This window comes from Arthrobacter sp. 01N444, from assembly GCF_056399305.1.
The window spans coordinates 1-56369 of the sequence record NZ_JBFTRB010000002.1 but is presented as its reverse complement, the minus strand read 5'-3'; the positions used below and the strand labels follow the sequence as shown (position 1 = coordinate 56369).

At 67.5% G+C, this 56369-nt stretch carries 53 protein-coding genes (1 of these 53 running past the window's edge); 32 read left to right on the top strand and 21 right to left on the bottom strand.

The window, feature by feature from the left end:
- A protein-coding gene (pta, locus tag AC1DKN_RS02505; RefSeq protein WP_476870380.1) for a phosphate acetyltransferase crosses the window boundary here: on the bottom strand, positions 1–437 show its 5' portion. It extends 1675 nt beyond the left edge of the window; only the first 437 of its 2112 coding nucleotides appear in the window; it begins with the start codon at positions 435–437; its stop codon lies beyond the left edge, outside the window.
- A 91-nt stretch (positions 438–528) separates the two neighbouring features.
- Here pta and AC1DKN_RS02500 point away from each other — a divergent pair, with 91 nt between their 5' ends.
- The 7 genes from AC1DKN_RS02500 (at position 529) to gad (ending at position 7808) form a co-directional block, all read left to right on the top strand.
- Positions 529–1080, top strand: a complete 552-nt coding sequence (locus AC1DKN_RS02500) for a hotdog fold thioesterase (RefSeq protein WP_476870379.1) — start codon at positions 529–531, stop codon at positions 1078–1080.
- 16 nt (positions 1081–1096) lie between these two features.
- The gene (gene paaK, locus AC1DKN_RS02495; protein ID WP_476870378.1) at positions 1097–2425 is read left to right on the top strand and encodes a phenylacetate--CoA ligase PaaK; all 1329 of its coding nucleotides are present in this window, start codon (positions 1097–1099) and stop codon (positions 2423–2425) included.
- A gap of 99 nt (positions 2426–2524) precedes the next feature.
- Positions 2525–3130: a TetR/AcrR family transcriptional regulator gene (locus tag AC1DKN_RS02490; RefSeq protein WP_476870377.1), complete on the top strand. Its 606-nt coding sequence runs from the start codon at positions 2525–2527 to the stop codon at positions 3128–3130.
- Positions 3131–3199: 69 nt separating this feature from the next.
- Complete coding sequence (locus AC1DKN_RS02485; protein ID WP_476870376.1) at positions 3200–4060, top strand: DUF427 domain-containing protein; 861 nt, start codon at positions 3200–3202, stop codon at positions 4058–4060.
- Positions 4061–4326: 266 nt separating this feature from the next.
- Entirely contained in the window at positions 4327–5703 is a 1377-nt protein-coding gene (locus AC1DKN_RS02480) for a chloride channel protein (RefSeq protein WP_476870375.1), read from the top strand.
- The gene (locus AC1DKN_RS02475; RefSeq protein ID WP_476870374.1) at positions 5696–6397 is read left to right on the top strand and encodes a hypothetical protein; all 702 of its coding nucleotides are present in this window, start codon (positions 5696–5698) and stop codon (positions 6395–6397) included. Before AC1DKN_RS02480 ends, AC1DKN_RS02475 begins: the two co-directional genes overlap by 8 nt.
- Before the next feature lie 31 nt (positions 6398–6428).
- Entirely contained in the window at positions 6429–7808 is a 1380-nt protein-coding gene (gene gad / locus AC1DKN_RS02470) for a glutamate decarboxylase (RefSeq protein ID WP_476850184.1), read from the top strand.
- A 41-nt stretch (positions 7809–7849) separates the two neighbouring features.
- On the opposite strand, the gene AC1DKN_RS02465 is transcribed toward gad, so the two are convergent.
- Positions 7850–8731, bottom strand: coding sequence for a helix-turn-helix transcriptional regulator (locus AC1DKN_RS02465; protein ID WP_476859300.1), 882 nt, complete (start codon positions 8729–8731; stop codon positions 7850–7852).
- Between the two features lie 297 nt (positions 8732–9028).
- Between AC1DKN_RS02465 and AC1DKN_RS02460 the strand changes: the two genes are divergently transcribed.
- From AC1DKN_RS02460 to AC1DKN_RS02445, 4 genes are all read left to right on the top strand, one after another.
- Positions 9029–9910: an aldo/keto reductase gene (locus AC1DKN_RS02460; RefSeq protein ID WP_476870373.1), complete on the top strand. Its 882-nt coding sequence runs from the start codon at positions 9029–9031 to the stop codon at positions 9908–9910.
- A gap of 20 nt (positions 9911–9930) precedes the next feature.
- Positions 9931–10959: an aldo/keto reductase gene (locus tag AC1DKN_RS02455; protein WP_476870372.1), complete on the top strand. Its 1029-nt coding sequence runs from the start codon at positions 9931–9933 to the stop codon at positions 10957–10959.
- A 72-nt stretch (positions 10960–11031) separates the two neighbouring features.
- Positions 11032–11364, top strand: coding sequence for a carboxymuconolactone decarboxylase family protein (locus tag AC1DKN_RS02450; RefSeq protein ID WP_476870371.1), 333 nt, complete (start codon positions 11032–11034; stop codon positions 11362–11364).
- Between the two features lie 8 nt (positions 11365–11372).
- Entirely contained in the window at positions 11373–11774 is a 402-nt protein-coding gene (locus AC1DKN_RS02445; RefSeq protein ID WP_476870370.1) for a (R)-mandelonitrile lyase, read from the top strand.
- A 164-nt stretch (positions 11775–11938) separates the two neighbouring features.
- Here the strand turns inward: AC1DKN_RS02445 and AC1DKN_RS02440 are convergent, their stop codons facing one another.
- Positions 11939–12346 (bottom strand): VOC family protein, encoded by a 408-nt coding sequence (locus AC1DKN_RS02440; RefSeq protein WP_079554881.1) that lies wholly within the window; start codon positions 12344–12346, stop codon positions 11939–11941.
- A gap of 189 nt (positions 12347–12535) precedes the next feature.
- Complete coding sequence (paaZ, locus tag AC1DKN_RS02435; protein WP_476870369.1) at positions 12536–14638, bottom strand: phenylacetic acid degradation bifunctional protein PaaZ; 2103 nt, start codon at positions 14636–14638, stop codon at positions 12536–12538.
- A gap of 165 nt (positions 14639–14803) precedes the next feature.
- On the opposite strand from paaZ, the gene AC1DKN_RS02430 reads away from it, so the two are divergent.
- Both AC1DKN_RS02430 and AC1DKN_RS02425 read left to right on the top strand, forming a co-directional pair.
- Complete coding sequence (locus tag AC1DKN_RS02430) at positions 14804–15220, top strand: PaaI family thioesterase (protein ID WP_476859296.1); 417 nt, start codon at positions 14804–14806, stop codon at positions 15218–15220.
- 234 nt (positions 15221–15454) lie between these two features.
- The gene (locus AC1DKN_RS02425) at positions 15455–16798 is read left to right on the top strand and encodes a globin domain-containing protein (RefSeq protein WP_476870368.1); all 1344 of its coding nucleotides are present in this window, start codon (positions 15455–15457) and stop codon (positions 16796–16798) included.
- Positions 16799–16907: 109 nt separating this feature from the next.
- On the opposite strand, the gene AC1DKN_RS02420 is transcribed toward AC1DKN_RS02425, so the two are convergent.
- Together AC1DKN_RS02420 and AC1DKN_RS02415 are read right to left on the bottom strand one after the other, a co-directional pair.
- On the bottom strand, positions 16908–19838 hold the full coding sequence (locus tag AC1DKN_RS02420; protein WP_476870367.1) for a S1 family peptidase: 2931 nt from the start codon (positions 19836–19838) through the stop codon (positions 16908–16910).
- 24 nt (positions 19839–19862) lie between these two features.
- A complete protein-coding gene (locus AC1DKN_RS02415) occupies positions 19863–20600 on the bottom strand; it encodes a tyrosine-protein phosphatase (protein ID WP_476870366.1) in 738 nt (245 codons plus the stop codon).
- Positions 20601–20753: 153 nt separating this feature from the next.
- Here AC1DKN_RS02415 and AC1DKN_RS02410 point away from each other — a divergent pair, with 153 nt between their 5' ends.
- Entirely contained in the window at positions 20754–21590 is an 837-nt protein-coding gene (locus tag AC1DKN_RS02410) for an SGNH/GDSL hydrolase family protein (RefSeq protein WP_476850195.1), read from the top strand.
- Here AC1DKN_RS02410 and AC1DKN_RS02405 read toward each other — a convergent pair.
- The 6 genes from AC1DKN_RS02405 to AC1DKN_RS02380 all read right to left on the bottom strand — a co-directional run bounded on the left by AC1DKN_RS02405 (position 21587) and on the right by AC1DKN_RS02380 (position 26398).
- Positions 21587–22210 (bottom strand): GNAT family N-acetyltransferase, encoded by a 624-nt coding sequence (locus AC1DKN_RS02405; RefSeq protein WP_230009133.1) that lies wholly within the window; start codon positions 22208–22210, stop codon positions 21587–21589. The two genes, AC1DKN_RS02410 and AC1DKN_RS02405, sit on opposite strands and share 4 nt — an antisense overlap.
- Before the next feature lie 32 nt (positions 22211–22242).
- Positions 22243–23115 (bottom strand): 3-hydroxyacyl-CoA dehydrogenase family protein, encoded by an 873-nt coding sequence (locus AC1DKN_RS02400; protein ID WP_476870365.1) that lies wholly within the window; start codon positions 23113–23115, stop codon positions 22243–22245.
- Between the two features lie 2 nt (positions 23116–23117).
- The gene (locus AC1DKN_RS02395; protein ID WP_230012431.1) at positions 23118–23927 is read right to left on the bottom strand and encodes an enoyl-CoA hydratase/isomerase family protein; all 810 of its coding nucleotides are present in this window, start codon (positions 23925–23927) and stop codon (positions 23118–23120) included.
- On the bottom strand, positions 23927–25138 hold the full coding sequence (locus tag AC1DKN_RS02390; protein ID WP_476870364.1) for a thiolase family protein: 1212 nt from the start codon (positions 25136–25138) through the stop codon (positions 23927–23929). The genes AC1DKN_RS02395 and AC1DKN_RS02390 overlap by 1 nt, the downstream gene beginning before the upstream one ends.
- 109 nt (positions 25139–25247) lie before the next feature.
- Positions 25248–25925 (bottom strand): pentapeptide repeat-containing protein, encoded by a 678-nt coding sequence (locus AC1DKN_RS02385; RefSeq protein WP_476870363.1) that lies wholly within the window; start codon positions 25923–25925, stop codon positions 25248–25250.
- Positions 25925–26398 carry an SRPBCC family protein gene (locus tag AC1DKN_RS02380; protein ID WP_223913648.1) on the bottom strand — a complete coding sequence of 158 codons (474 nt, stop codon included), beginning with the start codon at positions 26396–26398 and terminating at the stop codon, positions 25925–25927. Before AC1DKN_RS02380 ends, AC1DKN_RS02385 begins: the two co-directional genes overlap by 1 nt.
- 175 nt (positions 26399–26573) lie before the next feature.
- Between AC1DKN_RS02380 and AC1DKN_RS02375 the strand changes: the two genes are divergently transcribed.
- The 3 genes from AC1DKN_RS02375 to AC1DKN_RS02365 all read left to right on the top strand — a co-directional run bounded on the left by AC1DKN_RS02375 (position 26574) and on the right by AC1DKN_RS02365 (position 28573).
- The gene (locus tag AC1DKN_RS02375; protein WP_043435744.1) at positions 26574–26750 is read left to right on the top strand and encodes a CsbD family protein; all 177 of its coding nucleotides are present in this window, start codon (positions 26574–26576) and stop codon (positions 26748–26750) included.
- Positions 26751–26853: 103 nt separating this feature from the next.
- Positions 26854–27627, top strand: coding sequence for a dienelactone hydrolase family protein (locus AC1DKN_RS02370; protein ID WP_476870362.1), 774 nt, complete (start codon positions 26854–26856; stop codon positions 27625–27627).
- Positions 27628–27715: 88 nt separating this feature from the next.
- Entirely contained in the window at positions 27716–28573 is an 858-nt protein-coding gene (locus AC1DKN_RS02365; RefSeq protein ID WP_223913646.1) for a prephenate dehydratase, read from the top strand.
- 45 nt (positions 28574–28618) lie between these two features.
- On the opposite strand, the gene AC1DKN_RS02360 is transcribed toward AC1DKN_RS02365, so the two are convergent.
- Positions 28619–30532 (bottom strand): FAD-binding monooxygenase, encoded by a 1914-nt coding sequence (locus tag AC1DKN_RS02360; RefSeq protein WP_476870361.1) that lies wholly within the window; start codon positions 30530–30532, stop codon positions 28619–28621.
- A gap of 249 nt (positions 30533–30781) precedes the next feature.
- Here AC1DKN_RS02360 and AC1DKN_RS02355 point away from each other — a divergent pair, with 249 nt between their 5' ends.
- Genes AC1DKN_RS02355 through AC1DKN_RS02330 form a run of 6 tightly spaced genes read left to right on the top strand, consistent with a single transcriptional unit; the run spans position 30782 to position 37294 of the window.
- The gene (locus AC1DKN_RS02355) at positions 30782–32287 is read left to right on the top strand and encodes a fumarylacetoacetate hydrolase family protein (protein ID WP_476870360.1); all 1506 of its coding nucleotides are present in this window, start codon (positions 30782–30784) and stop codon (positions 32285–32287) included.
- Complete coding sequence (locus tag AC1DKN_RS02350; RefSeq protein ID WP_026537409.1) at positions 32280–32981, top strand: GntR family transcriptional regulator; 702 nt, start codon at positions 32280–32282, stop codon at positions 32979–32981. The genes AC1DKN_RS02355 and AC1DKN_RS02350 overlap by 8 nt, the downstream gene beginning before the upstream one ends.
- 56 nt (positions 32982–33037) lie before the next feature.
- Positions 33038–34552 (top strand): 5-carboxymethyl-2-hydroxymuconate semialdehyde dehydrogenase, encoded by a 1515-nt coding sequence (gene hpaE / locus AC1DKN_RS02345; protein ID WP_476870359.1) that lies wholly within the window; start codon positions 33038–33040, stop codon positions 34550–34552.
- A 48-nt stretch (positions 34553–34600) separates the two neighbouring features.
- The gene (gene hpaD, locus AC1DKN_RS02340; protein ID WP_028276400.1) at positions 34601–35689 is read left to right on the top strand and encodes a 3,4-dihydroxyphenylacetate 2,3-dioxygenase; all 1089 of its coding nucleotides are present in this window, start codon (positions 34601–34603) and stop codon (positions 35687–35689) included.
- Position 35690: 1 nt separating this feature from the next.
- Positions 35691–36476: a 2-oxo-hept-4-ene-1,7-dioate hydratase gene (hpaH, locus tag AC1DKN_RS02335; RefSeq protein WP_476870358.1), complete on the top strand. Its 786-nt coding sequence runs from the start codon at positions 35691–35693 to the stop codon at positions 36474–36476.
- Positions 36461–37294, top strand: a complete 834-nt coding sequence (locus AC1DKN_RS02330; RefSeq protein WP_476870357.1) for an aldolase/citrate lyase family protein — start codon at positions 36461–36463, stop codon at positions 37292–37294. The genes hpaH and AC1DKN_RS02330 overlap by 16 nt, the downstream gene beginning before the upstream one ends.
- Positions 37295–37391: 97 nt before the next feature.
- Here AC1DKN_RS02330 and AC1DKN_RS02325 read toward each other — a convergent pair whose 3' ends face one another.
- A complete protein-coding gene (locus AC1DKN_RS02325; RefSeq protein WP_476870356.1) occupies positions 37392–38849 on the bottom strand; it encodes an amino acid permease in 1458 nt (485 codons plus the stop codon).
- Between the two features lie 269 nt (positions 38850–39118).
- Positions 39119–40801: an ABC-F family ATP-binding cassette domain-containing protein gene (locus AC1DKN_RS02320; RefSeq protein ID WP_476870355.1), complete on the bottom strand. Its 1683-nt coding sequence runs from the start codon at positions 40799–40801 to the stop codon at positions 39119–39121.
- A gap of 193 nt (positions 40802–40994) precedes the next feature.
- Here AC1DKN_RS02320 and AC1DKN_RS02315 point away from each other — a divergent pair, with 193 nt between their 5' ends.
- From AC1DKN_RS02315 to AC1DKN_RS02290, 6 genes are all read left to right on the top strand, one after another.
- Positions 40995–41756, top strand: a complete 762-nt coding sequence (locus tag AC1DKN_RS02315) for a lysostaphin resistance A-like protein (protein WP_476850208.1) — start codon at positions 40995–40997, stop codon at positions 41754–41756.
- Between the two features lie 178 nt (positions 41757–41934).
- The gene (locus AC1DKN_RS02310; RefSeq protein ID WP_476870354.1) at positions 41935–43164 is read left to right on the top strand and encodes a S1C family serine protease; all 1230 of its coding nucleotides are present in this window, start codon (positions 41935–41937) and stop codon (positions 43162–43164) included.
- A gap of 39 nt (positions 43165–43203) precedes the next feature.
- On the top strand, positions 43204–43644 hold the full coding sequence (locus tag AC1DKN_RS02305) for a VOC family protein (protein WP_476870353.1): 441 nt from the start codon (positions 43204–43206) through the stop codon (positions 43642–43644).
- Positions 43645–43665: 21 nt separating this feature from the next.
- Positions 43666–44634, top strand: coding sequence for a 1,4-dihydroxy-2-naphthoyl-CoA synthase (locus AC1DKN_RS02300; protein WP_476870352.1), 969 nt, complete (start codon positions 43666–43668; stop codon positions 44632–44634).
- Between the two features lie 23 nt (positions 44635–44657).
- On the top strand, positions 44658–45803 hold the full coding sequence (locus tag AC1DKN_RS02295; RefSeq protein ID WP_476870534.1) for an AMP-binding protein: 1146 nt from the start codon (positions 44658–44660) through the stop codon (positions 45801–45803).
- Positions 45804–45876: 73 nt separating this feature from the next.
- Entirely contained in the window at positions 45877–46758 is an 882-nt protein-coding gene (locus tag AC1DKN_RS02290) for a 1,4-dihydroxy-2-naphthoate polyprenyltransferase (RefSeq protein ID WP_079554823.1), read from the top strand.
- Positions 46759–46949: 191 nt separating this feature from the next.
- Here AC1DKN_RS02290 and AC1DKN_RS02285 read toward each other — a convergent pair whose 3' ends face one another.
- Entirely contained in the window at positions 46950–47273 is a 324-nt protein-coding gene (locus AC1DKN_RS02285) for a DUF4229 domain-containing protein (protein ID WP_018775060.1), read from the bottom strand.
- A 129-nt stretch (positions 47274–47402) separates the two neighbouring features.
- Here AC1DKN_RS02285 and AC1DKN_RS02280 point away from each other — a divergent pair, with 129 nt between their 5' ends.
- Both AC1DKN_RS02280 and AC1DKN_RS02275 read left to right on the top strand, forming a co-directional pair.
- Positions 47403–47831, top strand: a complete 429-nt coding sequence (locus AC1DKN_RS02280; RefSeq protein WP_223913634.1) for a PLD nuclease N-terminal domain-containing protein — start codon at positions 47403–47405, stop codon at positions 47829–47831.
- A 408-nt stretch (positions 47832–48239) separates the two neighbouring features.
- Complete coding sequence (locus AC1DKN_RS02275; protein WP_476870351.1) at positions 48240–49289, top strand: hypothetical protein; 1050 nt, start codon at positions 48240–48242, stop codon at positions 49287–49289.
- Between the two features lie 884 nt (positions 49290–50173).
- Here AC1DKN_RS02275 and ccsB read toward each other — a convergent pair.
- The 5 genes from ccsB to AC1DKN_RS02250 are packed head-to-tail and all read right to left on the bottom strand — an operon-like array spanning position 50174 to position 55120.
- Complete coding sequence (ccsB, locus tag AC1DKN_RS02270; protein ID WP_459385545.1) at positions 50174–51292, bottom strand: c-type cytochrome biogenesis protein CcsB; 1119 nt, start codon at positions 51290–51292, stop codon at positions 50174–50176.
- Positions 51292–53064, bottom strand: coding sequence for a cytochrome c biogenesis protein ResB (resB, locus tag AC1DKN_RS02265; RefSeq protein WP_476870350.1), 1773 nt, complete (start codon positions 53062–53064; stop codon positions 51292–51294). Before resB ends, ccsB begins: the two co-directional genes overlap by 1 nt.
- Positions 53064–53819: a cytochrome c biogenesis CcdA family protein gene (locus AC1DKN_RS02260; RefSeq protein ID WP_028278104.1), complete on the bottom strand. Its 756-nt coding sequence runs from the start codon at positions 53817–53819 to the stop codon at positions 53064–53066. Before AC1DKN_RS02260 ends, resB begins: the two co-directional genes overlap by 1 nt.
- 12 nt (positions 53820–53831) lie before the next feature.
- A complete protein-coding gene (locus tag AC1DKN_RS02255) occupies positions 53832–54452 on the bottom strand; it encodes a TlpA family protein disulfide reductase (RefSeq protein ID WP_476870349.1) in 621 nt (206 codons plus the stop codon).
- Between the two features lie 2 nt (positions 54453–54454).
- Complete coding sequence (locus AC1DKN_RS02250; RefSeq protein WP_243182124.1) at positions 54455–55120, bottom strand: histidine phosphatase family protein; 666 nt, start codon at positions 55118–55120, stop codon at positions 54455–54457.
- 213 nt (positions 55121–55333) lie between these two features.
- On the opposite strand from AC1DKN_RS02250, the gene AC1DKN_RS02245 reads away from it, so the two are divergent.
- The gene (locus AC1DKN_RS02245) at positions 55334–55882 is read left to right on the top strand and encodes a YceI family protein (protein ID WP_028278101.1); all 549 of its coding nucleotides are present in this window, start codon (positions 55334–55336) and stop codon (positions 55880–55882) included.
- Positions 55883–56369 lie beyond the last annotated feature (487 nt).

Here is a 56369-nt window from a genome sequence, read left to right as displayed (position 1 = left end):
ACGGTCCGCCCCTTCGCGCCCACCACGGCGACGATCGAGGCGGCCAGGTTGTTCGCGAGGCGAGCGTTAAGGTCGAATTCGACGGCGGCATCCTGGCCGGTGAGGTCCGTCCCCTCCACAATCACCACGTCGCAGTGGCGGGACATTTCGGCGAAGATCTCCACGCAGCGGGCGTCGATCTCGGCCCTGTTGCCCTCGGCCAGCAGCCCGCGGACCTCGGCAAACGTCAGGCCGCCGCGGCAGCGCTGGTCATCAAGATCGAACCGGGCCTTCATCAGCGCCACCATCGGGTCCGCCGCGGCGTCGTTGCCGTGAACCACAGGCTTGAAGAATCCGATCCGGTCCGCGTGCCGGTGGAGGGTGTCCGCCAACCCCAGCGCTATGAGGGACTTGCCGGAGCCCGGGGTGGTCGCGCTGACGTAAATTCCTTTGGCCATGTGTCCCAGCATACTTACACCCCTTGACAGCGGGCACCCACATGGGATTACCTAATGAACATTCGGTAAATAAAGCTGGAGGCAACGACGCATGGCTGAACTGACGGTTTCCGGGGCCACCCACCCCATCCTGAAAGACGACTACGCCTCGGAATGGATGGGCATCGAAGTCCTGGCGCTGGACGACGGGCATGCCACGATCCGCATGACGCTCCGGCAGGAAATGCTCAACGGCTTCGGCATGGCCCACGGCGGAATGATCTTCGCCTTCGGCGACACCGCCTTCGCCCTCGCCTGCAACCCGGCCAGCCCGAAACCCGGCGAAGCCGGGATCGACAGCGGCAACATCACGGTTGCTGCCGGCGTCGACATCAACTTCCTGAAGCCCGCCTTCCGCGGACAGGTGCTGACCGCCGTCGCGAACCGCCGCGCCAGCACCGGACGCAGCGGGCTGTACGACATCCAGATCTACGCCGCCGACCCTGGCGCGGGTGCGCCCGGAACACCGCAGCCGGCACCGGCCGGCGCGGCCCCCGCAGCAACCCTTCCAGGCCAGCTCCCCACCGATACCGCTACCGACGCCCCTACGTGGGAACTCATCGCCGAGTTCCGCGGCCGCAGCCGCACCATCTCCAAGAAATAGAAACAGGGAACCACTGATGACCCAAGAAACTGCCGCCGCCACTACCGACGCTGTCCTGGACCGCGAGGAGACCATCTCCCGCGACGAGCTCGAGGCGCTCCAGCTCAGCCGCCTGCAGCACACCGTGGCCTACGCCTATGACCGCGTCCCCCTGTACAAGCGCAAGTTCGACGAGGCCGGCGTCCACCCGACGGACCTGCGTGAACTCTCCGACCTCGGCAAGTTCCCCTTCACCACCAAGGAGGACCTCCGCCTCGAGTACCCCTTCGGCATGTTCGCCGTGCCGCAGAACGAGGTAGCGCGGATCCATGCCAGCTCCGGCACCACGGGCCGCGCCACCGTGGTGGGCTACACGAAGAAGGACCTCGCCGACTGGGCCAAGCTTGTGGCCCGCTCGCTGCGCGCCTCCGGCGTCCGGCCCGGCATGAAGGTGCACAACGCTTACGGCTATGGCCTGTTCACCGGCGGCATGGGCGCCCACGCCGGCGCCGAGGCCCTCGGCTGCACCGTCATCCCGATCTCCGGCGGCCAGACCGAGCGCCAGATCACCCTCATCCAGGACTTCAAGCCCGATGCCATCCTGGCCACCCCCACCTACCTGCTGACCATCGCCGACGCCATGATCAAGCAGGGCATCGACCCGGCCTCCACGTCGCTGAAGTACGCGGTCCTGGGCGCCGAGCCGTGGACCGAGGAAATGCGGCACGAGCTCGAGACCACCATGAACCTCAAGGCCTGCGACATCTACGGCCTCTCCGAGGTCATGGGCCCGGGCGTCGCCGGCGAAGCCGTGGAAACGCAGGACGGCAGCCACATCTGGGAGGACCACTTCCGGCCCGAAATCATCGACGCCTTCGACCCCACCGTGGTGCTGGGCGACGGCGAACCGGGCGAGCTGGTGTTCACCTCGCTCACCAAGGAGGCGCTGCCGATCATCCGGTACCGCACCAAGGACCTCACGCGGCTCCTGCCCGGCACCGCACGGCCGGCACACCGCCGCATGGGCCGCATCACCGGCCGCAGCGACGACATGATCATCCTGCGCGGGGTGAACCTGTTCCCGTCCCAGATCGAGGAGATCGCCCTGCGCATCCCCGAGCTCAGCCCGCACTTCCAGCTGGAGCTGACCCGGCCCGAGGGCCTGCGCATGGACCAGCTGACCGTCAAGATCGAGCGCCGCGACACCGTCACCGTCGAGGGCGCCACGGCCGCCGCCAAGGTCCTGCAGCAGCAGATCAAGATCCACGTCGGCTCCTCCTGCACCGTCGACGTCGTCGACCCCGGCTCGCTGGAGCGGTCCAACGGCAAACTGCGGCGGATCTACGACATGCGTCCCAAGGGCTGAACCGGCCCCGCTTGTCCAGCCATCTGGCCAGCCCGGCCGGCGTGTCCTTCGAGGTCAGGCCGGCCGGGCTGACTGACCGTTCATGAGAAACTAGCGAGTATGCCCACCTCAGCAACCACCACCAAGCGCGGCCGTCCCGGCTATGACCAGCAATCGGTCCTGCTGATCGCCGTCGACGTCTTCAACCGCCACGGCTACGACGCCACGTCCATGGGCATCCTCGCCGAGAACCTGGGCATCTCCAAGTCCGCGATCTACCACCACGTGCCGTCCAAGGGCGATCTGCTCAAGCTCGCGCTGGACCACGCCCTGGGCGGCCTCGAGGCCATCCTGGACCGGCCCGAGGCGCAGACCGGCTCCGCCGAGGCCCGGCTGGAGTTCGTGGTCCGTGAGACCATCTCGGTGCTGGTGGAACGGCTGCCGTTCGTCACGCTGCTGCTGCGGCTGCGCGGCAACACCGAAATCGAGCGGAACGCGCTGGAGCGCCGGCGCACCTTCGACCACAAGGTTGCAGCCCTCATCTCCGCCGCCCGCGACGAAGGCTCGCTGCGCCAGGACATCGACCCCCGCACCGTCACCCGCCTGTTGTTCGGCACCATCAACTCGATCGTCGAGTGGTACAAGCCGGGCGGCTCGCTGTCCCCGGAGAAGCTGGCCGACGACGTCATCACCATGGCGTTCCACGGCCTTCACGTCCCCCGCTGACCGCCTGCCGGCCGGCGGGTGGCCGGGTCAGTCGTTGACGGCGGGATAACGGACGCCCACCCTGTAGTCATGGCCACGAAGATATCTGACGTCCTCTTCAGCACGTTCCCCGATTTGCGTTACCAGCCCACCGCGAAAAGGGTCCGTGCCATGGTGGGCGGGCGTGCCGTCGTCGACACTCTGGGTGCGCTCTTGGTGTGGGAGCCCAAACGCATCACCCCCGTCTACGCCGTTTCCGAAGGCGACCTCCGTGCCGAACTGGCGCCGCCGGGGCAGCAGGCGGGAGACGTCCCGGAACACGGCTTCCGAGTGAGCCGGGAGGGGCCGCGGGCGCTGGATCCGCGCACGGCGTTCGGCAGGCACACGGCGGCCGGTGAGGAGCTCGACGTCGTCACTCCCCATGCGAGGCTGCCCCGCGCTGCCTTCCGGCCGGCGGACCCCGACCTCGCCGGCTACGTGGTGCTGGATTTCAACGCTTTCGACTGGCTCGAGGACGACGAGGAGATCATCGGCCACCCACGTGATCCGTTCCACCGTGTGGACATCCGGGCGTCCTCGCTCACCGTTGAGGTAGGGCTCGACGGCGTAACGCTCGCCACGACGAACGGCGCGCAGCTGCTCTACGAAACCATGCTGCCGGTGCGCTACTACATTCCGCCGTCGGATGTGCGGCTGGATCTGATGCAAGAGAGCCCCAAACGGACCATCTGCCCGTACAAGGGCCAGGCGAGCTACTGGAGCTACCCGGGTTCCGAGCAGGGCAGGAACGTCGCGTGGAGCTATGACCGGCGGTTCCGCGACGCCGCCCAAATCCACGGACTTGTCAGTTTCTTCAATGAGCGAGCGGACATCACGGTGGACGGCGTCCGGCAGGAGCGCCCGGTCACGCCGTGGTCACGCCCGGAAGGAGCGGGGGCACCCGGGGTGTGACCGCAGCGCTTTGGTTCTCTTTCACCCGCATTGGGTGACGACTGCCCCCTTGGAAGGGTTTAGCTTGGAGAACATCTGAAGGACCACCTCTATCGCTTGTGAGACCTCGCTAAAGGCTCCCGCCGTCTGGCGGAAGGAGGAGGGATGATGTTCTGCTCGTTGATCATCGGTGACCCGCGGTGTTGCCGGCCGGGCAAGCCGCCCCGACCTGGAAGAAGGACATTCGGGGTCACCCGGATCGTCACAGTCGCGCCGGGTTGCCGGGAATGAGCGAGCCTGCCGCATCGCCGCCCAGTTTCGATCCGGCCGTCGTCATTCGTTCCAGGGCGTACATCTCTGCGCTCGTGCTGGCTGCGGTCTTGGGCGTTCCCATCTCGGTCATTGCGTACGGCTTTCTCGCTTTGGTCGCGGTTGTCCAGCAGTACGTCTTCGTGGGCCTGCCGGAACAAGTCCTTGGGGGTCCCGCTCCTGCCTGGTGGCCGGTTCCGTGGTTGGTGCTGTGTGGGCTGTTGACGGCGTCGACCATCCGGTATCTGCCGGGAACCGGGGGCCACTCACCGGCTTTCGGCTTCAAGACGGGCGGCGGTCCGCCCAGCGGCCGGGAGCTCGTGGGCATTGTTCTCGCGGCGCTGACCACGCTCAGCCTGGGTGCGGTGCTCGGGCCGGAGGGTCCGCTGATCGCGATCGGTGGCGGCCTCGGGGCGTTGGCGGTGCACCTGGCGAAGAAGGACGCTCCGCCGATGGCCCTGACGATCATGGCGTCGGCTGGCAGCTTCGCAGCGATCAGTACCCTGCTCGGGTCCCCCGTGCTCGGTGCATTCCTGATCATGGAGGCCGCCGGGATCGGGGGAATGACGCTGAGCCTGATGGCCCTGCCCGGACTGCTCGCGTCCGGCGTCGGGGCGCTGGTGTTCGTCGGCCTGGACGGCTGGACCGGGCTGGGCAGCTTCTCGCTGGCGCTGCCCGTCGTACCGCCTGCTGTGCCGCCGACCCTGGCGACGCTGGGCTGGGCGGTGATCATGGGCGTCGTCGGCGCGCTGTTGGGATGGTTGATCCGCTGGGTCGGGCTCTCGCTTCGTCCGCTCGTGCACCTGAACCGGATGTTGGTGACCTCCGGGCTCGGCCTGCTGATCGGTCTTGCCGCGATGGCCTACCAGTTGATCTCTGGGAACAGCTTCACGCAGGTCTTGTTTTCGGGGCAGGACGCCCTTCCGGATCTGGTCGAACACGCCACGGACTACTCGCTTGCGGCGCTCCTCCTGCTGATCGTTTGTAAGGCCTTGGCCTACGGGCTCTCGCTGAGCGCTTTTCGTGGTGGGCCCGTGTTCCCTTCGATGTTCATCGGTGCGGCGCTCGGTATTGCCGCGAGCGGGTTGCCCGGAATGAATCTCGCGGCAGGACTCGGCATGGGCATGGGAGCCATGTGCGCAGCCATGCTGCGGCTGCCGTTGACGTCGACCCTGCTGGCCACGCTGCTGCTGGGAGTGGACGGTGTGGCGGTAACACCGCAGGTGGTGGTGGCTGTGGCGGTGGCCTTCGTGATCTCCAACGTGCTCCCGGTCCCGGGCCCGAAAGGGCCCGTGGCGTCTGACGCTGGCGGCAAGGTCCACCATCGGGCTGCCTTGAGGGCCGACAATGACTGAGATCTCGAGCGCGGGCCGTTTGACCGTACGGGACCGGTGGACCGCCTGGTTGTTCATCATTGGCTCGAGTCTGTTCGCCCTGGGAGCGGTGCCGTTATACGCCGAGACCGTGGGATTGCGCTTGTGTGCAGCCACGTTCTTCGTCGGTTCGCTGTTCTTCACCTGTGCGGCGTTCCTGCAGTACCGCGAAGCCGTTGACGCGCTCCCGGCCGTGGGTGCCACGCGGCGCCATTCGTTTTGGGTATGGGCGCCACGGAATCTCGGCTGGCTTGCTGGCGCGGTTCAACTTGCCGGCACGCTGTGGTTCAACTGGAGTACGGCAAACGCAATGCGGGTCAATCTCAGTGCGGCGCTGACCGAGCAGCAAGTGTGGCGACCCGACGCTTTGGGGTCAGTCGCCTTCCTCGTTTCAAGCGGGGTGGCGTTGCGGGATGCCGGTCGCGGCGCCATTGCCGGCCGGCCCAGGACTCGAACGTGGAAGATCGGCGTGATCAACGTGGCCGGCTCCGTTGCGTTCGGCATCTCGGCTGTCGCGGCGTTTGTCATACCGTCGAGCGGCGATGTCTGGAACGCCGAGCTGTCCAATCTCGGCACATTTGTGGGAGGCCTGTGCTTTCTCACCGGCGCGGTTCTGATGCTGAGTCCAGAATCCACCGACGCCTCGTCTCCTGCAAGCCGTGGAGCTCATCCGTAACCCCCTTTCAACAGTCTCTTGAGGAGAAGTGATGTCAATAAATTCCCAGCCGGCGGACGCCGACGTGGCACTGTTCGGCAACCGATTTGTCACCCAGGAGGTTCCGAGCCGGGAGTTCCCGGAGACCGGCATTCCTGCTGAGGACGCTTTGCGGCTGGTGTCGGAGGACTTGGCGCTGGAGGGTGATCCGGCCCGCAACCTGGCGACCTTCGTAACGACATGGATGGAGCCGCAGGCCCAGCAGATCATCGCAGCGAACCTGCACCGCAATTTCATCGACCACGCCGAATATCCCCGCACGGCCGAAATCGAGCAGCGCTGCATTCGGATGCTCGCAGACCTTTTCCACGCTCCCGGCGAGACGACGGGCGCCCGGACCCAGGGATCGTCCGAGGCGATCATGCTCGGCGGCCTGTCCCTGAAGTGGAACTGGCGCAAACGCCGCGAGGCCGCCGGCGCATCGACGTCGAGCCCTAACCTGGTGTTCGGCGGCGACGTGCATGTTGTGTGGGAGAAGTTCTGCCGCTACTTCGACGTCGAGCCGCGGATCGTGCCCCTGCAGCCGGGGAAGTACACGATCGGCCCGGAGGACGTGCAGGCCCATATCGATGAGAACACCATCGGCGTCGCAGCCGTGCTGGGCACTACGTTCACCGGGCACAAAGACGACATCGTCGGCATCAACGACCTGCTGGTCCGGATCAAGGGTGAGCGGGGCCTTGATGTGCCGCTGCATGTGGACGGGGCCAGTGGGGGGTTTGTCTGGCCCTTCCTGTACCCGGACTCCGAGTGGGACTTCCGGCTCGAGCAGGTCCACTCGATCAATGTCTCCGGGCACAAGTTCGGACTGGTCTATCCCGGCATCGGCTGGCTGATCTTCCGGGAGAAGGCCGACCTGGCCAAGGACCTTGTTTTTGAGGAGAACTACCTCGGCAAGACCGACTCGACGTTCACCCTGAACTTCTCCACCGGCTCGTCGATGGTTCTCGCCCAGTACTACAACTTCGTGCGCTATGGCCGCGCCGGCTACACCTACATCATGCAGAACATGCAGACCAACGCCCGCGCCCTCGCCGAGAAGTTGGAGGCCATGGGCCGGTTCGAGATCATCGGCCCCGACGAGGAGCAGCTTCCCCTGGTTGCGTTCCGGCTCGCCGGCGACCCCGGTTACGACGAGTTCGACATTGCCTGGCAGCTCTCGGCCGAACGCGGCTGGATGGTGCCGGCCTACACCCTGCCGCCGAACGCCCAGGACGTGACGATCATGCGTGCGCTGGTCAAGGAAACGATGAGCCGCGAGCACGTCGACACGCTCGCCCGGGATATCGAGGAGGCGTGCTCAACACTGGCAAAGAAGGGCGGCGCGCACGAATCCGAACGAAAGAAGATCGTCACCGGACCCGGGCATTGACCGGGTGGCGCCAACAATGAGCACGGTGGAGGAACAGTCGGTCATTTCTTCTCCCTGACTGCGGCCGCTGCCGTTTCGCGCTGGGTGGCGGCCCAGCTGGCGAGGACTTTCAGGGCGTCCTCGGAGGGTGTCCCGGGATCTGCCGTGTAGACGTTGATGCGCAGTCCTGGGTCCGCGGGCAGTTCCAGTGCTTCGAAGCTCAGGTCCAGGTCCCCCACGATCGGGTGGTGGAGCCGTTTGCGGCCGGTGCGGTGGTACTTCACGTCGTGCCTCGCCCACCGGGTGCGGAACTCCTCGCTGCGGGTCGAAAGCTCTCCGATCAGGTCCGTGAGGTCTCTGTCGTAGGGGTTTTTCCCGGCGGTGGACCTCAGGACCGCGACGATGTCGTCCGCGCTGCGTTCCCAATCGGCGAAGAACTCCCGCGCTTTCGGGTTCAGGAAGGTGAACCGTGCACTGTTCGGCGGAGTCACCTGCTCAGCCATCATGTCCAGGTAGAGCGCACGGCCGAGTTCGTTGGCGGCAAGGACATCCCCGCGGTCGTTGCGGACCCAGGCCGGCGCCGTCGTGATCGCATCAATGACGCGTTGCACGCTCGGCCGCACCGTCTGCGGGCTGCGCTTTCGCCGCACCCGGGGAGCGGCCGTGGCCGCGCGGGCCAGGTCAAAAAGGTGGGCCGTCTCGGCGTCGTCAAGCTTCAGTGCACGGCAGAGGGCTTCAAGGACGCTGTCCGAGGCGCCGGAGAGGTTTCCGCGCTCAAGGCGTATGTAGTAATCGATGCTCATCCCGGCGAGCATCGCGACTTCCTCGCGGCGCAGCCCGGTAACGCGGCGGTTTCCGCCGTAGACCGGGAGGCCGGCCTCCTCCGGCGTGATCCTGGCACGGCGGGAGGTCAGGAACTTCCGCACGTCGTCGCTGTGTGTCATGGCCTCCACGCTACCCGCGGCCAATGCGACGAGGGAGGCACTGGCATTACCCGGAACGACCGTGACTCCCCGCCATTGGGAAATCACGGTTCCATGGAAAACATGAGTCCTGCACCCGCAACTACTGCCCACCCGGCGGCGATCCTGGCGATCATCCTCGCCAGCTACCTGACACCGCTCGGGGCCGCACCCGCACCCCTGGCCGAGGCCGCCCGCTGACCTGTCTACATCCGAAAAGGGGGTACTCACGTGCCCTCCCACAATCCCGCACACCTGAATACCGTGAAAGGCATGCACATGGAACTTACTCTCAATAACGGCGTCACGATGCCCGCCCTCGGACTGGGCGTCTTCCAAAGCCCGCCGGAGCAAACGACGGCGGCCGTCGAAGCGGCGCTGGCGGCCGGCTACCGGCACATCGACACTGCCGCGGCGTACGGCAACGAGCGGGAGGTCGGTGAGGGCATCCTCAACTCGGGCCTGGACCGTTCCGACGTGTTCATCGAGACCAAAGTCTGGGTCAGTGACTACGGCTACGACCAGACGCTGCATGCCTGGGAAAAGGCGACAGGCAAGCTGGGCGTCGACTACCTGGACCTGTTCATCCTGCATCAGCCCGCCCCCGACCGCTTCGAAAGAACCGTCGGCGCGTACAAGGCCCTGGAGACCCTGCTTGCTGACGGGCGCGTCCGGGCGATCGGTGTCAGCAACTTCATGCCGCACCACCTGGAGCAGCTGCTGGCGGCCACAGACGTCGTCCCGGCGGTGAACCAGATTGAGCTGCACCCGTACTTCGCCCAGCCGGCCGTCCAGGCAACGGACACCGAACACGGCATCCTTACCCAGGCGTGGTCACCGATCGGCGGCATCACTTTTTACCCCGGATGGGGCGAGAAGCGCAGGAACGTGATGGAAGACCCGACGATCGCCGGCATCGGACAAACCCACGGAAAGAGCCCCGCCCAGGTCATGATCCGCTGGCACCTGCAGCAGGGCCGCTCAGCTATCCCGAAGTCGACCAACCCCGCACGCATCGCGGAGAACTTCGACGTCTTCGACTTCGAACTCGGCGCCGACGAACTCGCCGCCATCGACGCCCTCGACACCGGCGTGCGCAACGGACCGGATCCCGACGAGGCCCGCGAAGAACGCTTCGCCATGGTCATCCCCGAAGCCTGAGACAGAGAGAAGACACCGCCATGAAATACCGTCCCCTAGGCCGCACAGGCGTGCAGGTCAGCCCCTTGTGCCTCGGCGCAATGATGTTCGGCCCCTGGGGCAACAACGACACCGCGGACTCCATTCGAATCATCCACCGCGCCCTCGACGCGGGCATCAACTTCATCGACACCGCCGATGTCTACTCCGGCGGGGCATCCGAGGAAATCGTCGGGCAGGCACTGGAGGGCCGGCGTGAGGCCGTGTTCCTCGCCACGAAGTTCTTCATGCCCATGAGCGAAGACGATCCCAACCAGCGGGGTGGATCCCGCCGCTGGATCATGCGGGCGGTGGAAGACTCCCTTCGCCGCTTGAACACCGATTACATCGACCTCTACCAGGTGCACCGGCCCAGCCCGGATACCGACGTCGAGGAGACGCTCGGCGCCCTCACTGATCTGGTCCGCCAGGGGAAGGTGCGGTACATCGGCTCCTCGTCGTATTCCGGGTCGCAGATCGTGGAAGCCCAGTGGGCATCCCGGGAACGCAACCTGGAGCGGTTTGTCACCGAGCAGCCGCCGTACTCGATCCTGGTCCGCGGCATCGAGGAGGACATCCTTCCCACGGTGCAGCGCCACGGCATGGGAACCCTCACCTACAGCCCGCTCAGCGGCGGCTGGCTCTCCGGGCGCTGGCGTAAAAATGCAGCCTCCGCGCCCACCTCAACCGCGCGTCCGAACGCCCGGTTCGACATGACGAGCCCGGCCAACCAGCGCAAGCTCGACATCGTCGAAGAACTCGCCCAGCTGGCCGAACATGCCGGATTGACGCTCATCGAACTGGCCATCGCCTTCGCGATCAACCACCCCGGCGTCACAGCCGCCATCGTCGGACCGCGCACCATGGAACAGCTCGAGTCTTATCTGCCCGCCGCGGACATCACCTTGGCCAGCGACGTGCTGGACCGCATCGACCAGCTCGTCGCACCCGGCGTTACCGTCAACCCGGACGACAACAGCTACGGCGCCAACGAACTCACGCCCCTGGCGCGGCGACGGAAACAACCGTGACCAACGAGGCGCCTGAAGCCCTGCATGAAGCTCTGTGCAGCAGATCGAGCTTCCACTGAAAGAAGGAAAATCATGACTGACCAACCCCAACAGATCGGCGGCGGCCGGAACATGTTCGGAGACTTCGCCCCGAAGCTCGCCGAGCTCACCGACGACGTCCTGTTCGCGGACGTCTGGAACCGCACGGAGCTTCCGGCCCGTGACCGCAGCCTTATCACCGTCGCCGTTCTCACCGCCGGCGGCAACACCGAACAGCTCGGCTTCCACCTTGGCCGTGCCATTGAGAACGGCGTCACCCGGGAAGAACTCATCGAAGCCATCACCCATGTCACGCTCTACGCAGGCTGGCCCAAGGGTATGGCCGCCATGGGCGTCGCCAAGCGGCTCTTCACCGAGAGCAAGTAAGGATCACCATGAACATCGAACCCACTGTCCCCACTGCGAAGAACCCGCCGGCCCGGTTCGCCGGCGACGTCTGGCTCGATCCGATCGCGCTCCCGCACGAGCCGGATCAGACGATGGTGGTCGCGACCGTCCGTTTCGCGCCCGGAGCCCGCACCGCCTGGCACTCCCACGAACACGGCCAGTACCTCCGCGTCACCCAGGGAGTTGGCCGGTTCGGAACCCGGGACGGCAAGATCGTCGAAGTCCACCCCGGCCAGACGCTCTACACGCCGCCCGGCGAGGAGCACTGGCACGCGGCCGCCCCTGGCTGCTTCATGGAACATATCGCGATGCTCCAGAACGGCGAGGACGCAGCGACGACCACCACGTGGGGCGAGCACATCACCGACGACGAGTACAACGGAAGCTGACCAGCCCGCGAACCAATTGCAGGGACGCAGCTGAGGACAATCCCTCTCGTGAACCTGGGCCTGGGCGCCACCGGAAGGCGGCGAGGCGCCCTGGATGGCCGCGGGCAACAGAAAAGGGCGCCCCGCTGAGCCGGAGCGCCCGAAAATCCGCCGTTGCCCGCCGTTTAGAGCTGGTAATCAGCTGCCGTGGTGATGTTCTCGTGCACGCACAGAATATTGTGCTCGGAGTCCATGAACCAGGCGCACTTCTCTGAATCCGTTGTACAAATATGGTTCTCGGTCTTGAGGTCCGGGCGATCGTAGTCCTGGAACATGACGCCCTTGGCTTCCATTTCCTGGACCGTGCGCTCGATCTCGCTGACTTCGAAGCTCAGGGTGGTGTGCTCTGAATGCTTTCCATCCTTGACTGGCATCAGCTGCAGCATTGGGCCGCCTTCTGAGCCGAACAATTCGCTTCCGTCATCTGCCACGCCACGGTGCGGGAGCCCCAAAGTGTCCGCGTAGAAATGCCGGGCACGCGCTGCATCATCAACTGGCAGGACTGTTGTGGCTTTATTGAGTACTAGGGTCATTTCGCCACCTCCTACGAGCAAGATTTTACGCCGGAGCGGGATGGAAAGAGCCCGCCAATTGCTCCCTGCACGGCGAAGCCCGCCCCTGTCCCTCCCCGGTTGCCCTATCACTTGTGGCGGTCATTTCGACCTTTTGGCAGCCACAAGTGATAGCGCAACGGGAGGTAAGGCGGGAGTGAGCGGGACGGGCTACTTCTCTACGAGGGTCAGGACGTCGTAGGTCGCGACGATTTCGTCGTTCTGGTTGGTCAGGACGGCGTCCCAGGCCACCTCGCCGTACTCGTCGGTCTCGCGCGGGGTGATCTTCTTGGCCGTCAGGGTCACGCGGATGGAATCGCCCGCGGCCACGGGGGTGATGAACCGCAGGTTCTCCAGGCCGTAGTTGGCCAGGACCGGTCCCGGTGCGGGCTCCACGAACAGGCCGGCTGCCCAGCTGAGCAGGAGGTAGCCGTGCGCCACGATGCCCGGGAAGAAGGGGTTGGCCGCGGCGGCTTCCTGGTTGGTGTGGGCGTAGAAGGTGTCGCCGGTGGAGTTCGCGAACTTGGTGATTTCCTCCAGCGAGACCTCGCGCAGCTCCGAGCGGATGGCGTCGCCGATGTGCAGGGTGGCGAGGGATTTCCGGAACGGGTGCTGGCCCTCGGTCTCGAGCGTGAAGTTGCGGTCCGCTCCGGTGTGCCAGAGCCCTGTGACGGCGGTGAGCATGTTCGGCGAGCCCTGGATGGCGGTGCGCTGCATGTGGTGCATCACCGAGCGGATGCCGCCGAGCTCTTCGCCGCCGCCGGCGCGGCCGGGACCGCCGTGGACCAGGTGCGGGACCGGGGAGCCGTGGCCGGTGGAGCTGCGGGCGTCCTCGCGGTTGAGCATGAGCACGCGGCCGTGGTGGGCCGCGATGCCGGTGACCAGCTGCTGGGCCACGGCGGGATCGTTCGTGCAGACCGTGGCGACCAGCGAGCCGCCGCCGCGGGCGGCGAGGCGGACGGCGTCGGCCAGGTCGGTGTAGCCGATCACCGAGGACACCGGGCCGAAGGCCTCCAGCGAGTGGACCTCCTCGGCTTCCGGGTTGGCCCAGCTCAGCAGGACCGGGGACATGAAGGCGCCGCCGTCGACGACGCCGATGCTGCCGTCCGCGCTGGTGACCTTGGGCGCGTCGAGCGTGCCGTAGGCGAGCTCCCCGCCGGCGTCGAGCATGGACTGGACGGCGGCGCGCACGTCTGCGAGCTGCTCAAGGGAGGCCAGGGCGCCCATGGTGACTCCCTCGGCGCGGGGATCACCGAGCACGACGCGTTCGCGGATGCGGTCCCCCACGGCGGCGGTGACGTCGGCGACGACTTCCTGCGGCACGATCGCGCGGCGGATCGAGGTGCATTTCTGGCCGGCCTTGGCGGTCATCTCGGTGACGAGGGACTTGATGAAGGCGTCGAATTCCGGTGTGCCCTTGACCGCATCCGGGCCCAGGATCGCGGCATTCAGGGAGTCGGTCTCGGACGTGAAGCGGACCCCGCCCTTGACCACATTGGGGTGCGACTTGAGCGTGTTGGCGGTCGACGCGGAGCCGGTGAAGGCCACGAGGTCGCGGTAGTCCAGGTGGTCCAGCAGCGTACGGACCGAGCCGGAAATCAGCTGCAGCGAGCCGGTGGGCAGGATGCCGGATTCGTCGATCGCCTTGACCACGGCGGCGGCCACGTACCCGGTGGGGGTGGCGGGTTTGACGATGGTGGGGACGCCGGCGAGGAAGGCCGGGGCAAGCTTCTCCAGCATGCCCCAGACAGGGAAGTTGAAGGCGTTAATCTGCACGGCGACGCCGGGGATGCGGGTGTAGATGTGCTCACCGGCGAACGAGCCGTCGCGGGACAGCACCTCCATGGGGCCATCCACCACCACCTGGGAGTTGGGCAGCTCCCGGCGGCCCTTGGACCCGAAGGTGAACAGGACGCCGATGCCGCCGTCGATGTCGATCATGGAGTCGATCTTGGTGGCGCCGGTCTGCGCCGAGAGCGCGTAGAACTCCTCGCGGCGGCCATTGAGGTACTGCGCCAGTTCCTTGAGCTTGAGCGCGCGCTGGTGGAAGGTCAGCGTGCCAAGTTCCGCCTGGCCGGTGGTGCGGCCATAATCCACGACGGCGGCGAGGTCGAGCCCCTCGGTGCTCACCTTCGCCAGGAGCTCGCCGGTGCTCGCGTCCAGTACCGGCGCCGCGCCGGCGGCAGCGGCGTCGTCGGGAGTCCACCAGGAACCCCGGATGAAACTGGGAACGATCTCGACAGTGTCTACTGTGGGTGCGGCTGTGGTGGTCATCGTTGACGGGTCCTTCCAACGGGGGAGCAAGATCAACACGGCCGGAACATTACTGACCGTCCGTTCGGTAATATGATCTACAGTACATGAATGAGGCCTGCCGCACACTAGCCGCGGCGGCACCGACCGTCCGGGACCCGGCCGGCCGGCAACAAAGGAGACGCTATGACGCCCGAGACCGGCCGCACCGAGTTGTGGAAAATCACCCTGGGGGAACTCGACGAGAAGATGGGCGTGAAGATCGTCGAGGAGTCCGTGGACCGCGTGGTGGCGACCATGCCGGTGGAGGGCAACCGGCAGTCGTTCGGGCTCCTGCACGGCGGCGCCTCACTGGCCGTGGGCGAGGCCGTGGGGTCCTGGGCCGCCGTCATCCACGCCAGCACCCTGGGCAAGACGGCGGTGGGCGTCGACGTCTCGGCCACGCACCACAAGTCGGCCCGCGAGGGACTGATCACGATCACGGCCACCCCAATCCATCTGGGCGGCACCCTGACCACCCACGAGGTGCTGATCACGAACGAGACCGGCCAGCGAATCTGCACGCTGCGGATCACCAACCTGCTGCTGGACCGCAAGGCCTGACTTCTGCCCCGAACCCTCGGGGTCGCCGGAGACCTGCGGGGTCGCTGTAACGTTCCGGCGACCCGGGAGCTTTCCGGCTAACTCGGGCCCAGGGCGGGAGGCCGTCTACACCGGACCCCACTCCCGATGTAGGGCCGATCGGCCCGGAAGGCGCGGTGCCGCGGCTGTTAGCTTGGAAGTGCTGAGTCGCCCGGCACCGCCGGGTATCACCGGTCTCACCGGAAGGGATCCACCATGCTCTCAGACACCTCACTTCCCGTCATTCAGGCAACGCTGCCCGTAGTCGGCGAGCACATCGAGGAGATCGCCAAGCGCTTCTACAAACATATGTTCGAGGCGCAGCCGGATCTTCTGGACGGGCTCTTCAACCGGGGAAACCAGGCGGACGGCCGCCAGCAGCAGGCGCTCGCCGGATCCATCGCGGCCTTCGCCGGCATGCTCGTGGAGAAACCGGACCAGGTGCCGGACCATCTGCTCTCCCGGGTGGCCCACAAACACGTCTCGCTGGGACTAAGCCCGGACCAGTACCAGATTGTCCACGACCACCTCATGTGGGCGATCGTGGATGTTCTGGGCGATGCCGTCACTCCCGAGGTCGCCGCCGCCTGGGACGAGGTCTACTGGCTGATGGCGAACCTGCTCATCAACAAGGAGCGCGGGCTGTACAACGCAGTGCACCTCTCCCCCGAGACCATTTGGCGGACGTGGCGGGTGGTGCAGCGGATCCAGGAGACCGCCGACGTCGTCTCGTTCGTCGTCGAGCGGACCGACGAGCGGGACGTCAAGCCGTCCCTGCCCGGGCAGTACGTGACCCTCAAGATGACCATGCCCGACGGCGTACAGCAGCCCCGGCAGTACAGCCTGACCAAGGCCGACGACGGGCAGCACCGGCAGTTCGCCGTCAAGAGGGTCCACGGACTTACGACTCCCGACGGCGAGATGTCCAGTCTGCTCCACAATGACGTCCAGGTAGGCGACGAGGTGGTGCTCTCAGCTCCGTTCGGCGACGTTGTGCTGGAGTACACGGACCGGCCCCTGGTCATGGCCAGCGCGGGAATCGGCATCACGCCCATGGCCGGGATGCTCTCCCACCTCGTGCAGTCCGGTTCACGACGCCAGGTGATGCTGCTGCATGCCGATGACAGCGAGGCATCGTTCCCGCTCCGCGCGCAGGTCAGGGAAGATCTCGCGAAACTCGCGGACGGGACCCTGAAGACGTGGTTCTTGGCTCCCGCGGGGACAGCGGGGACCGGCGGGGCGGGCGAAACCGGCGGGGCGTCCGCGGTGGCCGAAACCGGCGAGGGAGCCGGGGCGCGCGAAACCGGCGAGGCGGGCGGTACCGGCGGGGCGTCCGGGGTGGCCGAAACCGGCGAGAGGGCCGGGGCGGGCAGTTCCGTGTTCTCCGGTTTCATGGACGTCAGCGACGTCGAACTCCCGGACGACGCCGAGTACTACCTCTGCGGTCCCCTGCCGTTCCTGAAGTCGGTTCGGAGCGCCTTGATTGCCGGTGGCGTCCCCGCCAAGGACATTCAGTACGAGGTTTTCGGCCCGGATCTCTGGCTGGCTGACTTCCAGTAACCCGCGGCTCGCTGTCCCGAACGCGCGGATTCGCCCAAAGCTTGCGGGGTCGCCGTAGCCGTACGGCGACCCCGCGGCTTTCCGGCGAGCCCGGGCTTGGAGGCCCCGGCTAACGCACCGCCCGGCGCCGGCCGAACGCCACGAAGGCCGCGCCGAGCAGCAGGACTCCGACGCCGAGACCCGCTAAGGGCAGGAGCCCGCCGGCGCCCGTGCTCGCTAGCTGGCCTGAGGTGCCCGGCGTGTTGCCTGGTGCCGTGTCGTCCGGTGATGCGCTGCCCGCTGCCGCGCCGCCCACAATGACGGAGGTGTCCGACGGCGGGGCGGGAGCTTGCGCCGGTTTGACCGGTCCGGCGGGAGCCCCGGCAGGGTTGGCGGGCTGTTGCGGGACCGCCGGGTGGCCAGGCGTTGCCGGCGGCACGGATCCCGGTGTCCCGGCGGGCGGCCCGGTCGGAGTGCCCCCGGAAACGGGCGTGGCCTCGACGCTGAACGCCACGGCTGCCGGCGGCGATGCGACGCCGTCAATGGTTTGCGTCACGGTCAAGGTGTGCGCTCCGGCGGCCAGTTCCGCGGGGAACGTGACACTCCACCGGGCACTGCCGGCCAAGGTCTGCGCGGTCCCGGGCTCGAGCGCGGCATTGCCCGCTCCGGAACCGGAACCGGCCTGCACGGAGTCCACGGCCACCCCGTCCACAGCGACGGCCACGCCGGCACCTCGAAGGGCTGTGCCGGCGATGGTGGCTGGCAGGGCGTCCTGGCGCAGGTGCTGGCCGTCCCTGAGGTTCGACACCGCCGGAGCCGGCGGAATGACGGTATAGGTGCGGGTCGCCGCGGGACTGTCCATTTCTCCGGGGGCCGTGAGCACTGCCGTGACCGAAATTTTTCCGAAGACCGGCTGATCGGCCACGTTGATGCGCCAGCGGCCGTCTGCGTCGACGAGCCCGGTCCCGGTGAAGTCGCCGGAGAGCCGCACCGTGCCTCCGGCTTCTCCGGTGCCCTCGATGGCGTCGATGGCTGTGAGTCCCGGGCCCTCCGGCTGGCCGTCCACAGGTGAGGTGATGGCCGGAGCCGCGAGCCGGGAGACGTCGACGGACAGGGCGACTGCGCCGGAGCCGCTGAAGCCGTTCACGGTTTCAGCCGAGAACGTGAAGGGCCCGGCCAACGACGGTGCGGGGAACTGCCAGTTTCCCGACGCATCGACCGGCACTTCCAAGGGCTGGCCGTCCTTCTGGCCGGAGGTCTGGCCAGGTTTCTGGTTCAGGACGGTGATGCGGACCTTGGAATTCGGAGCCACCACGGAGGCCGGACCGGCATCGATGTGCCCGGTAATCGGCTCACCGGCTGTGACGGTTCCGTTGGAGCCCGCCGCGAGCGCCGGCTTGGCCAGGAACAGTTGCAGCTGGACACCACCGGGGACTTGGTCCATGGCGTCCTCGAGGCTGGTCGCGATGGCCCGAGTCTGGACGCCCTCGTCGGTACTTTCCGCCCCCGTGTGCAGCCCGACGGCGAAGTTCCCGCTGATCCACGGGCCGCCGGAGTCCCCGCCGCCGGAGGTGACGGACGTAGAGTCGAAGCCTCGGACCGCCCGGAGATCGTTGTCATAATCGGGCGGTAGTGAATTTGGCCCAACCATGGCCCAGATGCCGACTGAATCCACCGTGCCGCACCTCCACCCGGTGGTCCGGCCGGACCGGCACACGGGCTGGCCCTGGAAAGGAGCCACTGTTCCCACGATCTTCACGGACGTCGGCCCCGGGTCGGCGGGCTTGTCCCATCGGGTGACGGCGGGCTGGAGGTCCAGGCCGTTCCTGATGCCCTGGAGGATGGCGATGTCAGTGCCGACGCTGGCGCCGTCCGTCGTTATCTTGGAATTTCCGGGGCCGCCGAATTGGCTGAACCCGAATGTGCCCAGGATCCCGGCGGCCGCGCCCGAACCTGCACCCCCGGCCGCTGGCGCGCCCCCCGGATTTTCGATCGCGGCCTGCTTCGCGGAGCCGTCACCGGCGCAGTGCCCGGCGGTCAGGACCAGAGGCTCGCCCGCGGGGCTGAAGGCCCCGAACCCGGCCGAGCACAGGGCTTGGCCGTCAACGATGTAGCCCTGGCCGCCAAAGTAGTCTTCCTCGGTGGTGATCCGGGATCCTTGTTCCAGCGTCACGTTGGCGTAGCGGGCCACGAATTCGGCCGCGGACATCTTCGGCACCGTGCCCGGGGCTTTCGCCGGCTGCGCATCGGCGCCAGCGGCGGGAACAACGGAGGCGGGAACAGCGGCGGCGGGAAGGGCGTCGGCAGCCGGAACGGACTGCGCCGTGTTGGTGCCGCCGGTGCGAATGACAAAGTGGCCGTCTGTGTAGGTGACGGCCTGCAGCCCGGCGGCCCCGACCTCGCGGACATAGGCCTCGAACAGTTGCTGGGTGCTGGAGGCCAGCAGCTCCGCAGCTGACGGGACAGAGGCTGACGGGACAGCGGCGGCGGCCGCGGGGGCGGCAAGCAGGAAGTCAGCCGGGCCGGACTGGTTCAGTTCGGCCACGCGGGCCCGGAGCTCGGCGCCGCTGCCTTCAACCGCGATCTTGCCGCCGGCGAGGCTGATCCCCACATAACCCGGGAGGGCCCGAAGGGAGGGTGCGGCGTCGGCGGCCCGCCGGGCAAGTGCACCGGCGGCGTCGAATTCCGCGAGGGTCATGCCAAGGTCCCGCCGCACGGCCTCGGCGAGGCCGGCATCGCTGATCGGCGTCGCGGACGGCACCGGAGAAGAACCAGCCAAAGGCGCGTCAGCCGGCGACGGCACCGGGACCGGGACCGCCGTCGAGATCGCAGACGCAGCCGGCGCTGGAACCGCCGTCGAGACCGGCACCGGCATCGGGACCGCCGTCGAGACCGGCGTCGCCATCGCCGATGCAGCGGGCGCCGGGTCGTCGGGGACTGGGGCGTTGGCTTCGGCCATCGCCGGGACCGCGGTCAGCGCAAAGGCAGGCACGGTACCGGCAAGCGCAATCGCGAGGGCCGCGGCGGCCCGCACCATCGGCTGGAACTTCGGAGTCTTCACTGGCCTACCCTAACTGCGCCCACCCTATCGGCCGAGCTTTCCGAGGATGGCCGCGAGTTCCGGGGTCGTCACGCCGTGGCGGAAGAGGTAGTCCGCAGTGTTGAGGGACCGGACAAATTGCAGCAGGCTCTGGCCCCGGGATTCCAGCAGGGGCGCCAGCACATTCTCGGGCAGGAAACGCTCGTGGGGATGCGGGACTGCGGCGTGCCGGAGATGCTCGTTGATGTCCCGCATGGAGCGCTGGTAGCCGCCCACAATGGCCTCGTCGCTGTCACCGGCGAGGTCCTGGAGCATGGCGGCGATCATGCCGCTCCGGTCCCGCCCCGCGGAGCAATGGATGACCACACCGCCTTCCGCGGCGGCCACCGCTTTGAAGACCCGGGCCAGCAGGTGCGGGAACAGCCTGGCGTTGTCCGCATAACAGGCGGGGTCGTTCAGGTAAGGCACGCAGAGCTCGCGGAATTCGCGGTTGTCCGGGTCTTCGGTGGGGGCCAGCACGACGTCGAAACCGGCCAGGGCCCCAGCCCGCACCGGCGGATCGGTCTCCCGGCGCCGGATTTCGGCTTCATTGCGGAGGTCGATGACGGTCCGGATGCCCCGGCGGTGCACCTGCCGCCAGCCGGCCTCGGTGAGCCACTCCCGCCGTCCCATGCGGAACACGTCCCCGGCCACGTGCCAGGCGTTGACGGCCCCATCCCACTCCACGGTTCCGGGCACCGCCTGCCCCTTGGCTTGGCCCAGGGGCGCTGCAGGAATCATCATCCAGAAAGCTAAGCACACGCACCGGCGCGATCCGCGGCAGGATTCACAAACGTTATACACAATGGGACCATTGGCATGGTGCGGGGTTAACGCTTCGCAACACGTTTTTCACGGCACGGGCGCTGAACCCAGGGTGCCACTGAGGAGAACACCATGGGACGTCTGAAACTTCGACGCCGGCGGACGGCTCTGGCGGCCGGTCTCGCCGCCCTGGCCATGGCGGCCGGTGTGGCGGCGGTACCGGCGGAGGCGGCGGACAGGACCCGGTACGTCGCGCTCGGAGACTCCTATGCCGCCGGGCTGGGGGCGGGGCCGTACCTGGATGATTGTTACCGCAGCGAGAACAGCTATTCCGAACTCGCTGCCCACACGAAGACCATCAAACTCGTCGCCAACGCGGCCTGCAGCGGCAAGACGACCCAGGACGTCGTCAACACCCAGCTCAGGCGGCTGACCAGGACCACCGGGCTCGTCACCATCACTGCCGGCGGCAACAACCTCCGGTTTGCGGAAATCCTCGCCTCCTGCGGCGCCGCCATGGTCAATCCCGCTGCGGGTCCGCTGTGCGATGCCGCCAGTGCCTACGCCGAGGGCCAGATCTCCAGCCATCGACTGTCCGGCGACGTGACAGCGATGATCCAGCGCGTGAAGGCTGCCGCCCCCAACGCCAAGGTTGTAGTGACGGGCTACCCCTACCTCTATGATCCGGTAGCGCCCGGCCAGGCTGATCCGATGTCCCGGTTCATCTACAAGGCCACGGTCCTGGCGGACGGCCTGAACGGCTCCATCGCGGCCGCCGCCCGGGCCACCGGAGCGGAGTACGTCGATGTCCGGGCCGCTTTTGCCGGTCACGGCGTGAACTCTGCGGCTCCGTGGATCAATTTCAGCCGTACAGCCCTGGCCAGTCCCGAAAACTTCCACCCGAACGCCCGGGGCTACGAGGCGTACTTCGCATCGCTTAACGGGGCCAAGGCCTACTCGGCACGCTAGCGCCGCTTGGCCAGCCGGGATTCGAGGGCGTTCCGGACCATCGGCCATTCATGTTCCAGGATGGAATACACGACGGTGTCCCGCAGCGCCCCGTCGGCGCTGCGCGTGTGGCTGCGGAGCACGCCGTCCTGTTTGGCCCCCAGCCGCGTGATCGCCTCGCGGGACTGGTGGTTGAGCCAGTGCGTCCGGAACTCGACGGCGGGGCAGCCCAGCGTATCGAAGGCGTGCCGCAGCAGCAGCAACTTGGAGTCCGGATTGCTGCCGCTGCCATGCGCGGACGCCGCGTTCCAGGTGGAGCCGATCTCCACCCGGGGCGTGGCGGCGTCGATGTTCATGTAGGTGGTCATGCCGATCACCCGGCCCGGTCCGCCGGCAGCGGGGTCGAGCAGCCGCGTGGTGAAGGGCAGCATGGCACCGCTGTCCTGCAGGGCCAGTCGACGCTCAATCTCGGCGGCCATGTGCTGCGGGGCGGGCACGCTGGTGTACCAGAGGTGCCACAGCTCGCCGTCGCGTGCCGCCTCGACAAGGCCGTCATGGTGGTCCTGGCTCAGCGGCTCAAGGACGACGTACTTGCCGGTCAGGGTGATGGGCGCGATCGCGGGGCGGTCCAGGGAGGTCACCGCACCATCCTAGGGGCACGGACGAATGCCGGTCACTTGGTCCAGTCGAAAAAGCCCTTGCCGGACTTGCGGCCCAGTTCGCCGCGGGCCACCTTGTCGCGGAGGATCTGCGGCGGAGCGAAACGGTCACCCAGCGTGGACTGCAGGTACTCCGCGATGCCGAGGCGCACGTCCAGGCCCACTATGTCGGTGGTCCGCAGCGGTCCCGTGGGGTGCTTGTAGCCCAGCACCATGGCGTTGTCGATGTCTTCCGCGGTGGCCACGCCCTCTTCCACCATGCGCATCGCTTCGAGGGCGATCGCGACGCCCAGCCTGGAGGAGGCGAAGCCGGGCGCGTCGTTGACCACGACGGCGGTCTTGCCGAGCGCCTCCACCCATCCGCGGGCGGCCTGGGCCAGGGCGTCGGAAGTCTGCTCGCCGAGGACCACTTCGATGAGCGTCGACGCCGGCACCGGGTTGAAGAAGTGCAGGCCCAGGAAGTTCTGCGGCCGCTTCAGTTCGCGGGCCAGACCGTTGACGGAGAGCGAGGACGTGTTGGAGGCGAGGTAGGCGCCGTCGGCGAGCCGTTCCTCGATGCCGCGCAGCGCGGTGATCTTCAGGTCCCAGTCCTCCGGAACGGCCTCGACCACCAGCTGCCGGCCGGCGAAGTCGTCGTAGTCCACGGTGACCGCGAGCCGGGAAACGATCTCGTCCAGGTTGCCGTCCACGGCGCCGCGCTCAATGCTCTTGGCGGCGGCGGACTCGACCCGCTCCCGGGCGGCCTCGGCCGACGCCTCGTCGCGCTCGACGACCACGACGTTGGCTCCGTTGATCAGGAAGGCGTGGGCGATGCCTGCGCCCATGCGGCCGCCACCGAGGACTCCCACTGCTGTCGGAAGGTTGGCGGGGAGTACGGAGTTGCCCATGTCTATTTCTGCTTCCCGGAATCTTTGGCGGACTTTTTCTCTGTTTTCTTGGCTGATTTCTTATCCAAGAATGTCTGCATGCGGTCGAACTTGGCCTGGGATTCGAAGAGGATCCCCTGTGCCAGCTGGTCAATGAGGGGATGCGCCTCGGCCGGGGCGTGGAACACGGATTTGGTGATCCGGACGGCGAGCGGGTCCTGTGTGGCGATCCGGTCGGCGAGGCTGTGGGCCGCGGCCATCAGCCCGGCCGGTTCATGGATTTCGGTGATGAGATTGACGGCCAGGGCACGGTCTGCGCGCAGCACGGCACCGGCGAGCAGCATTTCCTTGGCGACGGGCTCCCCCACGAGTTCCTTGAGGCGCCAGCTGGCACCGGCGGCGGCCAGGATGCCGAGTCCGGTTTCGGGATTGCCGATCCTGACGGACGGGGTGCCGATCCGGAAGTCCGCGGCGTACGCCAGTTCGGCGCCGCCGCCGAGGCAGAAGCCATCCAGGGCTGCGATGACGGGCATCGGCAGCTTGGCGATCCGGACGAAAATGGTGGAGTTGATGCCCTGCAGGGCATCGTCGCGGCGCCGCTCGCGCAGCTGCCCGATGTCGGCGCCGGAGGCGAAAACCCCCTTGGAGCCGGCGATGATGAGGACTTTGGGGTGCCGCTCGAGATGGGCGCAGACGGTGTGGAGTTCATCGACCATCTGCTGGTCGATCGCGTTGCGGACCTCGGGGCGGTTGAGCACCACCACCACGCGGTCCTCGCGCTCTTCGACCAGGAGCGTGCCGAAGCCAGCCGGGTCGAGGGCCGGGGCCGCCACTAGACGCGCTCCAGCAGCATGGCCGTGCCCTGGCCGACGCCGATGCACATGGTGGCAAGGCCGATTTTGGCGTTTTCGCGCTCCATCCGGCCCAGCAGTGTGATGGCGATCCGGGAACCGGAGGACCCCAGCGGGTGGCCCAGGGAGATCGCACCGCCGTCGCGGTTTACGATCTCCGGGTCGAGGCCGAGCCGGCGCATGCTGGCCAGGGACTGGGTCGCGAACGCCTCGTTGAGCTCGACGGCGCCGAGGTCATCGACGCTGAGCCCGGAACGGGCGAGCACCTTCTGGGTGGCCGGAACCGGCCCGATGCCCATGATTTCGGGCTCGCAGCCGGCTGAGGCGCCGTCGATGATGCGGGCGCGGGCCGTGAGGCCAAGCTTCTGGATTGCGGCCTCCGAGGCAACGATGATGGCGGAGGCGCCGTCGTTGAGGGTGGAGGAGTTGCCGGCGGTGACGATCGAGCCGCCCTTGACTACCGGCCGGAGCCCCGCGAGGACGTCCATGGTGGTGCCGGCGCGGGGCCCCTCATCGGTGTCCACCACGGTCTCGCCCTTGCGGGTCTTGACGGTCACGGGGACGATTTCCTCGGCGAAGCGGCCGGCGGCGATGGCGGCCAGGGCGCGTTCGTGGGAGCGGACGGCGAAGGCGTCGGCGTCCTCCCGCGAGATGCCGTCAACCCGCCCCACCTCTTCTGCCGTCTCCGGCATGGAGTAGGTCATTTTGCCGTCCCGGGACAGCTCGCCCTTGGCGAACTGGGGGTTGACGAAACGCCAGCCGATGGAGGTGTCGAAGATTTCGCCCGGTTTGGCGAAGGCGGTCCGGGGTTTTTCCTGGACCCAGGGGGCGCGGCTCATGGATTCGACGCCACCCGCGATCACGATGTCCGCGGCGCCGGACTTGATCATGTGGCTGGCCATGATGATGGCGCTGAGCCCGGAGGCGCAGAGCCGGTTCACGGTGATGCCGGAGATGTGGAGGGGCAGCCCGGCTAGGAGGGTGGCCATGCGGGCCACGTTGCGGTTCTCTTCGCCGGCGCCGTTGGCGTTGCCGAGGATGACCTCGTCGATGGTGTCCGGATCGACGCCGGCGCGGGCCACAGCCTCGCGGACTACCAGTGCGGCCAGGTCATCGGGGCGGACTGCGGAGAGGGCGCCGCCGTAGCGGCCCACGGGAGTGCGGGCGCCGCCAACAAGAAAAGCCTCGACCATGAGAACATCCTTCACCAAGAAAGCGGGGCCGGCAGCAGAGTAATTTACCGACCGTTCGTTCTATAAAGATTACACGGCGGGGCAAGGGGGTCAACCGGATGCCGCCGGATTACGCGACGACGACGCCCAGATGAGCCGCGAGCAATGGAGCGAGCAGGGTGAGCTGGTGATCGTCGACGACGAGGCCGGACAGACTGCCCAGACCGCTGACGGTGCGGAAGTCGGTGCCCCGGAGGTCGAAGTCCTTGAGCCGGGCTCCGGTGAAATCGAGGGTGCCGATCGTGCAGTTCTTCAAGGCGACGCGCGTGGCGGTGCAGGAGCCCAGATCCAGCTCGTTAATGATGCAGTCGCTGATCTGCACGTCCGTGAGCTTGGATCCGCGCAGGTTCACGTAGTCAAGTTTGCCGCCGTCGATCCGCACGGACTGCCAGCCACTTTCATAGAGCTCCGCCGATCCCCAGCGGGGGTTGCCGATCTCGACATCCCGCAGGCTGGTCCGGGCCGCCATCAGCACCGGGGCGTACGTCTCGGTCAGGATGCAGTCACGGAAAGTCGCGCCCCGCAGCTGCGTCTCATTGAAGGACATCCCGGTGAATTCGCACTCGGCAAAGTCCGTACCGCCCAGGTCCAGACCGTCTGCCGACGCGCGGCTGTAGCGGACGCCGTCGTACCGAACACCCCGCCGGAACTCCGGGGCAGGGTCGTCCTGCAGATCCCCGGGACGGACCGGCGCGAGCCGGGGGGCGGTGACCTTGGGGGTTTTCTCAGCCGCAGTGCGCCGGACCATCACTGGCACTCGGCCTTGGCCGCGATGTCCGCCAGGTCTTTTGCAAGCGCCTTGCGGGTGATGCGCATCCCGAGCGGACCGAACACGGTGAGCATGATCCTGCTGAACCGGGTCGGTTTGATGACTTCGGCGCCAAAGGTCAGCGTAAGGTCGGTTCCCCCGCCGCGCTCCGCGAGCGCGAACCTGGTGGTGTAGTCGGCGCCGCCCTGGAGGGCCTTCACGGTGGTGCTGCCGCCCCGGCCGTTCGACGGCGCCTCGGACTGGGCAACCCACATCTCCACCGTTTCCGCGCGCCCCATCATGGTGCGGGTCTCCTTCCAGCGGGTACCCACGGCATAGGGTCCGTCGGTGAGCATCTGGATCGAATCGACGCCGGAGAGGGTCGCGGCAGATCCGGGAATGTCCGACACCACCGCCCAGACCGCGTCCGCCGGAGCATTGATGTGCTGCGTGAGAGTGGTCTTGTGGTCCATGACCTCGAGCCTAGCCCGCGGGCCGGGGGGATTTCATCCTTTCGCGAACCGCCCCGCCGCTGCCGCGGACGACGCTGCGGAGAATTACCCCGCGAGACCCCTTGAATTAGTAAGCATGCTTTGTGTTAGGCTGATCGGACAGTATTTTCAACCGGAACGAAAGGTGGCCAACACCATGGGTGTCGGAGACAAGATTCAGAACGAAGCAGAGCACCTCGGCGGCAAGGCCAAGGAAACTGCCGGAAACGCCACTGGCAACGACCAGCTGCGCGCCGAGGGCCAGAAGGACCAGGTTGTAGCCGACGCGAAGAAGGTCGGCGAAAACGTCAAGGACGCCTTCAAGAAGGACTAGTCTTTAGGACGTTGGCGGCGCCGGATTTTCCTTTGGGGGATCTCCGGCGCCGCTTTTTTTGCGCCCGTGCAAGAATGGCCCCACAGCCGACGGAGGGGTCAGCATGGCACGGACACACGCAGGACGCGGCAAGCCCGCCACCCGGGATCTCAGCAATACCGACCTAGGCCGGTCCGGCGCCGCCGCTGGCGGTTCGCCTGCGCTGCGCGGCTACCTGGCGACGCCGCAGGGCGAAGGGCCGTTCCCCGCGGTCCTGATGGTCCATGAGGCGTTTGGCCTGGACGACATCACCGTCCGCCACGCCGACCGGATGGCGGCGGCCGGCTACCTGACACTGGCCGTTGACCTGTACAGCGACGGCGGGGCGCGCCGCTGCCTCGTCGCCACCATGCGCGCGCTGTCCGCGGGCGAGGGCCGGGCCTTCACCGATCTGGCCGCCGCCCGGGACTGGCTGCGCGAAACCGGCCGGACCACCGGCAAGATCGGCGTCATCGGCTTCTGCATGGGCGGCGGCTTCGCCCTGCTGCTGGCCAATGACGGCTTCGACGCCGCCGCCGTCAACTACGGGCGGCGCCCGAAAGACCCCCGGGAGGCCCTCGCCGGCGCCTGCCCGATCGTGGCCAACTTCGGCGGCCGGGACCGCACCCTGCCCGGCGAAGCAGCGAAACTCGCGGCTGTGCTCGACGGGCTGGGCGTGGAGAACGACGTGAAGGAGTTCCCGCACGCCGGGCACGCCTTCCTCAACGACGTGGAGACCGGGCCGAAAGTGCTGCGGCCGCTCATGCGGGTCATGGGCATCGGCCCGGATCCGGAATCGGCCCCGGAAGCCTGGCAGCGGATCGAGGACCACTTCGCCAAGTATCTGAACCCCAGCTGAGTCGCAGCAGGGACCGTTTTTGGTCCTCAAACGGCCCTGCCGCGACTTACTTGGGTGAGCGGGCGCCTGGCGTGAAACCATACGGAGCATGGCCCAGAAGATTGCGTACCAGGGTGAACCGGGCGCCAACTCCAATATTGCGTGCATGCAGATGTTCCCCGAACTGGAGAGCGTCCCCTGCGCGAGTTTCGAAGACGCCTTTGAACTGGTGGCCGTCGGCACCGCCGACCTGGCCATGATTCCGATCGAAAACTCCATTGCCGGCAGGGTGGCCGATATCCATGTGCTGCTGCCCCAGTCCGGGCTGCAGATCGTCGGCGAGTATTTTCTGCCCATCCACTTCGACCTGCTGGGCATCCCGGGCAGCACCATCGAGGCAGCCACCGAGGTCCACAGCCACCTCCACGCGTTGGGCCAGTGCCGGCGCCTGATCCGCTCCGCCAGCCTGCGCCCCGTGATCGCCGGCGATACTGCCGGGTCCGCCCGGGAAGTGCGCGACTGGAACGATCCCACCAAACTCTCGCTCGCTCCTCCACTCGCGGCTCAACTCTATGGCCTGGAGGTGCTCGCCTCCGCCGTCGAGGATGACCCCTCCAACACCACGCGGTTCGTGGTTCTGGCACGGGAAAAGCCGCTGCCGGCCCGGGACATCCTGTCCGGACCGGCCGTCACCAGCTTTGTATTCCGTGTCCGGAATGTCCCCTCAGCCCTCTACAAGGCGCTGGGAGGATTCGCCACGAACGGGGTAAACATGACGCGGCTGGAAAGCTACATGGTGGGCAATGAATTTGCGGCCACGATGTTCATGGCCGACGTCGAGGGGCACCCCGAGGATTTGCCGCTCAGACTGGCGCTGGAGGAACTGGAGTTCTTCACCACAGAGGTACGCATCCTTGGCGTCTACCCCGCCGCGGAATACAGGTCCAGGCAGGCAGCCGGCCTCTGACCGCCAGCCCGGACAAACCTTGCGAAGAAGGCCAACTCCACGCGGTCACACCGCCGCGGGCCGCCCTGCCCGCAACAGGGGTGCGAAGAACGCGGCAAGCTCCGCCGTCGCCGTCAGCGGCAGGACGTTGGCCACATACTGGTCCGGGCGCACCACCACGATGACGCCGCCGCGGTCGATGCCGCGCAACTCAAAGATGTCCGCCGCCGGGTCGGTGCCGTAGACCTTTTCGAGGTAGGGGAGCTTGAACGGCCCCACCTCAGGTTTGAACACCGCCGGGACGTTGCCGATGTCGATGCCCGCGTGATCCTGCTGGTAGATCACCTTCACGTCGAACCAGGCGTCACGGTCGGCCCCCGCGGGGGTGGCGGCGAGCGGCGAGTCCGGCGCGCTGGCCAGCCACGCGGCGAGGTCCGCGGCGGGCGACGGGGCCCCAGCCTGTTGTGCTGGCGCCGCCTGGTCCGCGAAGACGTAGATGCGCCAGCGGCCGTCCGCCGCGGCCTGGTGGCCGAGCTGGACCGGGTTGGTGTCGCAGACCCGCACAACCGGCGCGGACTTGAAGCGCTTGCCGACGGGAAAGCCGGTGGCCAGCTGCTGGTGCGTGGCCTCGGCGACGACCATCGACGGCGAGTACTCGGTCATGAAGCCGGCAGGGAACTCGGCGGTGCGCACGTAGAAGTCCTCGAGCTCGGAGGGGTTTTCAAACTCCTCGGGCTTCTTCGCCATGAGCGTCGACCACACCTTGTCGAAGTCGATCAGGTTCTTCGCGACCACCTGCCGCTCGGCCGAGTACGTGGACAGCAGGCTCTCCGGGCTGCGCCCCTCCAGCACGTGGCCGAGCTTCCAGCCGATATTGAAGCCGTCCTGCATGGAGACGTTCATGCCCTGGCCGGCCTTGGCGCTGTGCGTGTGGCACGCGTCGCCGGTGATGAACACCCGCGGTGTGCGGGTGCCCAGCTCCTCCGGGAGGACGTCGTCGAACCTGTCGGTGAGGCGGTGGCCCACCTCGTACACGCTGTGCCAGGCGACGTTGCGCACGTCGAGCGTGTAGGGGTGGATGATCGCGTTGGCCTTGGCGATGATCTGCTCGATGGTGGTCTTGCGGACCGCACCGCGGTCGTCCGCGGCGACCTCGCCGAGATCGACATACATGCGGAAGAGATGCCCGCCCTCGCGCGGGATCAGCAGGATGCTGCCGCCGTCGTGGGACTGGATGGCGCATTTGAGCCGGATGTCGGGGAAATCCGTGGAGGCGAGCACGTCCATGACGCCCCACGCGTGGTTGGCCTGGTCGCCCGCCATGGTGCAGCCGATCGAGTCGCGCACCTTGCTGCGGGCGCCGTCCGCGCCCACCACGTACTTGGCCCGCACGATGCGCTCCCGGCCCTCGTCAGGACCGGCGGTGTGCGCCAGCGTCACGGCGACCGGGTACTCGCCCTCGCCGGTGACCTCCAGGCCGCGGAACTCCAGCCCGTAGTCCGGGCTCATGCGGCTCGGGGACATGGCCATGAACTCGGCGAAGTAGTCGAGCACGCGGGCCTGGTTGACGATGAGATGCGGGAACTCGCTGATCCCGCCCGGGTCATCGAGGGTGCGGGCGCTGCGGACGATGTTCGAGGGGTCCGCGGGATCCGGCTTCCAGAACGCCATCTCCGTGATGCGGTACGCCTCGGCGATGATCCGCTCGGCGAAACCGAAGGCCTGGAAGGTCTCGACGCTGCGGGCCTGGATGCCGTCGGCCTGGCCGATCGCGAGCCGGCCCGGCCGGCGTTCCACGATCCGGGTGGTGACGCCCGGGAACTGGGACAGCTGGGCTGCGGCGAGCATGCCGGCGGGGCCGGAGCCCACGATCAGCACATCTACCTCGTCGGGAAGGCGTGTGGGCCGGTCGATGCCGGCGCCGGCGGCCGGCTGGACCCGCGGGTCACCGGATACGTAGCCGTGGTGGTGGAAATGCACGGGCTTTCCTCACTTCGTTGTGTGGCGGCCTGTCGCCGACCTAGCGTGTTCGATATTAGAACGTGACGTTCGATAATAGAATTTCGGTCCCTGATCCAAAACTGTACGTCAGATATGACGCAGGTTACAAGTGTCCCCACAGGCCCCGGCAAATGCCCCGGCAAACATCCCCGCGCAAGGGGTTGACGCTCCCCGGCTTCCGGGCCATAGTGTTTCGTATACGATTTCGTACTCGATGAGGAGTAACACTTGGAACAGGTCACCGACCACATCCTGGCCGCGGCCCGCAAGGTCATCGCGGTGCATATCAACTACCCCAGCCGGGCAGCCCAGCGCGGCCGCACACCCGAGCAGCCCTCCTACTTCCTGAAGCCGTCCTCGTCGCTGGCTCTCGGTTCTGCATCAGCGCCTTCAACCGTGGAGCGCCCGGCCGGCTGCGAACTCCTCGGCTACGAGGGCGAGATCGCCCTGATCATCGGCAAGACCGCCCGCCGCGTGGGCCTCGAGGACGCGTGGAGCCATGTCGAATGGGTCACCGCCAGCAACGACCTCGGCGTCTACGACCTCCGCTACGCGGACAAGGGCTCCAACCTCCGCTCCAAGGGCGGCGACGGCTTCACACCCGTGGGCCCGGGCCTGATCGCGGCAGACGCCGTCGACCCCGCCAAACTGCGGATCCGCACGTGGCACAACGGTGAACTGGTCCAGGACGACACCACCGTGGACCTGCTCTTCCCGTTCGCCCGGCTCGTGGCCGACCTGTCCCAGCTGCTCACCCTCGAAGAGGGCGACATCATCCTCACCGGCACCCCTGCCGGGGCGTCGGTGGCCACGCCGGGCGACGTCGTCGAGGTGGAAGTCAGCGCGACGACGGGAGGCGCCGCCGGCGGCGGGCTCACCACCGGCCGGCTGGTCACCCGGGTGGAGGAAGGCACGACGCCGTTCGCGGACTTCGGCGCCCGGCCCAAGACCGATGATCTCCAGCGGGAGGAAGCCTACGGTTCCCGTGAAGCGGCCGGCCTCGCCGCCGCCCAGCTGTCAGGGATGCCGGGCCTGTCCCCGGAACTGAAGGCCAAACTGGAGTCCGTCTGCACGGCCACCCTGTCCTCCCAGCTACGCAAGCGCGGCCTGAACAACGTCAGCATCGACGGCCTGTCCTCCACCCGCCCGGAGCGGCGGATCGTGGGCCTGGCCCGGACCCTGCGCTACGTGCCCAACCGCGAGGACCTGTTCACGACCCACGGCGGCGGCTTCAACGCGCAGAAGAAGGCCATCGATTCCGTCAACGAGGGCGAGATCCTGGTGATGGAAGCCCGCGGCGAAAAGGGCACCGGCACGATCGGCGACATCCTGGCCCTGCGCGCCCAGGTCCGCGGCGCCGCCGCCATCATCACCGACGGCGGCGTGCGCGACTTCACCGCCGTGGCCGCCATGGACATGCCTACGTACTATGCCAACCCGCACCCGGCCGTCCTGGGCCGCCGGCACATCCCGTGGGACACGGACATCACCATCGCCTGTGGCGGCACCACCGTGCAGCCCGGGGACATCATCGTCGCGGACGCCGACGGGATCCTGGTGATCCCGCCGGCCCTCGCCGACGAGCTCGCGGACGACTCCATCGCGCAGGAACGCGAGGAAACCTTCATCGCCGAGATGGTGCAGCAGGGCCACAGCGTGGACGGTCTCTACCCGCTCAACGCCGCCTGGCGGACCCGGTACCAGGAATGGGAAGCAGGCAAGGCCCATGACTGAGACAGCCAGGGCCGCAGCCACGCCGGCCGCGACCTCCGGCAGCAAATCCGAGCAGGCCTATGCGGCCGTCAAGGCCCGGATCGTGGACGGGACCTACTCCCCCGGCTACCGGCTGGTGCTGGCCAAGATCGCCGAGGACCTGGGCGTCAGCGTGGTGCCGGTCCGCGAAGCGATCCGCCGGCTCGAGGCCGAGGGCCTGGTCAAGTTCGAGCGGAATGTCGGCGCCACTGTGTCCGGGATCGACCCCACCGAATACCTCTACACGATGCAGACCCTCAGCATCGTTGAGGGCGCCGCAACGGCACTCTCGGCCCCGCTGATCGGGGCGGCGGACGTGGCCCGCGCCCGGGCAGTCAACGCCGAGATGCGCGAATGCCTGCAGCACTTCGACCCCGTCCGGTTCACCCGGCTGAACCAGGACTTCCACAGCGTCCTGTTCGAGCACTGCCCCAACCCGCACATCCTGGACCTCGTCCACCGGGGCTGGAACCGGCTGGCGTCACTGCGCTCCTCCACGTTCCGCTTCGTCCCGGGCCGGGCCCACGAATCTGTCGACGAGCACGAGGCGCTGCTGCAGCTCATCGAATCCGGCGCCAGCCCGGATGACATCGAAAAGGCCGCCCGCCGCCACCGCAGCGCCACCCTGGACGCGTACCTCGCCCAAACCAACGCGGGGTCACTTAGCGCCCATTAAGGCGCCCGGCATGGGCCGTAAGTGACCCCGCGTTGCACTATCAGTAAGGAAAAACAATGACGTTTGCTGCCGCAGAAACCACCGCCCACTACGTTCCGCAGGGCCTTCCCAACCACATCCAGCACTACATCAACGGCGAATTCGTTGATTCGGTGGGCGGGGCGACCTTCGATGTCCTGGACCCGGTGTCCAACACCAACTACGCCACCGCCGCCGCCGGCCAGAAGGAAGACATCGACCTCGCCGTCGCCGCGGCCCGCGAGGCGTTCACCAACGGCCCGTGGCCGAAGATGAAGCCGCGCGAGCGGGCCCGGGTCCTGAACAGGATCGCCGACGCCGTCGAAGCCCAGGAGGCCCGCCTGGCCGAGCTCGAAACCTTCGACACCGGCCTGCCCATCACCCAGGCCAAGGGCCAGGCGCTGCGCGCGGCCGAGAACTTCCGCTTCTTCGCGGACCTGATCGTGGCCCAGTTCGACGACGCCATGAAGGTCCCCGGCGCCCAGATCAACTACGTCAACCGCAAGCCGATCGGCGTCGCCGGGCTCATCACGCCGTGGAACACCCCGTTCATGCTCGAGTCCTGGAAACTCGCCCCGGCCCTGGCCACCGGCAACACCGTGGTCCTCAAGCCGGCCGAATTCACCCCGCTCTCGGCCTCGCTCTGGGCGACGATCTTCAAGGACGCCGGGCTCCCCGACGGCGTGTTCAACCTGGTCAACGGCCTCGGCGAGGAAGCCGGCGACGCCCTCGTGAAGCACCCGGACGTCCCGCTGATCTCCTTCACCGGCGAGACCACCACCGGCCAGACGATCTTCCGCAACGCCGCGGCCAACCTCAAGGGCCTCTCCATGGAGCTCGGCGGCAAGTCACCGTGCGTCGTGTTCGCCGACGCCGACCTCGACGCCGCGATCGACTCCGCCCTGTTCGGCGTCTTCTCGCTCAACGGCGAGCGCTGCACCGCCGGCTCCCGGATCCTGGTGGAGCGCGCCGTGTATGAGGAATTCTGCGACAAGTACGCCGCCCGGGCCAGGAACATCGTGGTCGGTGACCCGCACGACCCCAAGACCGAGGTCGGCGCGCTGGTCCACCCGGAGCACTACGCCAAGGTGGCCTCCTACGTGGAAATCGGAAAGTCCGAGGGCCGGCTCCTGGCGGGCGGCGGCCGTCCCGACCACCTGCCCGAGGGCAACTACATCGCACCCACTGTGTTCGCCGACGTCGCCCCGGACGCGCGGATCTTCCAGGAGGAGATCTTCGGCCCCGTCGTCGCCATCACACCGTTTGATACCGACGAGGAAGCCCTCGCCCTGGCGAACAACACCAGGTACGGGCTCGCGGCGTACATCTGGACCCAGAACCTGACCCGGGCGCACAACTTCTCCCAAAACGTCGAGGCCGGCATGGTCTGGCTCAACAGCCACAATGTCCGCGACCTCCGCACCCCGTTCGGCGGCGTCAAGGCCTCGGGCCTGGGCCACGAGGGCGGGTACCGCTCGATCGACTTCTACACCGACCAGCAGGCCGTCCACATCACCCTGGGCACCGTCCATACGCCCAAATTCGGCGCCTAAGTTTCCCGCCGGCGCCACCCAGACCCCTTTCAAAGAAGAGAGAGCACCATGACCAACTTCGTCCCCACCCCCACTGTCCCGGCCCCCGACATCGTCCGCTGCGCCTACCTGGAACTCGTGGTCACGGACCTCGCCAAGTCCCGCCAGTTCTATGTGGACCTGCTGGGCCTGCACGTCACCGAGGAAGACGAGAACACCATCTACCTGCGCTCCCTCGAGGAGTTCATCCACCACAACCTGGTGCTCCGCAAGGGTCCCGTGGCCGCTGCGGCCGCCTTCGCCTACCGGGTGAAGTCGCCGGCCGAGGTGGACGCGGCCGAGGCCTACTACAAGGAACTTGGCTGCCGCACCGAGCGCCGCAAGGAAGGCTTCACCAAGGGCATCGGCGACGCCGTCCGCGTCGAGGATCCGCTGGGCTTCCCCTACGAATTCTTCTACGAGACCGAACACGTCGAGCGTCTTACGCAGCGCTACGACCTCTACTCCGCCGGCGAACTGGTCCGGCTGGACCACTTCAACCAGGTCACCCCGGACGTCCCGCGCGGCCGGGCGTACCTCGAGGACCTGGGCTTCCGCGTCTCCGAGGACATCAAGGACTCCGACGGCGTCACGTACGCCGCGTGGATGCACCGCAAGCAGACCGTGCACGACACCGCCCTGACCGGCGGCAACGGCCCGCGGCTGCACCACATTGCCTTCGCCACGCACGAGAAGCACAACATCATCCAGATCTGCGACAAGATGGGCGCCCTGCGCATCTCGGACCGGATCGAACGCGGCCCCGGCAGGCACGGCGTCTCCAACGCCTTCTACCTCTACATCCTGGACCCGGACGGCCACCGCATCGAGATCTACACCCAGGACTACTACACCGGCGACCCGGACAACCCCACCATCACCTGGGACGTTCACGACAACCAGCGCCGCGACTGGTGGGGCAACCCCGTGGTCCCCTCCTGGTACACCGAGGCCTCCCTGGTCCTGGACCTCGACGGCAACCCGCAGCCCGTGATCGTCCGTGAGGAAAAGAGCGAGATGGCCGTGACCGTGGGCGCCGACGGCTTCTCCTACACCCGCAAGGAAGAGGACGGCTCCGCCGGAGAAGCGACGGGCTTCAAGCTCGGGGCGCAGGTTTAGCGTGCTTGATCCCGCGACGATCGAGGCCATCGCAGACGAACTGCTGGAAGCCGGCCGCAGCCGTACTCCGGTCCCCCGCCTGACCACCCGTTACCCGGGGATGACGGTGGAGGACTCCTACGCAGTCCAGCGGCTGTGGCGGCGCCGCAACGAGGACGCCGGACGGACCCTCGTGGGCCGCAAGATCGGCCTCACGTCCAAGGCGATGCAGGCCGCCACCGGCATCACCGAGCCGGACTACGGCGCGATCTTCGATGACATGGTGCTGGAAACCGGCTGCTCCGTGGACTGGGACCGGTACACCCATCCCCGGGTGGAGGTGGAGCTCGCGTTCGTGTTGAAGAAGGACCTCGCCGGTCCCGGCTGCACCATCTTCGACGTCCTGAACGCCACGGACTACGTGGTCCCGGCCCTGGAGATCCTGGACTCCCGGATCGAAATGGAGGGACGGACCATCGTGGACACCATCGCGGACAACGCGGCGATGGGCGCCATGGTGATCGGCGGCAACCCCGTGCGTCCCGACGCCGTGGACCTGCGCTGGGTCTCCGCCATCCTCTACAAGAACCAGACCGTGGAGGAAACCGGCGTGGCCGCCGGCGTCCTGGACCACCCGGCCAACGGCGTGCACTGGCTGGCCAACAAGATCGCCGCCCACGGTGACGGCATGAAAGCGGGCGACATCATCCTCGCCGGATCCTTCACCCGGCCCCTCTGGGTCTACAAGGGTGACACCGTGCACGCCGACTACGGACCCCTGGGAGTTGTGACATGCCGCTTCGAGTAGAACCCGACGCCACCTTCAAGCACGCCCTGCGCACCCAAACCGGCCCTGCCGGCCGTCCCCTGGCCGGGATGTGGGTCTGCTCCGGCAGCCCGCTCGTGGCCGAAATCTGCGCCGGGTCCGGTCTGGACTGGCTCCTGATCGACGCCGAGCACAGCCCGAACGGCCTCGAATCCGTCCTGGCCCAACTGCAGGCCGTGCACGGCTACCCGGTCCATCCGGTGGTCCGGCCGCCCGTGAATGACACGGTGCTCATCAAGCAGTACCTGGACCTGGGCGTCCAGAACCTGCTGATCCCCATGGTGAACTCGGCAGCCGAGGCGGAGGCCGCCGTGGCCGCCACCCGCTACCCGCCACACGGCGTCCGCGGGGTGGGCTCGGCCCTTGCCCGGGCCGCCCGCTGGAACCGGATCCCCGACTATCTCGCCCGCGCCTCCGAGACCGTCAGCGTCACGGTCCAGATTGAATCCGAAGCCGCGGTTGCCGCTGTGGAGAACATCCTGGCGGTGGAGGGCGTGGACGCGATCTTCCTGGGGCCCTCCGACCTCGCCGCCTCCATGGGCCTGTTGGGCCAGCAGGAACACCCACGGGTGCGCGCCGCCGTCGAACACTGCCTTGCCGCCGCCACAGCGGCCGGGAAGCCTGCCGGCGTGAACGCCTTCAACCCGTCAACGGCCCGCGGCTACATGGCCGCCGGCGCGGCGTTCGTTCTGGTGGGGGCCGACGTGTCCATCCTGGCCCGCGGCTCCGAGGCCCTCGCCGCCGACTTCATCCCACCGGACGCGGTGGCTGAGCCCGGCGGCACCCCCGCCAGCTACTGAAGGCTCTCCGCATTATGCGCGGTTAAACGCGACGGCGGCAGCCACCTTGCCAGGTGGCTGCCGCCGTCGCATTTCTGCGTGCCGGGACCGGTGGGTCCTAGCTGTAGAGCTCGCTCTTGGGCGCGTTGTCCTTGACCTTCTGCCAGCCCAGCCACAGCACCAGGGCGAAGAACGGGACGGTCGCCAGGGTCCACAGGCCCAGGTGGAAGACCTCGCCGGTCTTGCTGGTCATGGTGTCGAAGCCGATCAGCACGGTGATGGCCAGCAGCGCGACCAGCCCGGCCCAGCTGGTCCACGGCGAGCCCGGCATGGGCAGGCTGGAGACGCGGCCCTTCTGGTGGCGCAGCGCGATCTGGCTGGCGAAGATGGCGCCCCACGTGAAGATCACGCCGATCGAGGCGGTGTTCAGCGCGAGGTCGAAGGCGTGCGAGCCGCCGAGCCAGATGTTCAGCAGGATGCCCACGAGGTAGAAGGCGGCGATCGCCAGGATGGCCGCGTACGGCACGTGGCGCTTGGACATCCTGGTGAGCCACTGCGGGGCGTGCCCGTTGTTGGCCATGGTGCGGAAGACACGGCCGATCGAGTACAGGCCCGAGTTGCAGGAGGACAGTGCGGCGGTGATGACGATCATGTTCATCACGTCGCCCACCCAGCCGAGGCCCATCTGGCCAAACACGGTGACGAACGGGGACACGCCGGCCTTGTACTGGTCCGAGGGCAGCAGCATGGCCAGCAGCAGCACGGAACCGACGTAGAACACCACAATGCGCAGTACGACGGCGCGGATCGCCTTGGGCACTTCGCGCTTGGCGTTCTGCATCTCGCCGGCGGTGATACCGACGAGTTCGATGCCGTTGTAGGCGAAGATCACGGCGTTGAGCACGAGGACCATCACCAGGGCGCCCTTGGGGAACATTCCGCCGTCGTCGGCGAAGAGGTTGGCGACTGAGGCGTGGCCCGTGCCGACCTTGGCGTTGGTGACCACCATAAAGGTGCCGACGGCCAGGAAGATCAGGATGGCGCCGACCTTGAGGCAGGAAGCCCAGAATTCAAACTCGCCGAACGCCTTGACGCTGAGCAGGTTGACGGCCACGAGCAGCGCGAGGGCGGCAATCGCCGAGGCTTCCACGGGCACGTTGGGAAAGAAGAACTGGAAGTACAGGCCGATCGCGATCAGTTCGGCGATCCCGGTCATGCCCCAGTTGATGAAGTACATCCAGCCGGAGAGGAAGGCGCCCTTCTTGCCGAACATTTCGCCGGCGTAGCTGACGAAGGAGCCCGAGGTCTGGCGGTACATGATGAGCTCGCCCAGCGCCCGCATGAGCAGGTAGGCGATCACGCCGGCGATGGCGTAGGAGAAGATCAGCGCCGGGCCCGTGGAGGCCAGGCGTCCGCCGGCGCCCATGAACAGGCCGACGCCGATTGCGCCGCCCATCGAGATCATCGTCACGTGGCGCCCGCTCAGGGTCTTCTTATAGCCCTCGGCGCTGAGGGTCGAGTCGACGGCGGATTCCGCGGGCGCGCTCTGGAGTTCTGTGGGGGTAATTGATGGCACAACGGTTCCTTGTAGGTCGGATTATGGCCGGGACGGGACCGGGATTCGGTTACATTCCATTCGGGTTTCTGCCCGGTGGGACAGCAAGATGTACCGAACCTCACAAGGAGTCAAACCCTCGCGCGGCTCATCCATCGTACTGGAATTCCCGGACCGGCCGTGACGCGGGCAACAGCAGTCAGGCGCTATGCCTAATTAATGACACCAAATCTGCCAAATAGCCGAATAATGTTCTATTTGGTCCGCGCAGGCTCCGGCGAATCGTTCTGCTACGCCAGGGCGCCGTCGCGCATCGAGTACCGGAGCCAGTTACCGGCGCCGTTTCCGTGCCCGGTTTCCTGCCTGGCGCCGTGCCTTGTTTCTCGGCTCGTTCCTCGCCGGGCGCAGGTGCTGAACCACTCACCCAGCGCGCGGTCGTGGCTGACCATGACCAGTGTCCCTGCGAACTCGGACAGGGCCGCTTCAAGCTGTTCCACCAGCACGGGCGCCAGGTGGTTGGTGGGCTCATCCACCAGCATCGTCCCGAAGCCGCCCAGCAGGAGCCGGGCCAGCGCCAGCCTGCGTTGCTGCCCCGCGGATAGGCTGCCCACCGGCACGTGGAATTCGCTGGTCCGGAAGAGCCCCAGGCGCAGCAGCGCCTCGGCGTGCTCATCGACATTGCCGCCCAGGCCCGCGGCAAAGGCGGGCAGGAGCCGCAGTCCCGGGCGCTGCGGGAGTTCCAACTCCTGCTGCAGATAGCCGATCCGGCCGTGCCTCACCACTTTGCCCTGGGCCGGTTCCAACGTGCCGGCGAGGACGGAGAGCAGCGTGGACTTCCCGGCACCGTTGGGGCCCGTAATGAGGATCTTCTGGCCGGCTTCCACCCGGAAATCCGTGGGTTCCAGCCGGCCGGGCACCGCGACCCCCTTCGCCTCGAGCGCCGGGCCTTCGGCCACGTCCGCCCGCAGATCCGTTGCCAGTTTCAGGGGTACTGGGGGACGGTCAATCGGGTTTGCCTCCAGCCGGCGCAGACGCTCCTGGGCGTTGCGGACCTTGCTGGTGGCCGCCTTCTGCCACCTGCCGGCCTTGAAGTCGAACCCCATCTTGTCGCCGTCGCGCTGGCGGGCGTAGCCCATCTTGCCGGCAACCGTGTCCGCCTGGAGCCGTTCGGCCGCCATCGCGTCCAGCCACCCGTGGTACTGCTGTGCCCAGCGCTGGCGCTCGGCAGCCTTCTCCCGCAGGTAGCCTTCGTAACCGTTCCCATACCGGTTGACCGACCGGCGCTCGGCATCGACCTCAATCACGGTTGAGGCCACTTTGCGCAGCAGCACGCGGTCGTGGGAGACCACCACCACCGTGCCGCGGTGCGCGGCCAGCCGCGCCTCCAGCCAGGCCGTACCGCTGGCGTCCAGGTGGTTGGTGGGTTCGTCCAGGAGCAAAATGTCCGCGGGATCGGCGAGAACGCAGGCCAGTGCCACCCGTTCCTGTTCCCCGCCGGAGAGCGAGCCCAGCGTCCGCATCCGGTCCAGCCCGCCCAGGCCGAGCCTGTCCAGCGCCGCTTCCACCCGGGATTCCGCGGCGTAGCCTTCCCGGAGCTGGTACTGCGTCTGCAGGTTTCCGTAGCGCTCCAGTTCGTCAGCTTCCGCGCCGGCCAGCCCGTCCTCCAGACGGTCCAGCTCGGCCTCCAGCGCGCGGAGCGATTCCAGTGCGGCGTCGATCGCGTCGCTGACAGTGAACAGCTCCGGCAGGCCGTGGGTCTGGGCAAGGTAGCCCACGCGGCCGTGGCTGACGGACGTGCCCTCGTCCGGGGCCTCAAAACCGGCCAGGATCCGCAGCAGTGTGGATTTGCCCGCGCCGTTTTCGCCGACGATCGCCACATGTTCACCGGCCGTGATGGCAACGTCGACGCCGGCAAAGAGCTGGCGGTCCCCATAGCCGTGGGATACGCCCGAAAGGCGGAGATGTTCGCTCAAGGAGTCCTCGCAGTAGGTGCCAGCCTGCCCGACGGCGGCTTGCGTCCTCAGTATGGCACCGCCGGCCGCCACTGGGCACTGAGGCCCTAGGGCCCTGGGCACTGAGGCGGGTGCCGCCGTCGGGCGTCAGGTCTGCGATGGCGCCGGGGATCAGCTGGACCGCGTCCTCCTGCCTCGGCACTAGGCTGGGGGCATGGGCACAGCTCTCCGTACACCACCCGCGCCGCAGCCGGAGCTTTACCGGTTCTCCCGGCTGGATTTCATCACTGTTGGACTGTATGTTGCCGTGGCCGGTCTATTCGCCGTGGCGGGCAGCCTGCTGGAGCCGCTGCTGCTGCAGATATCGCCCAATCCTGCGGTGGCGTCCTACGCGGTGAACCTGATCTTCTACGCAACGGTCGGCGTCCTTGCCCTGACCGCCGCGCGGCATGTTGCGGTCCGTGATCTCCGCGTCCTTGCCACAAGGCCCTGGTTCACGGCCCTCATGGTGCCGCTGACCGTCGTGGCGATGCTCATTCTCACCGCGGTTCTCGTGGCCCTCAGCGGACCTGTGCAGACCTCCGCCAACCAGGCGGGCCTTCAGGCGCTCATGCAGCAGGTCCCGGTCTGGCTCATGGTCCCCCTGCTGGTGTTGGTCGGCCCGTTCGTCGAGGAGTACATTTTCCGCCATTTGCTGATCGGCAAACTGAGCCGCCGGGTCAACCTCTGGGTCTGCTGCATCATGTCCGTGGTGCTCTTCGCGGCCCTGCACATCGTGGGCCAGGAGCAAATGACCCTGCAGGTGCTGATGCCGTACCTTGCCATGGGCGCCGTCCTGGTGTTCGTGTACGTCTGGACCGGGAAGAACGTGATGTTCTCCTACTTCGTCCACGCCTCCAAGAACCTCCTGGCGGTCGTCTTCATCTACGCCATTCCGCCCGAGGTGCTCGAACAGCTGCAGCAAGTGCAGGGGTAACCGAAGCAGCGCGGCGGCGCATGGCACCCGGCTCCCCTCTGGTTGTTCGCCGGCGCATGCGTTATCTTGAGGGCACTTCGCTATGGTTTGGGAGGGCTGGAGCGGCAACCTTGTATTGGGGAGGACTGCCATGAAAGCCCACGCCCACCGAATGTTCGCACTCCCGGCAGCTGCGGCGATGACGACACTTCTCGCGCTGAGCGGCTGCGTGTCCCTTCCCGGCGCCGCACCGACTGCACCGGCTGCACCGGCCACACCAACGGCCACGTCTGCAGCGCCGGCGACCCCGCCGCCAACCAGCCAGGCGGCCGTCACGGCACCCGACCCGGTCGCTACCGGAAGCCGACAGCCGGGCGGGTGGGCCGGCACCGTCGCGAGTGTCCGCTCCGGAGTAGCAAAGATCAACGTCACGCTGTGCGACGCAGGCGGCGTCGGTACCGGTTTCCTCATCGAGAATGACCTCATCGTCACCGCCGCACACGTCGTGAAGGACCAAGCCGCCATCAGCATCAGCCTCGGAACAGAGATCTCGAGCGCGCAGGTACTCGGTATTGATGAGGCGGCCGACCTTGCTCTTTTGCGCACCGCCCGCCCGGTCAGCGGCCACATCTTCGACTTCGTCAGCGCTCCCCCGGCACTGGGCGAAGACGTGGCGGCGCTGGGCTTTCCCCTGGACGCCGACCTGACCTTCACCGCGGGACGCGTCAGCGGACTGAACCGGGAGCAGACAATCGGCACAAGGACGGTCAGCAACCTGATCCAGACCGACGCCGCCATCAATCCTGGAAACAGCGGCGGCCCGCTGCTGACCATGGACGGCAAGGTGGCAGGAGTCGTGAGCTCCAAGCGGGCCTGGGTTTTCGGTGCAGGCAGCGAAGGCATCTACAGTGCCGAAGGCACGGCCTTCGCTGTGGATGCCCGCAAGGCTGTCCTCGCCGTCGAGAGCTGGAAGAACCGCACCACTTCGCTGTCCCCTACAAGCTGCGGCCTGCCGGCACCGGCAGACACCAGCGCGATAGACGTTACGGTGAATTCCGATCACCCGCAGGCCGCCAACATCACCCAGAGCCTGGTATTTCATGGCCAGTCCATCAACCGCGGCGCATACGACCTCGCGTTCGCCATACTGACACCCGAGATGCAGGACCGGATGGGTGGACTCGAGACATGGCGGGAGGGGCTCGGCTCGTCTTTCTGGCGCACGCTGGAGGTCGAGGACGTATCCGCTGCCGGACCCGATCTCACGGCGTCCGTCCGGCTGAGGACCGTTCAGGACGCGCAGCACGGGCCCGACGGGCAGTCCTGCTCGGAATGGAAGCTCGACTACCTGATGACCTGGGATGGATCGATCTGGCGGATCGCGGACTCCCTTACGCCGCAAGGGCCTCCGGTGCCTTGCGGCGCCTGAACCCTACCGCCGCGGGCCGCGACGTCGTAGGTTCTTCCCATGACACTGAAAATCCAGATAGTCGTCGACTGCAAAAACCCGCACGAGCTCGCCGACTGGTGGGCCGAAACCCTGGAATGGGCCGTGGAGCCGCAGGATGAGGTTTTCATCCACTCCATGATCGAGCAGGGCTTCGCGACGGAGGCGGAGACCACCACGCACCGGGGCAAGCTCGTGTGGCGCGAGGGTGCCGCGATCCGGCCGCCCGAGGAACTCGACGCCAAGGCGCCCGCCCACCGCGTTTTGTTCCAGATTGTCCCGGAGGAAAAGACGGTCAAGAACCGGGTCCATTGGGACGTGCGGCTCGCGGGAGGGGACAAGGACGCCGTGCGGGCCGCCCTTGAAGCGCGCGGCGCCACGTTCCTCTGGTCTGCCAGTCAGGGACCGCATTCCTGGCACACCATGGCGGACCCGGAAGGCAACGAGTTCTGCATCAGCTGACGCGATTACTAGACTCGGACTGTGAGCAACGAAATCCCCGCCAAGGTATCCGACGTCTTTGACCCCTCCCGGTGGCGCACCGTGTCCGGTTTCGACGACTTCCAGGACATGACCTACCACCGGCAGGTGGAGCGCTCCGCCGACGGGGAGGTGGTCCGGGACCTGCCCACCGTCCGCATCGCCTTCGACCGCCCCGAGGTCCGCAATGCCTTCCGGCCCGGCACCGTGGACGAGCTCTACCGCGCCATGGACCATGCCCGGATGACCCCGGACGTGGCCACAGTCCTGCTCACCGGCAACGGCCCCTCCCCCAAGGACGGCGGCCACTCGTTCTGCTCGGGCGGGGACCAGAGGATCCGCGGCCGCGACGGGTACCGGTACGTAGTACAAAACTCAGATGACGGCGAGACCAAGGAATCCATCGATCCCGCCCGCGCCGGCCGGCTGCACATCCTGGAAGTCCAGCGGCTCATGCGCACCATGCCCAAGGTGGTCATCGCCGTCGTCAACGGCTGGGCAGCCGGCGGCGGGCACTCCCTCCACGTGGTCTCGGACCTCACCATCGCCTCCCGCGAGCACGGCAAGTTCAAGCAGACCGACGCCACCGTGGGAAGCTTCGACGCCGGCTACGGCTCGGCCCTCCTGGCCCGCCAGATCGGCCAGAAGTCCGCCCGGGAAATCTTCTTCCTGGCCCGTGAATATTCGGCCGAGGACATGGTCCGGATGGGCGCCGTGAACGAGGCCGTGGACCATGGACGCCTCGAGGAGGTCGCCCTGGAGTACGCCGCTGACATTGCCCGGCAGTCCCCGCAGGCCATCCGCATGCTCAAGTTCGCGTTCAACCTCGCCGACGACGGCCTGGCCGGCCAGCAGGTCTTCGCCGGCGAGGCGACCCGTCTGGCGTACATGACGGACGAGGCCGTGGAGGGCAAGGAAGCCTTCCTCGAGAAGCGCGATCCCGACTGGTCCGCTTTCCCGTACTACTTCTAAGGCGCGCTGTGACTTCCGGAGCCATGAACATCGAGCCTGCGCTCAAGGCGCTGGCTGCTGCCCTCCACGGCGAGGGACCCGCCGTCGAACTCTCCGCCGGGCCGGACGGCTCGCCGGTGCTGGGGTTCCCTGACACGGCCGGCATCGAGGACGCGGCCGTCGTGGTCCGGACCTCCGGGTCCACCGGCACGCCGAAGGCGACCGTCCTGACCGTCGATGCCCTGGCGGCCTCGTCTGTGGCGACCGCCTTTGCACTCAAGGGCGAGGGCCAGTGGCTGCTGGCCCTTCCCGTCCAGTATGTGGCCGGCGCCCAGGTGCTGGTCCGCTCGCTTTTTGCCGGGACCCGCCCGTGGGCCATGGACCTCTCCGGCGGTTTTACGCCGGAGGCCTTCACCGCCGCGGCGCTGGAGCTCACGGACAAGCTCCGTTTCACCTCGCTGGTGCCCACCCAGCTCCAGCGCCTGCTGGACGCACCCTCGGCCGAGACGCTGGCGGTGCTGCGGCGCTTCAACGCCATCCTGCTCGGCGGCGGACCCGCGTCCGCGGAGCTGCTCGACGCGGCCCGGGACGCCGGCGTGCGGGTGGTGACTACCTACGGCTCGTCCGAGACCTGCGGCGGGTGCGTGTACGACGGCTTCCCGCTCGAGGACGTCCTGGTCAGGGTGGAGGACGACGGCCGCATCCTGCTGGGCGGGGCAACCATTGCCGCCGGCTATCTTCAGGCCCCAGAGCTCTCGGCAGCGGCGTTCATCGAAGCGGACGGCGTCCGCTGGTACCGGACCAATGACCTCGGTGAACTGGACGCCGACGGCCGGCTCACCGTGCTCGGCCGGGCCGACGACGTCGTCATCACCGGCGGCGTCAAAGTTTCCGCCGCCCATGTCCAGGCTGAGCTGGAAAAGCTCGACGGCGTGCGGGCGGCTTTTGTCGCCGGTGTGCCGTCCGCGGAGTGGGGCCACGCCCTGGCCGCGTACGTCGCAGTGGCCGACAGTTCCCCGGAAGGGCTGGCGGCGTTCGCCGACCGCCGGAACCAGACCTGGGCACCGTCGCTGGGCGCACTGGCCCCGAAAACCGTGCTGCCCGCCGCGGAACTGCTCATGCTGCCCAACGGGAAACCGGACCGGCTGGGCATGACGGTCCGGCTGGACGCTCTCCATCAGGGAAAATAGACAAGCGCTTCCGGCTTCCGGCCGGCAACTCAAACCACCAACGAGCATTCAACCAACCAACGAGGTACTGACCGTGGCCACAGCCGCACAATGGATCCAAGGCGCCCGACTGCGCACCCTGCCGGCCGCAATCGCACCGGTGCTGATCGGCAGCGCAGCCGCCTACGAGATGGATTCGTTCATCCTGCTGAACGCCGTGCTGGCCGCCCTGGTCGCCCTGCTCCTGCAGATCGGCGTCAACTACGCCAACGACTACTCGGACGGGATCCGGGGCACGGATGAGGACCGGGTGGGTCCGCTCCGGCTGGTGGGCTCGGGGGCGGCCAGCCCGGAGCACGTCAAACGGGCCGCGTTCGCAGCCTTCGGGCTGGCGATGCTGTTCGGCCTGATCCTCGTGATCATCACGCAGGCCTGGTGGCTGATCCTGGTCGGCGTCGGCTGCGTGCTGGCCGCCTGGGGTTATACCGGCGGCAAGAACCCGTACGGCTATCTCGGCCTGGGCGACGTCTTCGTGTTTGTGTTCTTCGGCCTCGTCGCAACGCTGGGCACCACGTACACGCAGGCGGGGCAGCTGAGCCTGGCCGCGATCATTGGGGCGATCGGCACGGGGCTGATCGCGTGCGCCCTGCTGATGGCCAACAACGTCCGCGACATCCCGACCGACAGGAAGGCGGGGAAGAAGACCCTGGCCGTGCGGCTCGGGGACAAGCATGCGCGCGAAAGCTATGTGCTGATGCTGGCCGTCGCGATCCTGCTGGTCATCGTCCTGGCCCCCGCCCGGCCCTGGATGCTGATCGTGCTCCTGCTGATCCCCGCCAGCCTCATGCCGTCCTGGCTGATGATCGCCGGGCGGCGCCGCAAGAGCCTGATCCCGGTCCTGAAGCAGACCGGACTAATCAACCTCGGCTTCGCCGCGCTGTTTTCACTCGGACTCGTCCTTAGCCACGGCTTCTAAGCCGCGGGCTCAGGGCCGCGGTCCCGGGGCTTCCCGGGGCTGCAGGGGCTTCCAAGGGCTTCCAGGGCTTCCAGGGCTTCCAGGGCTTCCAGGGCTTCAGGGGACCAGCCCAGGGGCTCAGGGCCGCGGCTTCCCGGGGCTTCCAGGGGCTTCCAGGGGCTTCCAGGGCTTCAGGGGACCAGCCCGGGGGCTCAGGCCCCCGGTTGCCGGGAATCTTTGGGGCGGTTGTCCGTGCGGACGGCAATGTCGGGGTTCTCGTCCACGAGGCGGTCTTCCGCCTCGGCGTCGGCCACCTCTCCTGCGCTGCGCATCGGCTTGGCCTTGCCCGAGAACCGGTGGTGGAGCGTCGCGGTGGCCGCGTCGCGCTGCTTCTGGAAGAACAGGAAGCTGACGGCGAAGGACATCATTCCGGCGCACAGGGCGGCCAGGAGCACCCCCAGCTGCAGGTAGAGAAAGAGCGCAAACAAGGGCGCAAACAGCGCCAGTCGAATAAGGGTGTATTTGAGGAAAGCCACGCCTCAAGTTTAGCCGCCAGGACGGCGCGCTGCTTCGGCCATCCCGCTCCCCTCGTCCGCGGTGCCGGCAGCCTGCACCCGGGCATAGTGACCGGCGCCGTCGAGGCGCCCGACGGCTAGACTGAAGGTATGCTCCGTGTAGTGGTTCCGATCGTCATACTGGCCGTGTTTGTCTATGGACTGGTGGACCTCATCCGCACTGACGCGCGGCTGACCAGGGGCATCTCCAAGACCGCCTGGATTTTCGTGCAGGTCCTCCTCCCCGTGGTCGGCGCCACGCTGTGGTTTCTCATGGGACGCCCCCGCGCCACGGACACCGCACCGGTCGCCTACAGCCACCCGGTAGCGCCCGATGACGACCCTGAATTCCTGCGCAACCTTGAGATCCGCCACCGCAACCAGGCCGAGGCAGACAGGCTCAAGAAGCTCAAGGAAGAACTCGACGCCAAGGACCGCAAGAACGACGCCGGCAACGCGGAAGCCGGCGGCAGCGAAGGCGCCGGCGGTGCCCACGAACCCGGCGACGCCGGAACGCCGGGCACCGATGAGGTCAAGTAACAATCACGTAGCAGTCCAGTAGCACCGTTCCGTGCATCCATCTGCGGCCGTTCGCCCCAGATGGCCGGAATCCCACGCTCCAAGCGGCCACCTCCGGCAAACGGCCGCCACGCATCCGCGCCCGCCCCTGCTGCCCACACCGCCTCGGGCCATTGCGTCCGCGCACCGGGCTCAGACGCCCCTTCCCATCTCCGGCCGTCCCCCGTCACCCCGGGCATCCCGGGCATCCATCTGCGGCCGTTCGCCGCAGATGGCCGGAATCCCACGCTCCAAGCGGCCACCTCCGGCAAACGGCCGCCACGCATCCGCGCCCGTGCCTGGCTGCCCACACCGCCCACTTCTCCCCCACACCCTGCCCGCGCTGTGGATAACCTCCAAGCCCCATCGGCGCGGGCGCAGAATGCCCGTATGCGCCCGCCCAGTGAGCTCCCCCCGCATCTTCGAAACCAGCCCTTCACCGTGGCCGAGGCCCGCACTGCCGGGGTGGGGCGACGACGGACCCGGGCCAGGGATCTCGTCAGCCCCTGTTACGGGGTGCGCGCGACCGCCGCCACCCCGGACAGTTTGGTGAAACGTGTGCATGCCCTGACGGCCGTGACGGGCGCAATCGTGAGCCACCTGTCAGCGGCAGTGCTGTGGGGATTTCCCCTGCCGCAGGCCTTGGAGAACCTGGCTGTCATCCATCTGACGAGTCGGCCGGGCCAGCGGGCGGTGCGGCATAAGAATGTGGTGGGCCATCAGCAGGCACTCGAACCGGAGGAGATCGTAGCTGGGGTGAGGGTTAGCTGCACCTCCCCACTGCGGACGTGGTTCGATCTCGCAGGCATACTAGGCCTCGATGACTTGGTGATCGCCGGGGACTTCCTGCTGCGGCGGAGAAATCCATTGACCACGATCCAGGAGCTGGACGCGTTCCTCGCCTTGAAGCAAGGCAGGGCGGGCTACCGGCGGGCTATGCAGGCCCGGTCCCTGATACGCGCCGACACGGACTCCCCCAAGGAGACCGAACTCCGGCTGCTCCTGATTCGGCATGGCCTGCCCGAACCCGCAATCAACGTGCCCATGTTCGATGAGACCGGCGGCTGGATCCAGGACCCGGACCTCTCCTACGAAGAAGAAAAGATCGCGATTCAGTACGACGGCGGGCATCACGCCAGTCCGGCCCAGCGTCGCAGCGACATCTTCCGGGATGAGAACGCGAGAGACGCCGGGTGGCGCGTGGTCGTATTGACCCAATGGCACTTGACCCCGCCCGGCCCTGGGATGGAGCCTGCCGCCGTTACCCGCGTGCGTGCGGCGCTGATGGAGCGCGGCTGGACTCCCGGCCCGGGCCCGAAGCCCGGGCAACGTCACCGTGCCCAGACGCGCCGTCCCAAGCTCGCGGCGGAGGCAAGACGCACCCTGACACCCCCCATGCCATGCCGCGCTGCCCAACCCCCGTGCAGCGCACCAATCTGACGCGAATGGCCGCTAAGCGCGGGAGTTAGCGGCCATCTGTGGCGAACCGACGGAGCGCGGGCCCGCGCAGCCACCTCCGGGCCCGCGCCCAGTCGCCCGGCCCCAGCCCGCGGCCGCGGCAGCCGCACCCTGGCACCCTCATTCCATGCCACGCTGCCCAACCCCCGTGCGGCGCACCGATCTGACACGAATGGCCGCTAAGCGCATCAGCTGAGCGGCCATCTGTGGCGAACCGATGGGGGCGGGCCCACGCAGCCCCCTCCGGGCCCGCGCTCAGACGCGCCGTCCCAAGCTCGCGGCCGAGGCAGACGCACCCTGGCACCCTCATGCCATGCCGCACCGCCCCAACCACCGTGCGGCGCACCGATCTGACACGAATGGCCGCTAAGCGCATGGGCTGAGCGGCCATCTGCGGCGAATCGATGGGGCGGGCCCGCGCAGCCCCGGAAGCACCCGCCCGAGGCCCGCAGCCACGCCCAGCTGCCAGCACACAGATGCCCGCCACGCCACGCCGTACCCGCAACCCCTCACAACAACCGCGCCCACCTGACACAGATGGCCGCTAAGCGCATCGGCTTAGCAGCCATCTGTGCCAAATCGATTGGGGCGGGCCCGCGCAGCCCCCCCTCCGGGCCCGCGCCCAGACGCGCAGTCCCAAGCCCGCGGCCGAGGCAGACGCACCCTGGCACCCTCATGCCATGCCGCACCGCCCCAACCGCCGTGCAGCGCACCGATCTGACACGAATGGCCGCTAAGCGCATCGGCTTAGCGGCCATCTGTGGCAAATCGTGAGAGCGCGGGCCCACACAGTCCCGGAAGGACCCGGAAGCACCCGGCCCGGGTGCGGTTATGGACCGGGGTGCGGTTATGGACCGGGGTGCGGCTTACAGTCCCGAATAGGAATGCAGGCCGTTGAAGAACTGGTTCACGATCGTGAAGTTGAAGACCACGCACAGGTAGCCGACGATCGACAGCCAGGCAGCACGGGTTCCGGTCCAGCCGCGGGTGGCGCGGGCGTGCAGGTATCCGGCGTAGACCACCCAGATCACGAACGTCCAGACTTCCTTCGTGTCCCAGCCCCAGAACCGGCCCCAGGCTTTCTCCGCCCAGATGGCGCCGAACATGAGCGTAAACGTCCAGCCGACGAACGCGATCGCGTTGATGCGGTAGGACAGGTTCTCCAGGCTCAGGGCGTTCGGGACCAGGCGCATGAACCCGAGCTTGTCGGCTCCGCCGGCGGCGATAGTCTTCTGCCGGTGCGACTGCACGAGCTGCAGCGCGGACATCGCGAAGGTCAGGGTGAACAGGGCCGAGGACATTACCGCGATGGAAACGTGGATGATCAGCCAGTAGCTCTGGAGCGCCGGCACGAGGTGGCCCACGGGGGTCCAGAAGGCGATGGAGGCGGCAACCAGCATGATGATGGCCAGGCCGATCACGAACGTGCCCAGGAAGCGCAGGTCGCGGCGGATCAGCACCAGCAGGAAGACGGCCACGGCCACGAACGCGCCCGTGGTGAGGAATTCGTACATGTTGCCCCACGGCACCCGGCCGGCACCGAGCGCGCGGGTGATCACGCCGGCCGCATGAATCGCGGCGCCGAGGACGGTCAGCGCGACGGCGACGCGGGCGGGGGCACGCCGCTCGCCGGCGTAGCGCATGCTGCCGTCGGCGGTCTGGCCCGCGCCTGCGGCGGTGCCGGGGCGGGACGTGGCCGACGTCGGACGCTCGGCACGGCCTGCCGGGCCGCTGACGTCCGCATCGGAGCGGGCGACGTCGGCTCCGGCGGCTCCCGCACCGACGCCCACGGGAACGCGCGCGGCATTGGCCTCGGCCGCCGCGCCGGAGAGCTCCGCGGCCTTGAGATCCACCGCGCGCAGCGTCTTGCTGCTCTTGGCCAGGTCCCAGGCGAAGGCGATGAACGCCACCGTGTACGTGCCCGCGGCCAGTAGCATGAACAGCTCGCTGTACTGGCCCATGGTTTCGTTGATCGAGAACGGCATTACTGATCCTTCTTCGACTCGGAAGAGCCGGCTGTTGACTGGATGAAGTCTTCTGCGGGTTGTTCAGGAGCGGCGTGCGTGCCGCTGGCACCATTCGCGGCAGTATCCGCCCGGTCATTATCCGCTGTTGCGCTGGGAGCGGGCTGGGAGCCGGTCGCGGCGTCATCGCCCAACAGCCAATCGTCGGAAAGGAGTTTCCGGATTGCCGCGGCCTCCCCGGCCAGGCGGTGGTCCTCACCGCGGGCCAGGAGACCATACTCCACCATGGTGCGGCCGTCCTCGTGGGTGCCGGTGCGGACCCAAACACGGCGGCGGTTCACATAGAGCGAGGTCACAAGCCCGGCCACGGCCAGGAGCGCGAAGATCAGGGCGTACAGCTGGCCGGGGTTGTGGTGGATGTCCACGCCGATGTAGCGCTTGACGCCGTCGAAGCTGATGGAACCTTTGCCGTTCGGCAGCGTGTAGCTGCTCCCGGGCGCCAAAACGATGCCCTTGGTGTCCAGGTTGCGGGCGTTGAGCGGCGTCAGTTTCTTGACGTCGAGCTCGAAGACGTTCTGCGGGGAGCCCGCGTCCAGGCCGAGGTCGCCGAAGTAGGAATTCAGGGTCAGCTGCGGGTTGATGAGCTCCGGATCACCGCTGAAGGACACGCCCTTGTCGGTGACAAACGCCGTCGGCAGGAAGAACCCGGCGAAGGCGAGCTGTTCGGGTTTTGCGTCCGGAACCTTGATCACCACGGAGGAGTAGTAGTTCTCGCCCTGGAGCTTGGCCACCACGGGTCCCTGCATGGCAACATTGCCCGCGCCGTCGCGAATCGTGACGACGGGAGCGTAGCCGTTGCCGGTGAGGTACACGCTGGTGCCGCCGAGGCTGAGGGGGTCGTTGACCTTGAGCACCTCCTTCTTGGCGGGTGCGTCCGGGTTTTCCTTCGTGGTCACGGCGGCGGTGAAGTCGATGGGCTGACCGAACTTGCCCTTCGATTCACGGTCGAAGGTGATGTCGAACTTGTCCAGCTGGACCGAATAGGGCTGCAGCTGGCTGCTCTGGAAATTGGTACCAGGGGTGAACTGGTCGTAGCCGACGAGGGTGTTGACGAACGTGTCGCCCTCCACCAGGATGCGCTGCCCGCTGTAGCCGAAGAGGCCGCCGGCCGCCACCGAAACCAGCACTCCGATCAGCGCGGTGTGAAAGACGAGGTTGCCGACTTCCTTCAGGAAGCCGCGCTCGGCACCCAAGGACGGGCGGGCGCCGTCGCGGTCCCGCACGTCGACGCGGTAGCCGCGCTTTTTCAGCAGCTCGGCGGCGTCGGTGATGGCGGCCGACGCCGGGATCCCGGCGTCGGCCGGAATCACCAGGGTGCCGTATTCGGGGAGCCTGGACAGGCGGGCGGGGGTGCGCGGGGGCTGGGAGCGCATCGCTTTGTAGTGCGCGATGGCGCGCGGGATCACGCAGCCAATCAGCGAGACGAACAGCAGGATGTAGATCGCGGAAAACCAGGCCGAGGAGTAGACGTCGTAGAGCTGCACCGAGTCCAGGATCGAACCGTAGTCCGGGTGGTCCTTGATGTACTGCGTGACAATCGCCGGGTTGGCCGGGCGCTGCGGAAACAGCGAGCCGGGCACGGCGGCGACGGCCAGCAGCAAGAGCAGGAACAGGGCTGTGCGCATGCTGGTCAGCTGCGTCCACGCCCACCGGAGCATGCCCAACGGACCCAGCGTGGGCAGGACGGCCTCGGGCTTCGGGGACTTCTTCTTTTCGTTCACGCGCTCGCTCATCAGATTGGCAAATTCACATCGGTTTGGAACCAGTACTGCAACCCGGAGACCCAGGTGCCCCACACACCGCTCGCCATCAGGATCCCAAGCAGGATCAGGATGCCGCCGCCAGTGCGCTGGATGGCGAGCCGGTGGTTGCGGAAGAAGGACATCACGCCAATGCCGCGGCGCACGGCCAGGGCGATCAGCAGGAACGGGATTCCCAGCCCAAGGCTGTAGACGAACGCCAGGAACGCCCCCTTGGCCGCCGAGGAGCCGCCGGAGAGGCTAAGGAGCTGGACGGCCGAATACGTCGGACCGATGCACGGTGCCCAGCCCAGCCCGAAGGTGATGCCCAGCAAGGGCGCGCCCCAGAGACCGGCCGGGGGTTTGGCATGGATCTTGGCATCGCGCTGGAGCCAGCCGAAGCCGCCCATGAACACCACGCCCATGACGATCACCAGGACGCCCAGCAGCTGGGTGATCCACATGTTCTGCGAGCCCGTGATGAAGCTGCCCAGCTGCCCGAAGGCGCCGCCGAGCAGCACGAAGATCACGGAGAAGCCCAGGACGAACAGCCCGATGCCGGCCAGCATGCGCCCGCGCCTTTGCTTCTGCAGGTCGACGCCGGTCAGTCCCGTGACGTAGCCCAGGTATCCGGGCACCAGCGGGAGGACGCAGGGCGAGAGGAAAGAGACCAGTCCGGCCAGCAGCGCGACGGGAATGGCAAGCAGCAGCGATCCGTTCAGGATGGCTTCGGCGAAGGGGCTGTTCACGGTGGGGCCCCGCTACTCGGCCACGGCGGCGGCGATGAGGGACTTCAGGGTGCCCTGCTGGATTTCGCCCAGGACCCGGGATGCGACGCGGCCCTGCTTGTCCAGCACGAGGGTGGTGGGCACGGCACCGGGCGGCACGAGGCCGGAGACGGCCAGCAGCACGGCGCCGTCCTTGTCATTGAAGCTCGGGTACGTCAGGTTGAAGGTCTTGTCGAACGCGTCGGCCGTGGCCTTCTCATCGCGCAGGTTGACGCCGAAGAACTGTACGCCCTTGGTCTTGAATTCCTGGTTCAGCGCCTCGAGGGAGGGCGCCTCGACCCGGCAGGGGGCGCAGGCGGCAAACCAGAAGTTCAGCACGGTGACCTTGCCAGGGAAGTCCGCCGACGTGACGGCCGTGCCGTCGAACAGCGTCCCCTTGAGCGCCACGGGACTCTTGCGGTCCGCGACGGCGAACTCGGTGACGGACCCGTCGCCGGCCACGTAGTTCTTGTTGTCCCCGGCCTTGGCCTGTTTGGCGAGGGCGTCGTCCTGGGCGCAGCCGGACAGCCCGAACACCGCGGCCAGCGCGGCCCCGCCGGCGGTCAGGACGCTGCGGCGGGACAAAGGCATGTTTTCGCGGCGGTTCGCGGCCATGGTCAGGCTCCCGGGGTGCTGGCGGCACCGGGCAGCAGGGCGGCAGCGGGCTCGCTGTAGTCGACGCGCACGAGGCCGCCGGCGTCGTCGAACACCAGGGACGTCAGGGACGTCAGGGTGCATTCGCGCTTGCGCGGGTCGTGCCACAACGGCCGGCCTTCGGCGCTGAGCCGCGTGGCCCAGATGGGCAGCTGGTGGCTGACAAGGATGGCTTCGGCCCCGTTGCCGCCCAGCTCGATGGCACGGACGCGTGCGTCCTGGACGGCCGCGATGACCCGCGCGGCCTGCTCCTTGTACGGCTCACCCCAGGAGGGTCGTAACGGGTTGTACAGCCGGGCCCAGTGCTTGGGACGCAGCAGCTCCGCCTTCGAGACGCGAAGGCCCTCAAAGTAGTTGGCGGCCTCGATGATGCGGGATTCGGTGGCAATTTCCAGGCCCAGGGCGTCGGCGATCGGCTGCGCCGTCTCCTGCGCGCGGGTCAGTGGGGACGCGGCGAGGTGGACGATCCTGGCCCCTTGCGCGGACCGCTCCCTGAAGTGTTCCGCCAGGGTGCGGGCCATCTCCCGGCCGAGTTCGGAGAGGTGGAATTCCGGCAGCCTGCCGTACAGGACACCATCGGGATTGTGGACCTCGCCGTGGCGGAGCAAATGAACAGTGGCTTGGGGCATGTCTACCAGTTTCTCAAAGATGCCGGTCGATCTGAAATCTTCTACGGGAGGTAGAACTGATGAGTTTGGAAAAATGTTCCCCGGAGTTGGAATAAAAGATGCAAATGCATGTTTATACTCGGTGAAGCAGTTAGTTGAGATTTCAACCAATGATGCTTCAACTAGCGATCAGACGAACCACCGCAGTACCAACCCGACTCAAGGAGAACCACCATGGCACTTCCCGCAAACGTCACCACCGGCACCTGGACCCTCGACCCGTCGCACAGCGAGATCGGCTTCACCGTCCGCCACGCCGGCATCAGCAAGGTCCGCGGTCAGTTCACCGACGCTGCCGCCACCCTGGACCTCGCCGAGAACGTCACCGACTCCAAGGTCAACGCCTCGATCAAGACCGCAAGCTTCGATTCCGGTGACGCCAACCGCGACGGCCACGTCCGCGGCGAAGATTTCTTCGACGTCGAGACGTTCCCGGAGATCTCCTTTGTCTCCAACACCATCGTCCCCAAGGGCGACGCCTACGAGCTCCAGGGCGACCTCACCATCAAGGGCATCACCCGCCCCGTGGCCCTCGAGACCGAATTCAACGGCGTGGCCGTCGATCCCTTCGGCAACACCCGCGCCGGCCTGAGCGCCGAAACCACGATCAGCCGCAAGGACTTCGGGCTGACCTGGAACGCCGTCCTCGAAGCCGGCGGCGTGCTGGTCAGCGACAAGGTTGCCATCAACCTGGAACTGGCCTTCATCGCTCCCGCAGCGTAGCCAGCATCCAGGACGGTCGCGGCCCGGTCACTCCCGTCCGCGCCTGAGGGCCGACGCCGGTCAGCCGGCAACAGCGCCCCGCTTCATCTTCGCGATGAAGCGGGGCGCTGTTGTTTTTCGCCGCTGCTGCCTGCCCCTCTTGGGCGCCGCCGTCGGGCACCGCGACGCGGCTGCAGATTCCCTAGATAACAAGGAAACGGCGGTCTACAGTGAGAGCCATGAGCAACCCGAGTGATGTACCTCCGCAGCAGCCGGGCGCCCAGCCGCCGGCGTCGGGCAGCGTCCCGCCCGCCGGCCCACCGCAGCTTCCCGCCAACCCGCCGCCCCCTCCCGGGTACCAGGCACCGCCTCCSGGGTACCAGGCACCGCCTCCCGGGTACCAGGCACCGCCTCCCGGGTACCAGGCACCGCCTCCCGGGTACCAGGCACCGCCTCCCGGGTACCAGGCACCGCCTCCCGGGTACCAGGCACCGCCTCCCGGGTACCA

What these genes read in the sequence shown, in the direction of transcription:
- AC1DKN_RS02415 (WP_476870366.1), bottom strand. Translation starts at nt 20,600, where the DNA reads ATGATGATTCCTGCAGCGCCCCTGGGCCAAGCCAAGGGGCAGGCGGTG.
- AC1DKN_RS02255 (WP_476870349.1), bottom strand. Translation starts at nt 54,452, where the DNA reads ATGGCCGCGAACCGCCGCGAAAACATGCCTTTGTCCCGCCGCAGCGTC.
- AC1DKN_RS02465 (WP_476859300.1), bottom strand. Translation starts at nt 8,731, where the DNA reads ATGACACACAGCGACGACGTGCGGAAGTTCCTGACCTCCCGCCGTGCC.
- AC1DKN_RS02475 (WP_476870374.1), top strand. Translation starts at nt 5,696, where the DNA reads ATGACTGAGATCTCGAGCGCGGGCCGTTTGACCGTACGGGACCGGTGG.
- AC1DKN_RS02480 (WP_476870375.1), top strand. Translation starts at nt 4,327, where the DNA reads ATGAGCGAGCCTGCCGCATCGCCGCCCAGTTTCGATCCGGCCGTCGTC.
- paaZ (WP_476870369.1), bottom strand. Translation starts at nt 14,638, where the DNA reads ATGACCACCACAGCCGCACCCACAGTAGACACTGTCGAGATCGTTCCC.
- hpaE (WP_476870359.1), top strand. Translation starts at nt 33,038, where the DNA reads ATGACGTTTGCTGCCGCAGAAACCACCGCCCACTACGTTCCGCAGGGC.
- AC1DKN_RS02365 (WP_223913646.1), top strand. Translation starts at nt 27,716, where the DNA reads ATGGCCCAGAAGATTGCGTACCAGGGTGAACCGGGCGCCAACTCCAAT.
- AC1DKN_RS02460 (WP_476870373.1), top strand. Translation starts at nt 9,029, where the DNA reads ATGGAACTTACTCTCAATAACGGCGTCACGATGCCCGCCCTCGGACTG.
- AC1DKN_RS02295 (WP_476870534.1), top strand. Translation starts at nt 44,658, where the DNA reads ATGAACATCGAGCCTGCGCTCAAGGCGCTGGCTGCTGCCCTCCACGGC.
- hpaD (WP_028276400.1), top strand. Translation starts at nt 34,601, where the DNA reads ATGACCAACTTCGTCCCCACCCCCACTGTCCCGGCCCCCGACATCGTC.
- AC1DKN_RS02385 (WP_476870363.1), bottom strand. Translation starts at nt 25,925, where the DNA reads ATGGTCCGGCGCACTGCGGCTGAGAAAACCCCCAAGGTCACCGCCCCC.
- AC1DKN_RS02350 (WP_026537409.1), top strand. Translation starts at nt 32,280, where the DNA reads ATGACTGAGACAGCCAGGGCCGCAGCCACGCCGGCCGCGACCTCCGGC.
- AC1DKN_RS02250 (WP_243182124.1), bottom strand. Translation starts at nt 55,120, where the DNA reads ATGCCCCAAGCCACTGTTCATTTGCTCCGCCACGGCGAGGTCCACAAT.
- ccsB (WP_459385545.1), bottom strand. Translation starts at nt 51,292, where the DNA reads ATGCCGTTCTCGATCAACGAAACCATGGGCCAGTACAGCGAGCTGTTC.
- AC1DKN_RS02410 (WP_476850195.1), top strand. Translation starts at nt 20,754, where the DNA reads ATGGGACGTCTGAAACTTCGACGCCGGCGGACGGCTCTGGCGGCCGGT.
- AC1DKN_RS02380 (WP_223913648.1), bottom strand. Translation starts at nt 26,398, where the DNA reads ATGGACCACAAGACCACTCTCACGCAGCACATCAATGCTCCGGCGGAC.
- AC1DKN_RS02390 (WP_476870364.1), bottom strand. Translation starts at nt 25,138, where the DNA reads ATGGTCGAGGCTTTTCTTGTTGGCGGCGCCCGCACTCCCGTGGGCCGC.
- AC1DKN_RS02455 (WP_476870372.1), top strand. Translation starts at nt 9,931, where the DNA reads ATGAAATACCGTCCCCTAGGCCGCACAGGCGTGCAGGTCAGCCCCTTG.
- AC1DKN_RS02430 (WP_476859296.1), top strand. Translation starts at nt 14,804, where the DNA reads ATGACGCCCGAGACCGGCCGCACCGAGTTGTGGAAAATCACCCTGGGG.
- AC1DKN_RS02485 (WP_476870376.1), top strand. Translation starts at nt 3,200, where the DNA reads ATGGCCACGAAGATATCTGACGTCCTCTTCAGCACGTTCCCCGATTTG.
- paaK (WP_476870378.1), top strand. Translation starts at nt 1,097, where the DNA reads ATGACCCAAGAAACTGCCGCCGCCACTACCGACGCTGTCCTGGACCGC.
- AC1DKN_RS02315 (WP_476850208.1), top strand. Translation starts at nt 40,995, where the DNA reads ATGGGCACAGCTCTCCGTACACCACCCGCGCCGCAGCCGGAGCTTTAC.
- AC1DKN_RS02305 (WP_476870353.1), top strand. Translation starts at nt 43,204, where the DNA reads ATGACACTGAAAATCCAGATAGTCGTCGACTGCAAAAACCCGCACGAG.
- AC1DKN_RS02450 (WP_476870371.1), top strand. Translation starts at nt 11,032, where the DNA reads ATGACTGACCAACCCCAACAGATCGGCGGCGGCCGGAACATGTTCGGA.
- AC1DKN_RS02280 (WP_223913634.1), top strand. Translation starts at nt 47,403, where the DNA reads ATGCTCCGTGTAGTGGTTCCGATCGTCATACTGGCCGTGTTTGTCTAT.
- AC1DKN_RS02500 (WP_476870379.1), top strand. Translation starts at nt 529, where the DNA reads ATGGCTGAACTGACGGTTTCCGGGGCCACCCACCCCATCCTGAAAGAC.
- AC1DKN_RS02375 (WP_043435744.1), top strand. Translation starts at nt 26,574, where the DNA reads ATGGGTGTCGGAGACAAGATTCAGAACGAAGCAGAGCACCTCGGCGGC.
- AC1DKN_RS02445 (WP_476870370.1), top strand. Translation starts at nt 11,373, where the DNA reads ATGAACATCGAACCCACTGTCCCCACTGCGAAGAACCCGCCGGCCCGG.
- AC1DKN_RS02245 (WP_028278101.1), top strand. Translation starts at nt 55,334, where the DNA reads ATGGCACTTCCCGCAAACGTCACCACCGGCACCTGGACCCTCGACCCG.
- AC1DKN_RS02370 (WP_476870362.1), top strand. Translation starts at nt 26,854, where the DNA reads ATGGCACGGACACACGCAGGACGCGGCAAGCCCGCCACCCGGGATCTC.
- AC1DKN_RS02310 (WP_476870354.1), top strand. Translation starts at nt 41,935, where the DNA reads ATGACGACACTTCTCGCGCTGAGCGGCTGCGTGTCCCTTCCCGGCGCC.
- AC1DKN_RS02425 (WP_476870368.1), top strand. Translation starts at nt 15,455, where the DNA reads ATGCTCTCAGACACCTCACTTCCCGTCATTCAGGCAACGCTGCCCGTA.
- AC1DKN_RS02490 (WP_476870377.1), top strand. Translation starts at nt 2,525, where the DNA reads ATGCCCACCTCAGCAACCACCACCAAGCGCGGCCGTCCCGGCTATGAC.
- AC1DKN_RS02330 (WP_476870357.1), top strand. Translation starts at nt 36,461, where the DNA reads ATGCCGCTTCGAGTAGAACCCGACGCCACCTTCAAGCACGCCCTGCGC.
- AC1DKN_RS02440 (WP_079554881.1), bottom strand. Translation starts at nt 12,346, where the DNA reads ATGACCCTAGTACTCAATAAAGCCACAACAGTCCTGCCAGTTGATGAT.
- AC1DKN_RS02400 (WP_476870365.1), bottom strand. Translation starts at nt 23,115, where the DNA reads ATGGGCAACTCCGTACTCCCCGCCAACCTTCCGACAGCAGTGGGAGTC.
- resB (WP_476870350.1), bottom strand. Translation starts at nt 53,064, where the DNA reads ATGAGCGAGCGCGTGAACGAAAAGAAGAAGTCCCCGAAGCCCGAGGCC.
- gad (WP_476850184.1), top strand. Translation starts at nt 6,429, where the DNA reads ATGTCAATAAATTCCCAGCCGGCGGACGCCGACGTGGCACTGTTCGGC.
- AC1DKN_RS02275 (WP_476870351.1), top strand. Translation starts at nt 48,240, where the DNA reads ATGCGCCCGCCCAGTGAGCTCCCCCCGCATCTTCGAAACCAGCCCTTC.